This is a genomic window from Methanoregula sp. (genome assembly GCF_028712425.1).
Taxonomy (GTDB): Archaea; Halobacteriota; Methanomicrobia; order Methanomicrobiales; family Methanospirillaceae; genus Methanoregula.
Genome location: NZ_JAQTQD010000001.1, coordinates 115,344 through 173,014, shown reverse-complemented (window position 1 = coordinate 173,014; position 57,671 = coordinate 115,344). Strand labels below are relative to the sequence as shown.

Genomic DNA, 57,671 nt, shown 5'->3' with positions numbered 1-57,671 from the left:
ATTGAAGACAATGCCTTCAAGGAGAGCGCGGTTTGGCAGTGTCGGGATATACGGGAAATCCGGAAAGAGGGCGAGCACATCGTCGCAGGCCTGTTTCGGGTCGGTGTGGGGGAGCCCCCCGACACCGGTTGCGAGGGAGCAGGGCGGTGGTATCATCTTTGCCATGATACTCACTCCTTCCGGATCCGGCAGGAATCGAGCAGTTCCTGGACTCCCGGGAAGAGCGAGAAGTCCGTGTGCGGGAGGAATGTGCTGCCGGTGTACTCGTCCATGAACGAGCTCTCGGCATTCAGCTCGATATACGCGATCCGGTACGCGATATCGTCGAGGGTCTTTCGGGCCCGGCGGTTGATGAGCGCAATGTTTGCCCCGGTGACTGCCCCGTTGCCGATATTTTTGATGTCTTTTAAGTCAATCTCCGGGATCAGGCCGATGATGGTTGCGTTCTTTTTGTCCAGGTAGTTGCCGAATGCACCGGCAAAGTAGATGGTCGAGATATCCTTGTGGGTCACGCCTGCTTCTTTCATCAGGGTGACGCAGGCAGCGTGGACCGATGCCTTGCTCATGATCAGGTTCTTGATATCATTTTCCGTGATGACGATATCCTTCCCGGTATCTGTCTCCTTTGCCCAGGCGACGACAAATTCCGGGAAATGCGTCCCTTTCCGTATGCGGGGGTGTTCGATCCCGGTGTTGATCCGCCCGGTCCGGTCGATGACGCAGACGAGCAACAGCTCTGCGAGAAGATCGATGAGCCCCGAGCCGCAGATGCCCCGGGGTTTGATCCCGTTGATGGTCGAGTATTTCGGGTCGAGCGTGACCGGGTCGATGGTGATCTTCTCGATTGCCCCGGGATTGGCCCGCATGCCAAAGAGCACTTCGCCCCCTTCAAGGGCCGGGCCGGCTGCGCCTGCACAGGAGAACATCCATTCCTTGTTCCCGAGAACCACTTCGAAGTTCGTGCCGATGTCCACGAGAAGCGAGATCTCTTCGCGCTCCCCCATGCCGCAGGCAAGGATGTCGGCAATGATATCGCCCCCGATAAAATCGCTGACCGCGGGGAATGCATAGACGCCGCCATTCGGGTTGCAGGCAATCCCGAGCCGGCTTGCCGCAATCGAGAGTGCCCTGCGGACAACCGGGACATATGGCTCGGCGATCATGTAAGCCGGGTCGATCCCAAGGAGCATATGGGTCATGACCGTGTTGCCCGCAACAACCACATCGTAAATGTCCTCCCGGTCGATCCCCGCTGAGTTCGATGCTGAAGTGATGGCCTGGTTGATGCTCTCGGCAGCAAGCGCCTGGAGCTTTGTCAGTCCGTTCTTCCGGGCAAAGTTGACGCGGGCAAGAATGTCCTCCCCGCAGCTGATCTGCTTGTTGTAGTTCGAGGCAACGCCAACGACCTTCCCGGTGACCAGGTCCCAGAGATACACGACAATGGTTGTCGAGCCCAGGTCAACGGCAGCCCCATAGACCCGTTTCGAAGTATCGTTCTCCTGGAGGTCGATGACCCGGTAACCGCCGGGCACAAGGCCGATGGTTGCCGTCACCTTCCATTCGCTGTGCCGCAGGATGGACGGCATCTCCCGGAGCACTGCGAGTGGTGCATACATCTTCTCTGCTACCGGCCCCCCGCTCTTCTGGATTCCCCAGAGGAACCGGGAAAGGTCCGGTGACGGGTCCGCGAGGCTTGGGGGGTGGAGCTCAACATAATACTTCCGGACTGAGGGATGGAACTCGATCTCGTGGTCGAGCCCCTCGACAAGGATCTTCTGCTCCTGGATGAGGGTACTCTCGGGAACGAAGACATGGAGGTCGCCCTGGACAATCGTCTCGCAGGCAAGGCAGCCGCCTTTCTGCAGCTCGGGTTCGGTAAAGAACCTGCCATATTTCTGCCGGTCGAACTCTGCCCGGCCCGACCGGATAAAGACAATGCACTTGCCGCACTTGCCTTGTCCGCCGCAGACAACGTTCATGGAGAGGCCGGCCCGCTGTGTGGCATCGAGCACCGTCGTACCCCGGGGGACATCGATCTTGTAGTAACTCGGGAGGAAGGTTACAGTCCGCATCTATTTCTTCCACTCCTGGTGCAGGTACTCCCCGATCTCTGCTGCATCGCGGGGACCGACAAGGACTTTCCAGCCGGTCGCGTCTTCAATCCTCCCGGAAAGCGGGGAGGCATAGCCGGGAATGATCAGTTTCCGGTGGGAGACCTCGTTCTCGAGCCCGAATGTCTTGATCGAGTCCCGGACCAGCATCTCGGAGAGTTTTCCCGCAGCCACTGCTGTCAGGACTGACAAGCCTTCCGTGTCAACGATCAGCATAAAGCAGGGGACGCGGGCGGATTCAAGGTATCCCTGGAGCGTGAAGAACGTGAGCGAGAAGTTCACGGTCATCAGGACCGGGGAGTCCTTGTCCGGTGAACCCACGCGATAAATGCCCGGGTTCATCTGGATGGGCTTCTGCGGATCGGTATAGATGTTCTGCCGGAGGGTAAGGGCAGCTTTGGCGGACCCGGACGGGAGAGGATCGGTGACGATGACAGACCCGTATTTGACAATTCCCAATGCAACCGCTGCATCCTCCTGCCCGGTCTCTGCGGCATTAAGGTACACCGGATACCCGAGATCCGGGACTGCACGGGTGATGGCGAGCTGGCGGACAGCCGTGGAACGCCGGATAAATTCACCGAAGTTTTCAGGCGCAAGGTCAAGGACAAGATCAGTCACGCCATCGGCCGTGCAGGTCTTCACCAGGTTCACAAGGTCATCGAGGCTGCCGGATCTTACGACAAGCGGGCACCCGTGCTGTCTGGCAAGTGCGCACATCTCCTGCACATTATCCTGTGTTGCCGCGTGGAGGAGGGGGCGGTAGGTGCCGCAGTGGACCAGCGCAGCCTTCAGCGCTGCCGTGTCTTTCGATATGAGGACAGGCGGGAGGTGGGCTTCAACTTTTTCCACCGTTTCCACTGCCCGGGCAAATGTCTCCGCTGAACCGCTCACGTTCTCTATGGCGATACCATTGAACCGAAGGTCAGCACCAACACGCGTGAGGACTTCGTCCCGTACCCTACGGGTTATCGCAACGATCTCCTCTGCAGGCATGGTGTCGGTGACCCGGAAGACAAGGCCCGGGGGGTGGTAGAAGGTCTTCTCGTGGCGGTACAGGACCGTTTCCTCCCCGACCTTGAAATTTTTCGTGCCAACACCGATCTTGACCAGGCGGATCGGCGGGCGGGTTGTTGCACCAAGCACGGACTTTGCCTCGTCGCTCAGGTACGGGCAGAGGTCGAGGTCTGCTTTCCCGCCGGCAAGTTTCATCGCGAACGTGAGACAGGTCGGATCGCCGCACTCCTTGCAGTTCTTCTTGGGGAGGAGCTTGTAGATATCCAGTGCCTTGAGGGCCATCTCACGGCACCCCCGCGGACTGTGCCGGTTGTTTCATGCCGGCAAGCGCCTTTCGTAAGGGCACGATGGTTCCGGGATGGCGGACACAGAGGATCTCTGCCCCGGCCGTTGCGGCTGCAAGGCAGGTGAAGAGCTCCCACTGGATTGCCGTCTCGTCCTGCAATCCGTCGCCAGCCTCCCGCACTTCCTTGATCGTGAGAGTATCGGCCGATGAGCAGATCATTGGCATGGCAAGGTCGGTGTCCCCCTTGAGGGCAGAGAATCGTATTCGTTCCATGGCAGAGTACGAGTACTCGAAACCGTACCCGAGCGCTCCCGTGTATGGATCAATCACGATATGGTCGCGTTGCACCCCGATCTCCTTTAAGAGGATGTTGAGCTGCTTTGCCAGGTTGATGTCAATGGGCGACTGGGCGATGATGGAATGGTTGTAGGCAAGGGCAGCTGCTGCGATACTGCGGTACTTCCCCGCTTCTGCAGTCCCGAGAAGGAGCCGTTCGCCCTGGCCGGCCTCCCCGCATTTCTGGTACACCTCGCTGTCGATCTTCGGCTCGTTGCTCCCCTCGATGATAACCGGGAGACTTGTGGCCGAGAGGACGCCTTCGACAACACTGCCAAGCGAGGCGATATCGGAAAAGTTCCTCTGCTTCGTGCTGGTCAGGTGGAGCCGGACAAGGTCGGCACCGTAGTCGGCATCCGCCTTTTTTGCCCATTCATTTGCATTGTTGACAACATCCCCGCAGTAGTCTTTCACAATGGGTGACCAGAAGTCGGGGTTGTCGCAGATCTCAAAAGCAATGAGCGGAGCGGGCGAGGAGGGCGACGATTCGAGGAAGGGAAGTGTCGTCCCCCCACCGATACGGTACGAGATCCTCCGTGTCCCTCCATCCGCTTTTGTTGCACCGAGGACCACTTCGCCAATAGGGGTGGTCCAGCCGAAATTCATTTCGAACGGCATGGTCCTCACACCAGTGGCTTCATCGTCAGTGCAGGATGCCCGCCCCGCTCTAAAAATTCTATGAGCGCTTCGATGGTTTCGGCAGTGGTCTCATCCGCAACCTTGTCAAGGAACCCGGTAAGGCCCCGTTCTTCGAGTTTCTTCTCAAGCCGCTCTTTGAGTTCCTCTTTCAGCGCAGCCGGCATCCAGACGAGCCGCTCGATCCCTCCTTCCCCCTGGAGGAAGCGGTCCGAGAGGATATAGTTCTTGGAGATACCGGCAAAGCCCGGTGTCTGCGCCCCGCCGCCAATCGTTCCCGCAAGCGTTGAGAAAGTCATGCCCGAGGGGGTCATGCCTTTGTATTCCCGGTTCACGACCATGATCCCGTTCACTTCGGGCAGCATCAGGGCGATTGCCTCGAAACAGCCGCAGCAGGTCATCGGGTATTCCATCACGCTATAGAGGGAGCAGCGCTCGATCTCCCCGTGGCTCGCTTTCTTGACGAACCGGTTCACCCCTTCAAACTCCCCGGTCAGCTCGTTGATAACCGCACCCTTCTCGATGGGCTGGTTGGCGCCGGACGGTGACATCTCGTAGGCAATCTTTCCATCAAGCCAGCTGATCGCCCCGCAAAGAGCGAGCCGTTCGGGAGTGATCACGCAGACATGGTTTGGGGCGAACGTCTGGCAGAGCGTGCAGGAATAGTATGTGTTCACGTCGGAATCGCGCATGCCCTTGATCCGGGCATCGCGTTCATCGTACACCCGTTCAGCCTCTTTCTTTGCTTCGGCAACCTTAGCCGGGTCCGTGATCAGCGTCACGGATACCGCATCGAGCAGCTGGGGGAAGTCCATCCGGAACTTGCTTGCCAGCAACTTTCCGATGTGCTCGATCTTCACCCCTTTTGCCACGGCTTCTTTCGAGATCCTCACCCAGATGAGATCGCGCTGGGCAACGTGCCAGGAGCCTTCGCCGTAATTGACAAAATTATGGATGCGGCGTTCGAGGACCGGCTCGTAGTCCTTCTTCATCGTCTTCCCGGCTACTTCGATGATGATCCCGAGCGGGTTCGCTGAGCCCTCCTTCATAGAATCGATCTCCGTACCGATGACTGTGACCTTGCCATCTTCGATCCCGGAAGGCTCGCGCATCCGGAGAAGCTCAAATGCAGTGGACCGGCCGCCACCGAACTCTACATACATCTCTTCTTTTCTTATGCTCTTTCCCTCAAATGCCGGTGAACAGCTCATGGGGATCGGGATTGCCGTGACATTGACCCGGATGCCCCTGAGCTCCATTCCCTGGCGCACCACATCGCCCGGGGTTGCCGGAACCCAGGTTGCATTCTCGTACCCGCCAAGGGAAAGGATGGGAAATCCCAGCACCCGCATGCCATCGACAAGGGCAATTTCCTCATCGGTCAGGCCGGGGAAGACAATCACGATTGCCTTGGCACGCTCGGCCGCGTATGTCAGCAGGCGGTGCATGTCACCGGGCGTAACCCCGCCAAACATCATGGCAACGCGGGCAACGATGTCCACAAAATGAATACCGTAAAACGGGGATGAGCCCAGGGGGATGAGGCGATAGTCGAGTCCGACCTTCACGCCGGCTGCCGACAGCGATGGGACAACAGTTCCTGCAAGGAATGTGAGCATGTATTTTTCCTGCAGCTCACGGCAGATGGCAGCGGCGCTCCCTTCTCCTTTGGGAGTTCCGACAATGAGTGCGAGCCCGAGAATGCTTCCGTCCACGAGAGAATAACCGAGCTTCCGGATTACCGTGTCGCTGATGAAACCGGTATACGGTGCAGGTTCCTTTCCCTTTACTGCGGTCTGTTCAGCCAGCAGGCATTCGGATGCTACGATGGGATTGCCAGCGGTCTTTTTGAAAACATCTTCCGCTGCTGCACGGTCGTGGACTGCGACACCGGTCAGCGCGTATGATATCGGGAGGTGGTAGGCCGTTTCTTCATAAGAGAACGGTTTCTGGATCGATGCGATCCTCGTTTTCAATGACTCTTCGCCATGTTTTTTGGCTGATTCTACGTCGGTCATTACCTCTTTGCCTCGTACCAACAGTTACCCGGTAATATAGATATAGTTTCGTTCTTTGATAATCCGGAATCCGTCGGATTTGGCGTACTACCGCAAATGATGACCGTAAAGGAGATATAGAGTAGCACAGTGATATTCTTTATAAATCGAGGCACTGTTATGGGAGAGAGTAGTATAAAGAGAATGATTCCACGGCTGGTTTTGCTCCTCGCCGTCATCTTCTGCATCCCGCCGGTATTGGCAGAAAACAGCACAATATCGATCGCCTACTGGGGCAGCGGCGGGTACTATATTGGCGATACGATTATCTTCGACGGGACATCCCCCTCCGGGAACTCCACGGCAATCAGGCTGACCGGGCCGGACCTGCCGGCAAACGGTGTCCCAATTTACGATCTCGATGGTGCCGAGGGAACCGGGAACCCGGTTGTAGTCAAAGATGACGGGAAATGGCGTCTTGTCTGGTATACGGGATCGATCAAGGGCGTTGACAAGATGCAGACTGCCCGGTACTATATCACGGTTTTTGATGTGAACAATCCTGAAGTATCCGCAAAAACATCGGTCATGATGAAGAAACCGGATTTCTATGTTATTGCAAATCCCGACACGCTTGAAACCGGGGAATACCTTCAGCTCCAGGGGACGGCTGAACAGGGGACCTCTGATATTCACATCATAATCAGCGATGAGGTCGGGAAGGTCTACCGCACGTACGATACTGCTGCAAGCCGCTCAGGATATTTCACCTATGCGTTCCGCGTGGATATGCCTCCGGGCACCTACTATGTGACCGTCTCAAGTCCCTCTGTCAAGAACACGTACCGGACCACAATTACGGTAGTGCCGCCTGCTACTCCCGTGGCAAACGTTACGCTCGCACCCACGACACCTGCGGGAATGGCAGCGGATGCCGGCACGCTCTCCGTATCCTCCAACCCGGCCGGCGCTGCTGTCTCTGTGGACTCGGTCAGTATGGGTGTCACGCCAATTACCCTTGCAAATATCGCTCCGGGAACGCACACTGTAGAGATCCGGTCGCCCGGGTACCTCACCTTCTCTCTCCCGGTGACGGTCTATGCCGGTGAGACCACCTCCCTCTCCCCGGTGCTGGTGAAAAGCCCGCTCTCCCTTCCGGTTTCTCCCGTTACAACCCTTGCCGGTGTGATCATCGCTGGGGTTGTCCTCCTTGTTGGTTGTGCGGTGCGGAAGACAGATTAATCCCGCTCTTTTTTGAACTTTTTTTGAGACCATAATGTATATTGACGACCGGGCGCAACGGTAGTACCTCAATCGGGATATCATGCAGAAGTATTCTTTTGTCGCTCACATGCCGGATGAACCCGGCTCATTGCACCGGGCAGCCGAGATCATCAAGCACTATGATGGCAACATCAACCGCATCCAGTTCGACCGGCGTATCGATCCCGGGACGGTATTCTACGAGGTGACTGCAACTGAAGAATCGTACCGGAAGATCATGGAAGACCTTACCCGGATCGGGTATCTCCAGACATCCCTTGTAACGCTGGATTTTTTGAAGTTCTGCGTCTATCTCCCGCACCGCCCCGGGGCACTCTACGAATTCCTCTCGTACATCACCTCAGCCGGAGCAAATATCGCCCTGATCGATTTTGACGATAAGGGCCGTCATCCCGATCGCCTGACCATCAGCCTGAACCTCGAACAGAGCAGGGAGATCGACCGCCTGCTCGACGAGCTCAAGTCACGGTACCGGCTCGAGATCATCGAGTACGACCGGACCGGCCGGCACCTCGATGATACGGTCTTCTATGTCCGGTATGCCCAGGCAGTCCGCGAGCTGATAGGCGAATCGGAGGATGCGTTCCTGCTCTCTTTTCTCGCGGACAGTAACCATATAGCGCAGGAACTCATGGACCGCGGGTGCAATCCCCACCAGGTCTTTGAAAGCGTGCTTGCAACCGGCCGGACCATGATGGAAACCTCGGGACCGGGTTTTTATGCATCGGTGCAGCAGTTTACGATGGCACCCGAAATAACCCTGTACTGTTTCCAGCCTCCGTGCGGGGGATCGGTCTTTCTCATCAGTTCTCCGGACGACCTGGTGATGATCGATACCGGGTACGGCATCTACCACAATGACTTTATGGCGCTCTTCTCGCGGTATGGGATTGACATGCGGAAACTCTCCCACATTATTGTCACGCATGCAGACGCGGACCACTGCGGGGCATCGGGGCACTTCTCCGTGCCGGTTCACATGCACAACGGTACGCTTGCGATTATCCGCACGAACAACCGGGGCTGGGGATCGCGGAGCCAGGAGTCGGTACTTGAGGAGTTCTATACACGGATGATCAACCTCTTCTCCCGGTTCCAGGTGCCAAAGGATATCTGCTGTTTTGGCGAGCCCAAAGGAGAGAAGCGTGGGATCTTCCCTGTTATCGCGACGGTGTCCGTCGGGCCGATGCAACTGGACGTGCTTGACGGCTTAGGGGGACACACCTTCGGGCAGGTATTCCTCTATTCGCGCGATCATGGCCTGATTTTCGCGGCCGACAGTGTCATCAATTTCGGGAGCCTGACCAAGGCCCGGGCGGATTACAGTTCCCTTGCCGCATTCCTGGTCACCTCTGTCAATGTCGACAGTGACCGGGCAAAGCAGGAGCGGATTGCCCTGATGGCCCTTGCAGAGGAGACCGACAAGGTCCTGGAATCTTCCGGCCGGCGCTGTCTCATCTGCGGCGGACACGGGGCTGTCTCGTTTGTCGAGAACGGGAAGCTGACTGCCTTTGGCCAGATAGAAGAATATCACGCGGGAAAAATATCACGCGGGAAAAACTGACTGAATGTCTACCCGGATACCATCCGGAAAGTATCTGCGTAACAGATAAATAATAAAGGCATTTCCGGCCCGCCCCCGCAGACGGACCGGATTGCCTGAGGCGAAAAACGGTATTATAAGATTAATGTGGAGTGGGGGCATTGTGCATTGGAAGTGGGAGACACAAATCTTGTCTCCTTTGTCTCTGCTCAACCACGTTTGACCGGCTTTCCTGGTGTCACCTCCGTTTACTTCTTTTCAACACTGGTACTCACGACGGGTATGTTGCGGACGGTTGCCACGCACGAGGGTGATCCGGGCCCGGAAGATCTTCTGCTCCTGAAATCATCCGTATAACATGGATCACAACCCGGGATATCTTTTATGGAAATTCCCGGTATCGTCCCGTTTTTGTCACCAGCGTTGTCTGTACCGTGCTGTTGCCGGTCAGGGACCGGTTTGCACAATGACCTGTTGTGACAGAATGTACTAATAACCCTTTTATTTGCATGGCATTTCTGCTTGGCATACAAAATACAAATTTTTGTTTCCATTTTACGGAGGAGAATTCGTTCATTCCTTATCAAAGGAATAGTTCGTGACAATAATCTCCTGGATCCCCCGCCTCCGCTCTCCATTGCAGTTGATGAAACGCTTGGCATTGACCGATTCAATCGGGAAATCTGCATAGAGTTCCTCGATTTCCGGCACCTTGGAGTTGCTGAGCATGATTTGTACTCCCTTCTGCGTGAGCCGGCGGAATAACCGGGCGAGCCGCTCCTGCTCGGTGAATGGGAACCCGCGGGAGTTATAATCCGTGAAGTTTGCTGTTTTCGACAGCGGCTGGTACGGGGGATCGAAATAGATGAAGTCACCCTTCTTTGCAGTATTCACTGCCAATGCAAAGTCCCGGTTCTTAACCTTCACCTTCTCAAGCATGGCAGAAAACTTGAGAATGCTCGTCTCCGATGGGATGGAACACTTTACATAACTGCCGAACGGGACGTTGAACTTGCCCTTCCGGTTCACCCGCCAGAGCCCGTTGAACCCGTGCTTGTTGAGGTAGATGAGTAACGCTGCCCTTTCGAGAGAATGGTTCCTGCTGCCGATCAGGGTATTGAACCGCTCTTTGTGTTTCTTATATGAGGTCTCATTATTCTGGAAATCCTCGTCTGCAAGCGCCGTGATGAGAGCTCCCGGGGTGTTCTGGACAACGCGATACAGGTTGATGAGTTCGCTGTTGAGGTCGGAGATGACCGCATTTTTTAAGAGCCCCTTGTTCTCAAGATGGACAAGCAATGCACCGCCGCCGACAAACGGTTCATAATAGGTGTCCCAGGATCCCGGAAGCCGGCACTCCAGCTCTGCAAGCAGCTGGCGCTTCCCTCCGGCCCACTTGATGAACGGGGAGCATTTGACGAGCGGGGATATCACATTCAAGTTTGCATGAACATCCCATATAGATCTATCCCCGTGGAGGTATTATTGTCCAACCGGCCCCGCGGGTAGAAACGCTCATCTGTATTGTAGGTGCATCATTTCTGGAGAAAACTATGGAGCGCCACAGGGTACAGGAAATGATGCTTTTGATGGCATCGAACATCCGGAAGATTGCCAACACCATCTCCGATGACGATGTGGCAAAATTCCTCAAGGAGATCCTCAAGGCAAAACGGGTATACGTGATCGGGGCAGGGCGCTCTGGACTTGTGGCAAAGGCGTTTGCCATGCGGCTGATGCACCTTGGCATGCAGGCATATGTTATCGGCGAAACCATCACCCCTGCGCTCTCCACTGGCGACCTGCTGGTGATCTTCTCCGGGTCAGGTAAGACCAAGACCATCGCGGATATCGCGGAGACGGCAAAGGAGATCGGGGCGCACATCTGTCTCATCACCTCCAACCCGGATTCGCGGATTGGCAGGATCTCCGACTGCAATGTCATCATCGAGCACCAGCGTGATGCAGTGACTGACGATGCCGCGGAGTTCGAGATCCGCCAGATGATGGGAGAGCACAAGTCGTTTGCCCCGCTTGGCACACTCTTTGAGACCGTATCCATGATCTTTGCCGATGCCGTCATTTCCCGGCTCATGGAGATCACAAAGACGGATGAGTCTTCGCTCAAGAACCGCCACACGAACATCGAATGAGGGAGTAGCATGACCATGAAATTCTCAGAACGGGTTGCCGGAATCGAGATCTCCGGCATCCGGAAGATCTTCGAAGCTGCAGGTCCGGGATCGATCAACTTAGGCCTCGGCCAGCCGGACTTCGACACCCCGCAGCATATCAAGGACGCTGCAATCAAAGCCATCCAGGAAGGAAAGACCGGCTATACCACGAACAACGGCCTGCCGGAACTCCGTGCCGCTATCAGTAAGAAGTTCAAGAACGAGAACGGGATCAAGTACCACCCCGACCAGCTGATTGTCACGGCCGGTGCAAGCGAAGCGCTCCATATTGTCATGCAGGCAATGCTGAATCCCGGTGACCGCGTCCTCTGCCCTGACCCGGGTTTTGTGTCATATGCATCCCTTGCCACCATTGCCGGCGGAAAGCCGGTCAGCGTCCCCCTGACAAAGACGCTCCATATCGATGTCGAGGCTGCAAAAAAGCTGATGGACGGGGCAACACTCATGGTCATTAACTCGCCCGGCAACCCGACCGGTGCGGTTGAGAGCGAGGAGTCGATCCGGGCCCTTGTCGAGTATGCAGCGGACAAGGGAGTCACCATCATCTCCGATGAAGTGTACGAGCATTTCATTTATGGCAAGAAGCACGTGAGCGTAGCGCAGTTCGGCGACAATGTCATTACCATCAATGCCACGAGCAAGACCTACGCGATGACCGGCTGGAGGATCGGCTATCTCGCTGCATCGCCCGAGATCATCGGCCAGTGCCTGAAGGTACACCAGTACTGCCAGGCCTGCGCAACCTCAATCGCCCAGTATGCTGCAGTGGCTGCCTATGAAGGAGACCAGAGCGCAGTGAAGGTCATGCGGGACGAGTACGAGGCACGGCGCGACCTCATCTGGGGCGGATTAAAAGAACTGGGATTCGATTTCCCGAAGCCTGAGGGAGCGTTCTACACGTTTGTCCCCATGAAGCCCACGCTTACGGAAAAGATCATCGAAGCCGGCGTTATTGTTGTGCCCGGCACGGCCTTCGGTGCCAATGCCCCGGAATATACCCGGTTCAGTTATGCTACATCGCGGCAGAATATTATGACAGCACTTGAGCGGATTGGAAACCTCGTGAAGTGATACCATGGTTAAGGAACTGTTAGAAAAATTATCCAATGCCCATGGCGTTTCGGGCAGTGAAGGAAGCGTATTTGCGATTGTAAAAAAGGAACTTAAGGGCCACGTGGACGATATCCGCGAAGACACGATGGGCAACCTGATCGCAACAAAGAAAGGCGGGAAGTTCTCGGTGATGCTTGCCGCCCACATGGACGAGATCGGCCTGATGGTGAAATATGTCGACGAGAAGGGGTTCATCAGGTTCGTGGCGCTTGGCGGCTGGTACGACCCCGTGCTCTACACGCAGCGGGTCGTCCTGCACTCGACAAAGGGCCCGGTGTACGGTGTTGTCGGTGGCAAGCCCGTCCACATGATGAACGACGAGGAGCGGAAGAAGGGTGTCAAGATCGATGATATGTTCATCGATGTCGGGGCAACGAACCGGCAGGAAGTGGAACTTCTCGGCATCGATGTCGGCACGCCCGTCACTATAGACCGGCAGTTCGCGAAGCTCGCAAACAACCGCGTGACCGGTAAGGCATTCGACAACCGGGCCGGTGTCGCGATGCTGATCAAGGCCATGCAGGAAGTGAAGTCCCCGCATACCATCTATGCGGTCTTCACCGTGCAGGAAGAGGTGGGCCTGAAAGGAGCACGGACGAGCGCGTATTCGCTCGATCCCGACTGTGCCATTGCAACAGATGTCACGATCCCCGGCGACCACCCGGGCATTGACATGAAGGACGCACCTGTCGAGATGGGCAAGGGACCGGTAGTCACCATCGTCGACTCCAGCGGCCGCGGGCTCATTGCGAGCCGGAAGGTTGTGAGCTGGCTCAAAGGCGCAGCCGATGCAAACGATATCCCGGTCCAGCTCGAAGTGGGCAGCGGCGGGACCACGGACGCAACCGCGATTCACCTGACCAAGGGAGGTATCCCGAGCACGACCATCAGCGTTCCCTCGCGGTACATCCATTCACCGGTTGAGGTGCTGGATCTCTCGGATTTGGAAAACAGTGTAAAGCTGCTGGTTGCTGCGCTGAAGAAGAAGCCGGTGCTGTAAATCTTCATTTTTCTCCTTTTTGTTGATTACCGAATTATCAACCTGAAACATTTTTTTTAGAAGAGACTTTGACGTGAAAACCAGACGCCCCGGCCGGGACTTGAACCCGGGTCAAAAGCTCCGGAGGCTTCTAGGATGTCCACTACCCTACCGAGGCATTGTTCGGCCATGCACGGTGCAAAACCCCCCACGCACACACCTCTTCCGGATAACTTGGGTGTCTGCGACGGAGGCCGGAGATCACTCCGCACCCGTTCACGGTACCATAATTAGAACACCTCATTCTGTATTAAAGCTCTCGGAAACCGGAAGACAGGCTGACTTTCCCCTTCAATGGTTTTTATCCTGTTGTATGCAGAATGAGAACGAGGACATGCATTGCCCGTTACCGGAAAACTGGCAAAAATGATGTATATTGCTGGAATTATGCTGCAAACAACCCGCGTAATGCAGATATTTGGATAGAAAGTATTGTTAACTCCCTGCAATAAATAATAAATAACTAATATTAGATCGCAGGGCCTTGCGAAAATTACCCCACCTGTATGTTGTTTCTCCCACATCCCGGAAGTATGGGCAGGATCGTTCTCGTACTCTGTCTTCTCTCACTGGCATGGACGGTCAGTGCTGCGGAACCGGGATCCCTTACCGTGGTTGTCAAGGATGCCCGTTCCAAGACCGTTGTCGGGGGAGCGCTGGTATACCTTGACGGCGCGTACAAAGGGACAACAGCAGATTCTTCTGGCGTCATAACTCTTACCGGCCTTAAGGATGGCACCCATACCGTGCGGGTCACCAAACCGGATTTCCGGGAAATCACCAAAAAAATTGTCTATCCCAATGAGATGACGGTCTCCGTTGAGATTGCACGGGGTGCGCTCGTACTCCTGAATGAAGAGGGTGAGAAACAGGGTGCAATTAACGTAGTTTTTTATCCTTCATCAACCTCCTACAGTTGTACGGATCATGCAAAGATCTCAACACCGGTCTATATCGAGAACGAGACCCGGTTCCGGGAGGACGTGATGAAGGTGATACAATCAACATACCTGGACCTTGACAAGATTACCCCGTCAACCAAAATCCTTCCTGCTGATTACCGTGACCGGTTTAATTTTTATTACTACTATGACCCGTCAGCACCCGCGGATGCCTTCGAAGGTTGTGCCGGGACAATTCCCGGCAAGTACTGGAAAGAGGTGACGTTTGTCGATGTAACGGTCATCCTGTACCCGAAATACCACGGCACCTATTCGGATGCTGCCTGCATGCCGACCGGGTGCAGCCAGGACTACGGGCCTGGCCGCAACCTGATGAAGGCTCCGGTAAACCAGCTGACCCTGATCCAGCACGAGACCGGGCATGCGTTGTACGACCTTGTCGATACCTACTGCGGCAACACGTACTATTACCAGAATGACCCGCATGCAAATGTCTGGAGTTCTCGCGAGAACTGCGAGTCAGACGCCCGTTCTGATGGACGGGATCCCGCGCAATGCCGGCAGATCCAGCAGGCAGCAGCAACCGGTTCTTCCGTGAGCTGCAGCCAGCCCTACTGGCGGTGGGACCCCATGCCCGATATCATGGCAAGCGGGTACCGGGGAAAATTCGGTGAAGCGGCCACACAGCGGATCAACTATGTACTCTCAAAGGTGGTGACATCATGAGCTTGCGGATACTGTCCAGTCTCCTCATTATTGTTCTTGTGTGCTGCAGTTTCTGCCCGTACGGGGCAGCGGCTGATCCGGTGGTGCCTGATTTCGATAAGATTGTCCGGATCCAGCTGAAATACCTGGACGGGGCATACTCGCTTGAATCCGCTGAGATCCAGTACGGCAGGGCCCCGAACCTGGCGCTCCAGTCCGGAGAATTAAAAGGCAGTATTCTCGATACGACCGGAAAAGAACGACTCTCGTTCTCTTCCCGGGAACCCTGGCGGGCCCAGGGGGACATCCTCGGTGACCCGGAGGGGCGCACCCTGATCGGTTATACGGAAGGCGGGGACGCAAGCGACATGAGCATCACGGTCCCCTGGGTGCAGGACATGGCAGCCTTCACGCTCACGGACTCGCGGGACGGGGCGCTCCTGGTAACTGCTGATCTCACTCCTGCCGCAAGCCTCTTCTGCGCTGACTACCCGGGCGATCCGGACTGCCAGGCACGCGGGGCGTCATCCCAGCTGGCTGCAATGGAACCGGCACCCCAGGCAACTTCCCTGCCCATTGTCTTCATGGTATTGTTCTCTCTCTCGGTCTTCCTCGCGGCCGGTCTTGCCATCATGACGGTGAGGAGAAGGGTAGCGGCAACGGGGATCCCGGAGGGAGCAACTGCCGCGATAAAAGCGGTAAAACAGACAGTGCTCATCGTAGATGATGATCCCGAGATGGTAGAGATCATCCACCAGTTCCTCACGGATGAGGGATACGCGACCATTCACGCCTTGAGCGGGAAGGAATGTCTCAATATCTTAAAAAAGCAGCTCCCCGACCTGATCCTTCTCGATGTCCTGATGCAGCCGATGAACGGGTGGGAGACTCTCGAGCAGATCAAGAAGGATCCCATAACAAAACCGATTCCGGTCCTGATGCTGACGGGCAAACGTCTCACGTCTGCGGAGGCAAAGCAGTACAACATCTGTATCGACGACTATATCACGAAACCCTTCCGGCATGAAGAGATTTTCACTGCGATCGACAATATCCTCCAGAGAAAACAACGCTTTAAAGACGGTCTTGAGCTGGCAAAGAAGGTTGGCGTTGACCGCGAGAAGTTCTGCGAGCTGGCGAAGCTCTCCCGCCGGATCACGGTCAACAAGAAGATCATCGATATCCTGCAGGCCCCGGCCGGGACACCCGCCTGGGGACCCGATGAGCTGACACCGGAAAACAAAGAAGTGATCGAGCAGATCACCATAACAACCAGGGCCAACGAGCAGCGTGCCGAGCAGCTGAAGACGGAGATCAACAAGGTATTCCGTTCCAAGGGTGTGCCGGAGATCAACTGGTAATGCTGAAATCCGGTTGCACCCGGAAATTACCAGCATAATCCTTTTCTTTTTTCGATCAATGGGAGTTCGCCTGCCGGTGCAGGAAGCAGAACCCGACATCCATATTATCCCAAACGATGAATATTCCTGTCATGGATCAGCCGCAGCACCCATACGACACGGTTGTTGCAGCCTTTGCGTTAACCCGGGTGCCCCGGGACCTGCTGGCCTGCGAGATCTGGCTTCTTTGTGCCATCCTCTGCATCTATGTTCCGTTCCTGAACGAGTCTTTCTTTCGAATCCTGTTCGGTATTCCGCTGGTCCTCTTCATCCCCGGCTATGCACTGATAGCAGCGCTCTTTCCCGCTGCCCGCGATCTTGATGGAATCGAGAGAGTGGCACTCTCGTTTGGCCTCTCCATTGCCATCGTCCCCCTGACCGGGCTTGTCCTGAACTACACCCCGTGGGGGATACGGCTCGATCCGATTATCATCTCTCTCTCACTCATCACGATCTTCCTGTGCCTCCTTGCCCAGTACCGCAGGGCGCAGGTCCCGGAGGAAGAACGCTTCTTTGTCCCGTTCCAGGAGATCCAAAATGCCATCGAGACTGAATTCTTTCCCCGGGAAGGAAGTTCCCGTACCGACCGCATCCTTTCCATCATCCTCCTTGTTGCTATTGTCGCCGCCATAGCCACAACGGTCTTTGTGATTGTTGTCCCCAAGGAGGGCGAGAAGTTCACGGAGTTCTTTATTCTTGGTGAGAAGCAGAAGGCCGCCGATTACCCGACCCGTCTTGTCACCGGGATGAACAGTTCCCTCTTTATCGGCATTGGCAACCATGAGTACCGGCCGGTGAACTATACGGTCGAGACGTATTTTATGAAGATGACTTTCGACGAGAAAACCAACACGAGCACCCTGCATGCCATGGACCGTATCGACCGGTTCCCGGTACAGGTCGCCCATAACGAGACCACGGTCATGCCCTGCACTATCATGCCGGCAGCCACCGGTGACTATAACCGGCTCGAGTTCCTTCTCTTCAATGAGATCGTGCCCGACGATGGGATCACCGGGACAGAACGCATCAACCAGAGTTACCGCGATCTCCACCTCTGGGTGTCGGTCAGGTCCCCGTAACCTGTGCCGGCCCGGCCTGGAATACACTACCCGTGCGGGCTTCAGGTTATTCGTCAAGGACCGTGAAGATTGCCGTCACATCGGATTTCTTCATATCGGGCGAACAGCGTTCGACACGCACAACCTTTCCCGTGCTCTCGGCACAGGCTGCTGCAAAGAGACTGCAGACCGGGCAGGGGTTCGTGATGCAACACTTCTGAGATTCCGCAACCATGGCCCGGCACCCGTCGATAAGCCGGTAATCTTCCATATCGATGGTGATGACCCCGGATTCCACCGATGCACGGGTCCGCACGGCCACCTCAAGAACATCCACGGCAAGTTCGCGGATAAGGTTTTGCAGGCCGGCCTGATCATGGGGAATTGCAAGGTGCTGTTGTCCCCGGAGCAGGCGGAGGAGAGGGGCACAGGAAGGCTCAACGAGGATCCCTGCCATGTCCTGTCCTGCCACGAATGGCTCGGTGAGAAGCGGCATACCGGAATACTCGGCAGCCGGCACGAGGAGCATGGGGTGGTCCCGTCCATCCCTGCCCCCGGGAATAAGATGGGCGTTCCCCTGGGCTCCCAGGTCAGCACAGATGCGGGCCATGCTGATGCTGCCCTGGACCGGCAGGAGACTGAGATAGCGGAGGTCAAGAGGGTCGCTTCCCGAGAGCGTGACAAAGAAGATACCTGTGAGGAAGCAGGCGAGAGCTGCAATAACGAGGGCAGCGCTCGTGAAGTCGCCACGGTTTGTCAGGATGGCCGTAACAACAAGGATCGCGGCCAGGATCACAAGGGCAAGGGCAGCTTTGTAGCGTGGATTGATCTGCGTGATATTCATCATGACTCACCACCGGAATAGTGCTTTTTGAACTGGTACACGCGCACGGACTGGACAAGGAGAACGATGACACAACCCGCTGTAAGAATGGACAGGGGGAGTAGTACATGGTTCGAGAACTCGATGAGCAGTGCAACTGCAAAGGTCACTCCACAGAAACCCAGGAAATAGGGCAAATCCGGCTTTTCACGGAGAAGGCCGTGCGAGGAACAGACCGTGCCGGCCGTCATCCATGCTGTAAAGAGCCCGGCCCAGATGTTTATCGCGCCCGTTCCTGCAATGAGGAGCGCGCCACTGCATACGATGTAGAATCCCCGGTCCGGCCAGCTGCGGGTCAGCGTATATACGCCGAGAAAGAGAAGGAGGAGGGCCGGGGCAGGATACCATGTATCCGGCCGCAGGTATGCCGTTATCCCAATAATCCCGAGAGCAAGGAGAATGAGGAACCGGTATTCAGGCGGGAACGTGCTCACGCGCCCACCCCCCGGACTGCGGAAAACGTATCCCGGCGGGCAGGTCTTCCTTCACGAGCCTCCTCAATGACCCTGACCGTTACCTGGACCTGGCAGGTGCGGAGGGGCCTGACCACATGCCGGATATGGCTCGTATCCCCGCAACCGAGTGTAAAGAGATATGCGTTGGTGAGGAGCAGCTGCGAGAGTGTCCGGGTGACCTGCCCGGCAAAAGCCGGGTTCCGCTGGCAATAGAGGATTCCGGTATAGCGGTCCTTCAGGGTTTCAAGAACCGCCCGTACCCGTGGGTCCTGTGCCCGTGAGCCGGCATCCTCGCAGTGCCGTATCATGCTCCGGAGATCGTTCCGGTCCGGCATCCGGTAGAAGTGGACGGAGCGTTCGGCCGGGTGCATCCACTCTTTGAGTTCGGCAAGGCAGTGTGCCGGGTTCTTCTCCTCGCGGATGAGGTGGATGATGTTGGGGCCGGAGATAAAGAGGATCGAGATATGCTGGAAGGACTGCAGGGTATCGGTCACCATCCCGGTAACTTCAGAGATCATCTTTGCAAATGCCTTTTCCGGGCAGGGCGCCCCGCACCAGGGAAGGTCGACAATGAGGAGCGGGGGGTGGCTTGTCGGGGAACTGTATTTCCGGATATACATTTTATTGTACTTGGCCGAGATCTTCCAGTCCACGTGACGCAGGTCATCACCGGGCTGGTATTCCCGGAGTGAGTGGATATCGACTGTTGAGAGCACGCTTGCCTTCCGGTTGTCGCGTGACCCTTCAAGCGAATCCGTTGAAGGTGCCTGGAAGAGCCCCGCGGGAAGGACCGAGAGGACCGGCCCGGTCTCGGTCTCCCGGGATAATCGCAGGGTATAGGAGAAAAAAAAGTTTTTAAAGGTGAGCTCGATTCCGGAAAACCGGAGATCGCCGTGGATGAGGGGGACGATCCGGTAACGGCACAGGTATGTCTGTTCAGGGCTGCCTGGAACGGTATCGATTGTTGTCTCACCGTCCATGACGAGAGTCTTTGACGGGGGGAGTTCATTGATGAGAACATGGATGCGCGGCAGACCGCGGAGCGTGATCCGGGTTGTCACCAGGAGCGATGTCCCCCGCCGGACCATGTTTCGGCCCAGTGTCCGCCTGCATTGAACAGAGGATGCGATCTCCCGTATGTCCCGGTCGAAAACAAGGTACTGTCCAAGGACTGCAACGGCAAGTGCGCTCCCTGCAAAAAGGAGTGCCGGGTCATCGAGCGCCAGTGCGCCGGCAATAAGCAGGAGCGTGACAAGACAGATCCCCTGCGAGCACCGTCTCAGCTGCAAAACTCAGAGCACCTCGATCTTTGAGAGGATCTCGTCCAGCACCTGTCCCCGCGTGACCCCTTCGACCTCTGCGTCGCGCGAGAGAATGATCCGGTGGGCGAGAGCCGCCCGCGATACCTGCTTGATATCGTCCGGGATGACGTAGGTGCGGTTGTTCAGTGCAGCGAGCGCCTTGCCGCCACTGATGAGGGCAAGCGAAGCACGGGATGACCCCCCGAGTTCGATGTCGGGATGTGTCCGTGTGGCGATCACGAGATCGCGGATGTACTGGAGGACCGGTTCCTCAATAGAGACCTGCCGGACCACCTGGATATAATGTTTCAGGGCCAGCGGCGTGAGAATGGGGGCAAGTGATTGGGAATAGGTCTCCCACTGGAGCATGCCCTCATTGGCGCGCCGGATGACGCTGAGTTCCTCCTCCGGCCCCAGGTAATCGGAACGTATCGAGAACATGAACCGGTCGCGCTGCACCTCGATGAGCGGGAATGTCCCCTCGAATTCATGGGGGTTCTGCGTTGCAATGACACAGAACGGCGACTGCATCGGCATGGTGATCCCGTCCAGCGTGACCTGGCGTTCACTCATCGCCTCGATAAAAGCACCCTGCGATTTCGGGTTGATACGGTTGATCTCATCGGCAAGGAGGATGTTGGTGAAGACCGGCCCTTTCCGGAGGACGAACTCCTTCTTGTACTGGTCGTAGATCCGTACGCCAAGCATATCCGCGGGCTGGAGGTCGATCGCTCCCTGGATACGGTTGAAGCTGCACCCGGTAAGGATGGCAATGGATTTTGCGATCGTGGTCTTGGCAGTCCCCGGAACCCCTTCTACCAGAATATGACCTTCATTCAGGAGAGCAAGAAGGATCAGGTCAATGACATCGTGGTTCCCGACAACGAATTCATTCAGTCTCTCGTTGATGAAGGCAGCAAGGCCGGAGATCTCCTCTATCTCTTTTTTCAGTTCCGGAAGGGAAAGCCGGCCGGAAGGATCTTTCTGCACGGTGTCTGTCTCGTCAGCATTCAGTGCACTACCGGAAGGCTTGTTGTTCCCGTCGCGCCCGGTCTTCCGGGATATGCCGATAATTTTCTTCTCAAGATTGCTATGGTCCATTCTTTCACCTATACAGCCTTCTTTCTCCATGCCCAAGCTGCCCCAAGGATGAGCAGAGAGAATATGAGAATTTCTATAATTACTGTATTTCTTACTACATGAAGAATCCCGCTTAACCCTTTTGCATCCGCGGTACGGGAATTCATCTGGTCGATAAGCAGGGGGCCATTATTCGTGAGGTTGTGGATAAACACCCGGTTGTTCTCATTCTCCGGCTGGATATACATCGTGTTGACGAAGATACTGGGATCGGACAGGACAACCAGCCTGCCGGGTCCGATGGATTCCTGGACCATCACCGGCAAAGTACCCATCTCCTCGCCAATATTAAGCCGGTTGTTCCCGTTCCGGTCAGCCCAGCTCATAACGGACGTGAGTGCAAGCGGCGTTCCTCCCCCCAGCAGCGCCGCCCCGTTCAGGATTATTTCAGAGGGCATTACAAAGGGGCCCTGTTCCGGTGTGCGGTACGTGATGATGAGATACGGGTCAGCATACTGGCGGTCGAGGCTTGAGACATTCACGGGAATGATAGTGACCCTGCTCCCGATCCCTGCCAGGATTTCATTACCGGAACCAAAGTCATCGGCTAGGAAGATGGTGTGACCTTGTGCAAGGAATGCCCTGTATCCCGCTATCTCATTTTCCGTGGGCTTCCGGTGCGGGGCAATGATAAGAAGCGTCGCGTTTCCCTGCTGTTTTTCCAGGACTGCCGGGTAGAAGACATCGGTTGTTTTGTCGCGGTCAAGGTCAAAGAAGAATGCAGACGCCCCGTTCCAGCCGGTGTTGTACCGCGAGAACTCCATGTCATTGGCCGAGAGGTGAAGGAAGAGGAGAACCAGGGCCGCAACAAAGACTCCCCCGGCGATCCAGGACGCGTACCTAATGGCGATCACCTTCCATCTGCTCGTCCGTAACATGCAGGGCAGTTTCGAACACGTTCTGGTCCCTGACTGAAACGATGCTGCCGTACCTTATACGCTCGTATACCGCGATGAACCGGGCAAACGGTCTGCAGTAGGGCTTGCCCTTGCAGCCGCGGGAGATCTCGCGCGCAGTCAGGGTGCGGTGGCGGCGGATCTCCTGGTCGCGGGCAACCCGGGCAGCCAGCTGCTGGTACACGCGCCAGGATGCCGCCTTCAGCCCTTTTTCCTGGAGCAGGCGGGAATAATACGAGACGATAGTCTCGGTATCCAGGTCCATCAGTTCGCTGGTATCTGTTGGTTGGGCCGGTTGATCCCCGGCCAGGATCTCCGGAGAACTCCCCGTGGCCGCGGAACCGGAGACCTCCCCGCTCCGTTCCGCCCGGGCCTCGATCTTACGGGTCATCCGCTGGATGTAATACAGGGTGGCTTTTACAAAGCCCGCAAGGATTGCGATGCCGAATATGATCAGGAGGATGTCCCAGAGTTCCAGTTCATCGCCAGTCTTTGCGATGAGCGAGATCTCAATCACCTGCGGATCGCTTTCTGACGGATCGATCGGGTATCCCACACCATTGAACCGTGCAAGGATCGTGTGCCTCCCGGGAGGCAGATCGATCTCTTTCATGAACCATCCCCGGCTGTCGGTCTTGGTGACCAGCACATGCGTCTCGTCCCATACCAGCTCGACGGAGGCGGACCGGACCGGGTAATTGGCCATGACCGCGCCGGAACAGTTGACGGTCGTGGTCTTATTGGTCGGGCTCACCGAGAGGTTTGTCGCGGAGGGTACCTGCTCTACTGTAAGAGTCCGGTTCACGGAGCGCGAGGTGGGGGAGCGGGAATAGACTGTATGGGTCCCCGAGAGGGTGCGTTCTACCGGGATCTTTGTGTTGTAATAGCCGAAACTGTCTGTGGTGACGGTGGAGTATGGGATGTCATCCATGTACAGGACAACCTGTTTTCCGCTCCCCCTCACAGTGACATTTCCCGTGAGGGTGAGTGCAATCCCCATGTACTCGATCACGTCGCGGTATTCTCCGGTTTCGGGCCGGAGGAAGAGGGAGATGCGTTCCTCACCCGGAACAAGCGAGGTATCGACCCGGAGCAGCGTCTCTGCCTGCGGGTTCTCGATCTGTTCGATAATCTGGTCGACAACAACCTGGCTTTCCAGGTTCTTTGTTGAGTTGATGCCGAGTTTCCTGCTGCTTTCGGCCACGCGTTCCGTTGCATTGCGATACCGGGCGCCCATGCCGCGGACTTTTTTCCGAAGTTCCTCTCCCCGGAGACGGACCGTGGTGAGCATATCCTGGTTGTTCTCGCTGTGATACTGGATCTCCATGACCTGGAGTTCGTCTAAGGAAATGGTTGTGTTGAGGAGGGAGTCTAAAATCTCCTTCTGCATGGCCGTGTTTCGCTCCAGTTCCTGGATCTCGCTCTCGTTCATGTCCAGCTTCACGATCAGGTTCTTTAATGAACCGTGGCTGTTCTGGAACCGCTCGAAGTCCCGTCGCGCCTGTTCGATATCGTGAACCCGGATCGAGAGCGAGAGCGGGCCCGTGAAATCGACAAACTCCTGGATCTCCGGTACGATGTCGTCCGTACTGTTGGTTGCCAGCTGTTTCAGGACTTCAGTGTTCTTGTGGAACGGGGACGGGAAGGAGTCTTTTTCCAGCGCATACAAAAGCGGCGCGGGGATTGTGAGAGCCAGTGCTGCCAGTATCGCAATAACCAGAAGGAAAAAAACCGCGTACCGTGCCTTTGCGTTCATCGTGCAAGGATCTCCATGACTTTCATCGCCACGATGCACCCGAAGAGAAGGATGCCCGCGGCAACCACGTACTTGAGGTACCGCATGTAGGGTGGCAGGGAGAACCGCGTGTCCATCAGTTCAACGATGACAAGCAACCCAATCAGCCAGAGAACAAAAAAGATCTCAAGGTCGATCCGTGCGGCAAGGAGCATGAATATCGTGATAACAACGAGCCAGACTGTAACGGCAATGATGGCGAGGTCCTTCTTTTTCATTCCCGATCATTCTGTTGGATATTGGGATATAGGTAATTTTCTTTTTATATGCTGGTTTCAATATGGAGGAGGATTACTGATAACCCCCTCTTTTTTTGATCTTCTTTCCCGGGAGAAGTTGCCTTTTGGCAGGGGTAATGGAAATTCTCTGGGGATTACATATTGGAAAAAGTGGAAAAAACTGTACGGCTTCCCGGGTATGTTTCCCATGACATCACCGTGTTCCCGTCATTGAGAATTTCCGGTCTCCTTTTTACCGGATTACCTTCCGTTGTATTTCTCTCACGATCTCTCCGGGGAAAATGCTGGCACATTGAGCTTATTTACAGGAGAGATTCAATCCGCAGCGATACCAAAAAAGTTGAATAATAGCATTGCGGATTATATCTGATGGAAAAAATTCAGATCCAGTTTAATGAATCTGATTATACAACTTACCATGATTATTGCCTGAAATATTACCAGGTCCAGGGTACCGGTAGGCGGCAGGCAATCCATGCGTTCCTGGAACTGTATACAAAGGGCATTCTTGTCGTGGAAGAGCAGGACCTCCGCCCGGCCCGTCATTTCCTTACGGAAAAATGCAATGAACTGAAGGCGGAGAAGGACCATGCTGTTGAAGGCGATGCGCCTGTTGCTGTCCGCGCCCGGCTCTGCTCGGATCTCCTCACGTTCCTCGACGACCTGGAAAAGATGTACCGGCTTGTCAGGAAACAGGGACTTGTCCCCAATTACCTGATGCTCCTTGCCACATTCTCGAAAGTCATTGAGGAGATGCGCGATGCATCAGCTGTGGGATTATACGATGTCGACCGCGCCCTCCTCGATAACCTGGCCACCCCCCTTGCTGCGATCATCCGGAAACGGCTGGGCACGGACCGTGAGTGGCGATCGGTTCTCAAGGAACTCTCGTTCATTGCCACCCGGTTCTCCCAGAAATTCCCGGAGCCGGCCTTCGAAGCCGAGATCGTCCAGCTGGTGGCCCCGCATGTTATTGCACATTTCAACCGGGATGTCGGGATAAAAGAGATCTTATCTGCCCTCTCTTCCTGCTATGAGGAATGCGAACTCGATGAGTTCGAGTCGCTCCTGAACCGTACCCCGGAAGCGCTCAAATACGACCAGGAAACGGATATCGACTGGGAAGCGATTGCCGGGCCATTGGAGAGGGTGTCCTCTGATGTCAACCGGCAGCGCGAACGGCTTGCCCGCGAAGCATCGACCCTTGCAGACCCGGCCCTGCTGATGGCGCTCGGGTCCGGCGGGGACGACCGGCCGACACCTGCGGTCTCACCTGCTCCGGGATATCCTGTTCCGCTGGGCGGGAAAACATTCGATATCGCTGTTACGGCGAATGGTTCGACTCAGGTCGAGTCCCCGATCAAGGCTTATCCCCTTGCCGATGAACCAGTGAAAGCCCCGGATTTTGGCGCGCTGAAACCCTATCTCCCCCTTATCATCGGTTTTTCCATCATCGTGCTCTTCATTGTCGGGACAATGTTCATATCCGGAGACTGGGAACCCTTTGGCAACGCGACTAATACGACAAGCCCTGGCCAGAAGAATGTGACAGCAACGAAGACTACGGCAAAACCGGCTGCAACGACCGCAAAACCCGCTGTAACAACGGCAAAACCTGTCAAGACAACAGCTAAACCTGCCGCGACAACGATTAAGGTAACCGCCACTCCGACGCCAAAGGTGTACAGCGCTGCCGATATCGGCAACCACCTGCTCGATATTGCTTTTGGGCCGGATAACAGCAAACTGGAGAAAGTAAATAAATCCCTTGTCTCACTCTCTATCTCCGGATCCTATTCCGACAGTGATGTAGATCACCTGAAGAAATTCATCGATGATTTCAACATGTATTCTGCCACAACCAAACTCTCTACCAACTTAAACGTCCAGGGACAGGGTGATATCCCGATCTTCTTTATTCCGGAAGATGGGTTGAAGCAGGTAGACCAGGAATCCCGGACAGATGAGTTCAGGGATACTGATAATGGGAGATTCTATATCATCACTACGGCTGATAAAGTGTATGTCAATTCCGACCTGACCGGTGCCGCGCGAAAGAAATGGCTGGTGCGCAGCGCACTCACAAGGATGGGTTTCTTTGGCGAGACCTACAAGTATACAGATAGCATCTTCTACACAAATACCAACACAGCGGTGGAACCAAATTCGATTGACTGGAAAGCCATCCAGATAATGTTTGGTAAAAAAATTACCTGGGGTATGACAAAGGCGCAGGTTAAGACAGTTCTTGGCCTGTAATTTTCATCGGTTTTATTTTCATGTTCGAGATTGATAATGCAGGGCCGGATGAACGCCATTGTCAGATACTATTGAGGATGCCAACAGCCCCCTTCTTTTCCGGTCTTCTTCAATGGGAGAATTCGCTTTTTGGCAGGGGCAATCGAATTTTTCTTTTTTCAAGAACCGTGAATTCTCCTGCACATCAAGCCGCCCTGTCATCAGATAAAGACGAGGAAACGTGGGATTATTCCTTCTCTTCAAATAATTGGGTCTGGAGATTCAAAAAAATCCTTACTGCTCTTCTATACTGGTCACGATATTAAGCCACCGCCAGAAGAGGAGCGATGCAGCGGCAATGACAAGGCCCCCCAGGATCAGTTCCTCCGGCCTGCCCCAGCCGATCTGCGGAAGTTTGTGCCCGCCCAGCCCCCAGCCAATGAGGATCCCGGCAAGGCTGCCAAACACCAGTGCACTGAATGTCATGATAAGGGTGATGACCGCCCGTTTTTCTTTGAGTACCGGGGAGATGCGGGACCGGAAGAGGACAGCAAGGACCAGGATGAGGACCATTGCCCCGAGAATGACTTCGAAGGGATTATGGAGTTCTTCAAGAAATTTCACCCAGAAGAAGTCCTCGGTATGGGAACCGGAGAACGATCCGAGGAAAGGATAGTACCAGTTCACCGGCTGGCGCCACATCAGGTCAAGAACCTGGTGGGAGAGAATCCCGGTGCCGAGCGCAAAAAGCCCGGGATCCTGCCGCAAGCGCCAGTACACGATCCCGGCCCCGAGAACCAGGAGCGCGAGGGCGAGAGTATGGGTGAAGATCCTCCCATAGCCTATCGATGAGGAGAGGACAAGGAGCCCGAGCGGCTTGTCGATGAGATCCGGGAGGATGGCACCGATGGTGCAGGGAATGAGCCACCGCCGGTCATGGAAGAGTTCTGCACAGAGGAACCCGAGCACGATGCCGGTAAAGAGATGGAAAAAGAAATACATCGGTGATTAACTTGTGAAACGGATGGTATAAAAAGAGAGGCGAGACTGTAGTGTTTCTCTATGGAAGAAGAACGAAGACCGGACATTTTCTGTTCTTGTTATCCGGTGTAATCATGACCAAACCGGCTGAATTTTGGGGATAATTTTTCATTTCAGATAAATGAAAATTTTTATCTTATTGTTGTTGCTATGATACAATACAAAAAAATAAATCCCTCAAAATTTCGTTGGAGATTTACACAATGATTCCCGGAAACCTGCAGCAGTTCCAGACCTCGTTCCGTATGGTGGAGTCCACCCTGATTGGTTTTCCTTCGCCCGCGGCCCTGAAGTCCGAGATCTTTCCCGGCGTACGTCTGGGTGCGGACCCATCGATTGGCCGGCACTGTATTATCTATGGCAATGTCTTTATCGGCGACCGGTTCCGGTGCGGGAATGATGTTCTGATCCGGAGCGAAACCGCGCTTGGGGACGATGTAACCTTATGCACCGGGACTTGTATTGACATGGACGTGGTAATCGGGAATAACGTGACGGTCCGAGAGGATGTCTGGATCCCCCGGTTTACACGGATTGGGGATAATGTTGAGGTTGGGGCGGGTGTCCGGCTTGTCGGTGAACCGGAATTCTCATCCTCGTCACTGGTGACGGACCGGGCGATCGTTCTTGGCGAAGGCTGCGTGATCGGGAAGAAGGCGATCATTGCCCCGGGCGTCAGTATCGGAGTCGGGGCAGTTGTCGATGAAGGGGCAGTTGTTACGTCAGATATTCCGGCTAATCCGGAGCGCGCAAAGGGGAACTGAATCAGGTTTTTAAGCAATTCCAGGATCTAATAAGCAATTCAGAACGCTGATGAATATCCTGAAGATCTTCATACCAACAAAAAAATGACAGGTTTTGGGCCTGTTACCAGGAATCCCTGATCGGCATGGCTCATTCTCTTACAGGCTTTTGCATTCTGAAATTGCCAAAACAGGTTCAATCGCCATCCTCATCCGGTTGTCATGTTTTGGGATGACAGTAGTGGCACGCTGTTCTTCATCAAGGGCCTTCTTTCCTGCCCGTGTTTCCGGTTCCAGGACAATCCCGATATTCTCGATTGCATCCTGGAGGATACGATACCTTTGGAATGCCCGGGCAAATCCCCGTATCCAGAGTTCGAATATGAGCCCCTGCTGCGGTTTCATTGCCCGGAACGCAGCGATCTCTTTCCTGCATCGTTCCTGGATTTTTTTGCTGTTGAACCAGGAGTCACGGATGCGGCGGATACGGACGAAACTTGTGATCCCGTCCTTCATGGCGATGAAATCGTACGGGAGTTCTCCATCTGATACAACATCGGCGACAGTAAACCCCCAGATGGCAGCCCGCCGCTTTGCTTCCCGGATGGCCACAACCGGCCTTTTGTTCCGGCCCGGGCCGGGATCTTTTCGTGTCGCTTCCGGCAGTGTTCCGATCCGGTCCATAGTTCCTGTCTGTTCTTTGTGCGGTTTTCCCATCATTTCCATTGTACTTTTCTGGTCTTCTTGCGGTTTTCCCGTCCAGTCCATGGTTCCTGTCTGTTCTTTGTGCGGTTTTCCCATCATTTCCATTGTACTTTTCTGGTCTTCCTGCGGTTTTCCCATCTGGTCAATGGTTTTTTGCTGTTCTTCGTGCGATACAGGGGACATGTTTCCGGCACCATCTTTGCATCCGGCATCGTGTCCCCAACCGGCGATCCGCGATCCATCGTTCCTGCGATAATCGTTGATCCGGTTCATCTCGTTCTTTGTGTTCATAGTCTGCATTTTCTCAACTCCTGCCACACGCCGTGCCGGACCGGTGGAACGCGAGAGCGTACGCTATCCGTAATGAGTCTTTAAGGAGAAGTTTTCTCTTTCCACCCGGCTCCTGGTGACCGGTCGTGTGGCACAACCTTGTTGGAGCGGATAAAAGGTATGCTTATCTGAATAAACTAAAAATTTTCAAAACCGGAGACTCTGCGCAGGTTTCAGGAACAACAGAGCGAAAATTTCGCGATTCCGGCTGCGCAAAAAAAGGCGGTATTTTTATATACAAATATTGTACACAATATGATTGTGCCAACATCTGTTTACAGTATCCGGATCGATTCACGGGTACGGAAGATGATCGATGAGCTTCCGGGAAAAAAATGCCAGGAGGAGATCCGGGTCCTCATCGAGAATACGGTCAGGATGAAACGCAGGCAACAGCTGCTGGATGCTGCGCAGAAGAGACAGGAAACAAAGGCTCCGGGCATGCCTGCTGCCCGGATTATCCGTGAGGCCCGCGATGACCGGTAGGACTGTTCTCGATTCAAGCGTCATTGCCACGCTCTTTTTCCCGGAAGACATGACAACAAGGACGATCAGGAAGCTTGGTTTTGAACCCTATCTCACGGTGGACAGTGCCGTGGCAGACGCAGCACAGGTTGCCGCAAAACGGTTGGCATCAGGGGCGGACAGTCCCGATGACGTGAAGGAGATGCTCCACGATGCCATCTACTATATCACTGAGCTCTGCGATCCGATCCCCTCAGCCGAATTGATCGATCCGGCCCTCGACCTAGCCTGCGAGCTCAATATTTCACTATACGATGCGCTGTTCGTGGCTGCCGCGGTACGCGAACGCGAGGCACTGTTCACGGCGGATAAAGAACTTGGAGCTATAGCAAAGAAGGTATGCAGGGTACGGGTGCTTGAGTAATTCTTCGGTTTGGGGTGAAGCTTGTCGGGGATAATAAAAACCTCTGCCCGGTGGAATTACCCCCAGATAATCCCCATTTTTCCCTGATCCGCATCCAAAAAAAGTCTCACACAGTGGTAGCCGGCAACTGGTTTTTATGTCCATCGGGGAGAGAATGTGCGTTTTTCCGGCCACGTTTAAATGTGGACATAGTTATGGTATCTATTGCCTGAATTCTCCGACGTGAATAACCGGATGGGGCCGCGATGTGGACATGAGTTGTCATATTGCGTGTCCACACATTTCCGGAAACGTGAGCGGAGCCCTATACAGGCTCCTTTTGGCAGGGGGTGGGAGTAAGTATTGCCAAGGGCTCATGCTGTGCAGTGGCAGGCGGCAGAAAACTTGTCATATATTCGGGGTAATCCCCGCAAATTATTGGTTGATGCAGGGATATGGAGATTTCAGAATTGTCCGTGAAGCCATGGATTTCGTTTTCCCGGACGGGGGATCTTTATGAAAAAAACTTCAGAAAGAACCTGGTTTATTTTTATCCCCTATCCGATGAAGAATAACGGATTGATCACCTGTTCTGTTGCTCAATCCTTATGCTGATGCTTAAGGATATCGAATCACCTATATCCGGGAATTCCTGGTCGCTGTAACCATTTCCAGAGGGGGATATACTGGATCTTTCCCCGTATGCCAAACCATTCCTCAGTTGTTATGTGTTCTTCTTCCCCGGTCAGGATGATGCGGTTTTCGCACGCCAGATCCCGGCCTGCTATCAGGAGAGCGTTAACTTCCCGCCGTCGTGTCTTTTCACCGGTCAGATTGATACAGACCTGGATGAGTGCAACCACCTTCGTTTCCTGGTGCAGGACAAAATCCACTTCATGGTTATGTGCGTTCTTCCAGTAGTACAGGTTCAGGTTTCCGGAAAGTTCCATCTGGTGAAGTGCAATTGCAACCAGGTTTTCATTCAGGCACCCATCATTCCGGGAAAACCTGAATCCTTTGGCCGTGACAAACCCGTTATCGATACAATAGATCTTCCGGTTTGCCATAACCTGTTCCTTTACCTTGTACGAGAATCTCGGGACGGAAAAAAAGAGAAATGCTTCTTTTAGGTACTCAAGGTACTTCCGCACGGTCCGGTCACTCCTGCAACCGGTCACCCGCGTGAGACCGTGCACGGAATATTCCCCCGCAATCGTGGAACAGAGGTAGTGGGCGAGATTTCCCAGGCCCTGAGGGGAGCGGACCCGGTAGCGCTGGATAATGTCCTTGTACACCACGGCATCGAAAAGGCGCAGGAGGTAATCTTTCCGGTCTATGGCAGTTACCAGGTGTTCGGGAAATCCCCCGGTGACAGAATATTCCGCAAGGTATGCACGGTATTCACTTTCGGTATATTCCCCGGGTTTTGTCCGCAGGTATTCAGCAAAGGAAAAGGGGAAGATGGTTGTAATGGTGTGTCGGCCGGTCAGGTGCGTTGCGAGTTCTTTACTGAGCAGGTGTGCATTGCTTCCGGTGATATAGAGCGTATAACCCTGCCGTGCCAGCCGGTTTGCCAGGAGTTCCCATCCCGGAATATTCTGGATTTCATCAAGCAGGAGCGTTTTTGATCCGTTATAGAGATCAGCTATCTCAGTGAGAACATCAGGGATTTTTTCTGTATTATTGAGCTCTTCGTCATCAAAATTTACATAGCCGAACGGGCCCTGCGCCATGAGGTACCGGGTTACAAAAAATGATTTCCCGGCCCTGCGGGGACCAATAATAATCCGGATAAGCCGGCTTTTCCCGTTACGGATCTCTGCCGTGCGCTCGATGTACGGCTCTGCTTTCCGGAGCTCGAGTTCCCGCTTCTGCTGTAAAAGAGCATCCCTGACGGTCATTGTGTGTTCTGAATAATTATAATACAAAAAAGTAGTTAAAATTTTGTATTATGGTTTTTGACAACTCTCTAATCTAACGGAAGGGGTGACCGGGTAACCATGCCCGTCAGCAGGATTTCCGGTCTTGACCTCTATGTACTGATGCTCGTCCAGGACAATTTGTTCGGCGGGCTTACCGTAACCCGGCTACAAGCCGGTTTGTTCACCGGCACATCCCAAAGAACAAATATGCATTAAAATTCAAAATAAAAGATTTAATGTGGGCCATGGATTTCCCATGAGGGAGTGGGGATAGTGTTGTTGCAATGAGACAGTTTTTCAAAACACCCAAACCGGGGTACCTATGATCCCCACGTGTGCAGATCAGGTGAACATATGTGACACGGTTTTCAATGCCCCGGGTTTCCTGATATCTACCGGGTGAACCATCCCGTCAACAAGAGATGTGGAGAAATGAGTGTCCGCATGAAGAAAGAGTGCCGGCGCAGCATGATGGGCGGTAACGAGTTGAATTGCATCAATAACGTAAAAGTTGGAGTTCCGGATAATCTGGTTGACCTCGGGCAGATACACTTTGTCCAGACCAAGGATCGCAAGCTCGTTATTCATGATGCGGGTATTCAGGTCGAAAAGGATTGAATCAATAATCTTCTGGGCTTCGTCCTCGCTGAGTTCACGAAGGTTCTTTCTTTTGATAATTCCCCGTATGATTTCCGGAATACTGAGATTTGATATAAGTCCGGTTACCCGGTGAGCCTCCATCTGTGAGAAAACCTCATCTATTATGTCAGATCCGGCTTCCCTTGTATAAGCACGGAAAAGAGCACTGGTCTCGATATACGCGAATGTCATGATTCTTCTTCTTGTTTGACATCCTGCAGGATCTTCCCGGTAGGAATGGTAATATATTTGCTCAAGACCTCCCGCACTTCGTTACGGGAGTAAAGGTTTCCTTTAACCGCGATTAACAACCTGATTGCATCTTCAAGTGCCTCTTCCTGCGTAGAATAGGCTTTGTCTTCGACCAGTGCATTCAGGCGCCGGGCAAGATCAGGATTAATCTTTACTGATACTGACATTATGCTCACCTTTTATCCGTGTTGATACTATTGTATCATGATGTCGTATATATTTAAGGGAGTACATGATTGTGGCTGAATACTTACTCTGTGTGATATCCCGAGTTACCTTCACTCAATGATTGCCAGGAAATACCTTGCGGGTGATCGAAAAAAATGTGTTATGTGAGTAACCGCCTTTCTCCTCCATGGGCGGGAGGCCGCTTAATGGGTGCGCCCCTTTGGTCCCACTTTGAGATGAACGTTTTCAAACAACATTCCTGCCCGGCAAGGCCCCGATGAGTATCTGACATTACGTAAGCGATGCCTGATCCGCAGAAGCATCATGTTTCGAGGCGGCCGGGCGACACCCGAAGGGGGTGGTGGAACTTATAAATCCCACCCCCACTCGAAGAACCTTGCGGATCTTCTCATATCTCGTTCCTTCGGAATTCGATACACCGATGGGTGTGTGTGCTCATAATTTTAAAGATTTGAGAAATTATTCCGGGACAGGGAACTGTTCTCTCCTGAATCATAGCACCGGATAATCAGGATAATCTTCTTTCACATACTATTATCATTGTTCAATCCTGTGAGAAATCTCCGGGATTTTCAAGGATTCGCATCATGAGGTATGTTGTAACCGGCGGGGCAGGGTTCATTGGCTCACACATTGCCGAAGGACTTGTCGCAAACGGACATGAGGTTGTGATCTTTGATAACTTTTTTTCCGGAAAAAAAGAGAACGTGAGCGATCTTCTGGCCGGCCTGAAAGTCTCTGTGATGAGGTCCTCTCGCTGCCGGTCCACCCGAATGTCACAAATCCGATGCTTGAAACGATCTGTTCAACCATCAACGGGGTGAAGAAAGATGGATGTTGGCGTTATCGGCTGCGGGATTATGGGAAAGAATCATATCCGGGTCTATTCTGAATTGAAACTCGTTGATCAGATCTATGTGTATGATCCCGATCCCAAATCGATCAGCCACTTGAAATCCACGTGCGAGTCTGTGACCGTCTGCCCGACCATTGAGGACCTGATCAAGAAGGTCGATGCAACCAGCATCTGTGTCCCGACCCCCGACCATTTCCGGGCTGCAAAACAGCTGATCGAATCGCATATCCCCTGCCTTATAGAGTAGCCGATCTGCCAGACCGTAGAAGAGGCTCGTGAACTTGTGAAGATGATTCCCGATGACCTAACTGTTGGTGTCGGGCATATCGAGCGGTTCAATGCGATCATCCCCGAACTCGCCCAGATCATCAAGCATCCGGTCTATGTCGAGATCAACCGGCACAACCCGGGTTCTTCGCGTATCGTTGGTACTTCGATCATCGAGGACCTCATGATCCACGATATTGACATTCTCCTCAACCTCTTCCCGATACAAGAGTGGAGCCTGGCATGTTCCGGTAATGACGATGTCGCAACAGCCCTTTTCACTCTTGATACCTGCCCGGCAATCCTTACTGCCAGCCGGAAGTCATCCAAGAAAATTCGGAGGATCTATATTGAAGAGGAGCATTTCACGGTTGAAGGGGACTACATGGCCCAAGAGATCTATATTCACCGGAAACCCGGCCGGTTCTCTATTGATGGTGAGCGGTACTCGCAGGAGAGCACGATCGAGAAGGTGCAGGTTAATAAGTCTGAACCTTTAAAGAAAGAACTTAAGACATTCCATCGTGCTGTGCGGGATAAGAAACCGTTCACGGTTACACCACAGCAGGCGCTGGAGAATATGGTGATATGTGAGAGGATTCATGAGGGAATTCACCGGGCCGGGTAAATGCCAGTTGGCAGCACGATAAATTCTGCATCAGTAGTCAGAATAAAACCTGATTTGCGATCGCTATGAAGATTGTATCTGTTGTCGGGGCACGGCCGCAGTATGTGAAAAAACCGGGGGATGATCATGACCGTCTCTTAGGACAGATATGCATTTATGAATCAAAATAAAAACAATCCAGTGTAGAACGGGGATTTATCCCACGGAGGATCTATGCAGGAAGGAAGAACAATCCGGAACGATGTGTTGAACGAGATCCTCACGCGTATTGTGGATGTCGCAAAACCGGAAAAAATAATTTTATTTGGTTCTGCTGCACGGGAAGATATGGGGCCGGACAGCGATATTGATCTCCTGGTGATCAAGAATGGTGCATTTGACGAGGGTTCGCTGACGGAGGAGATCTATATGCGCCTGATCGGTATTGGTAAAGCAGTCGATGTTGTCGTGATTTCTGCTGCAGATGTGGAACGATTCCACAACTCACCGTTTTTTGTTGTGCAGCCTGCACTGCTTCAGGGGAGGGAGGTCTATCGTGCCGGCACGATTTCCTCCTGATGATCCCCGGGAATGGCTGAACCGTGCGCATTCCAACCTCTCGCTTGCCAGTACGGTTCCGCGTAACGAACTTTACCTGGAAGATCTCTGCTACAATGCCCAACAGGCAGCGGAGAAAGCAATCAAGGCAGTTTGTATATCCTACGATATCCCGTATCCTTATGTCCATGACCTGGCAGCGCTTGTCACTATCCTTATGAACCATGGTATTGTGGTTCCGGACCGGGTGAAAGAATCTGCAAAACTCACGCGGTTTGCCGTTGCCACCCGGTATCCCCGCATTCATCCACCGGTTCGCCTTGATGAATACCAGAGATCCCTTTCGATTGCCGGAGATGTTGTCCGCTGGGCTGAGACGATAATCCGGGAAAAGAGATCCTGAATCTGTGGTATATCGTGAACGGAAGTCTGGTACCATGAAGATAGTCACCATTGTCGGGGCACGGCCGCAGTTTGTCAAGTGCGCTGCGGTGTCAAGGAAGCTCCGGAAAGACCATACCGAGATCCTCGTACATACCGGACAGCACTATGACCCGGAGATGTCGGATATTTTCTTTAAGGAACTCCAGATTCCCCGGCCGGATTATTATCTTGGCGTGGGATCGGGTACCCACGGGAAGCAGACCGGCCAGATCCTGGAGAAGATCGAGGAAATCCTGCTGAAAGAAAAACCCGAACTTGTCATGGTGTACGGCGATACGAACTCCACGCTTGCCGGTGCGCTTGCCGCGGTGAAACTGCATATTCCGGTTGCCCATGTGGAGGCCGGCCTGCGATCGTTCGACCGCACGATGCCGGAAGAGATCAACCGGGTTGTCACGGATCACGTTTCGGATCTTTTGTTCTGCCCAACGGAAACCGCAGTCAGTAACCTTGCTTATGAAGGAATTCGTAAAGGGGTGCATCTGGTTGGGGATGTGATGGCGGATGTGCTGTGGTTCAACAAGGAACTCGCCAAAAAAAATTTCCACGTGATCAAAAAATTGGGGCTTACTCATGGCGACTATGCTGTCGCAACAATTCACCGACCTGTAAACACGGACGACCGTGAAGCGATTTCATCCATCATCCGAGCATTTGAGAAAGCAGAGATATCGATTGTGTTTCCGGTTCATCCCCGCACCCGGAAATATCTTGTTGAATACGGCCTGTTCAAACGAATGCCGAAGAATGTTCGCATCACCGAACCGCTAGGATATCTTGACATGATCCGATTGATGAGTAACGCAATAAAGATTATCACTGATTCGGGCGGGATCCAGAAAGAGGCATACATTCTCGGGATACCCTGCATCACGCTAAGGGAAAAAACTGAATGGGTTGAGACGTTGCAGAACGGGTGGAATGTGCTGGTGGGGACGGATGAGGGGAAGATCCTGGGTGCGCTGAAAGCCCCTTTACCCTTAAAACCGCAGCCGGAGTTGTATCCTGTTGGTGCGAGCGAAAAAATCTGCGAAATTCTTCAATTCTCTAAGTAAAAAAGGTGAGTTTGTCTGCAGTTGCCAAAAATATCCCTAAGTAAAGCAATGGTGGATGTTCAATGGGCTTTCATTAGTATAATTACAGCATCATTAGCTCATTTCATTCTTAGAATTATATTTGGGAGGGAACTCGGACCAGAGGGACTTGGGATCTATACTCTTGCATTCACAATATATCTTTTCGGAATGCAGTTCGCGGCATTTGGGATTGGATCTGCATTAACAAAATACGTCGCTGAATTTATTGATAATACTACAACCGTCCGTAATTACGTATCATCCGGGCTGACCAGTTCGATTATAACCGGTACCCTTATGTGCATTATACTCTTCATCTTTGCACCATTTATTGCTATTTCTTTTTTTAAGGTTCCGGAATTAGTGGGATTGCTCCATTTGATAGCGATTAGCCTCCCGTTCATCGCGATTCAGAAAGCAGTGCTTGGAACATTAAATGGTTTTCGAAAAATGCATCTTTATGCATTTTTAAATGTCATCCAGAATGTTACTATTCTCGTAACGTCAACAATCTTAGTACTGTTCTTTGACAGAGGGATTACAGGGGCCGTGATAGGATTTGTTGCACCTACCATTGTGATAGGAATCTTAAGCCCGATTCTGATTCGAGAATATCTTCAAACGAGTTTTTTTTGGATTTATTCAGCATTACGAGATACAACGTTTTTTGGATTTTATATAGTGCTTGGCGATTCTGTTTCGTTTCTTAATACACAAATGAGTATCATTCTTATGGGTTACTTCTTATCTCCATCAGATGTTGGTATTTATGCGGTTGCTGCGATTCTTGCCCAAATATTAGTATTAATTCCCGGGGCTATACAGACAGTAACGAACCCAGTAATTGCATCATTATACGGAAAGGGAGATATTGAAGGAGTTCGCCGTGTCTTTTATTCTACACTCAAGAAAAGTTTTCTTCTTACTGCGGGTAGTGCAATAGTTATTGCAGTTTTTGGGCCATATGTCATAATTCTCTTGTTTGGTGACATTTTTTTGGCATCATACATTCCTTTATTGATATTGTTATCAGGATATGCGATTGGTGCATCATTTGCAGCGGTTGGAACCACACTCTCAAGTATCGGAAAGGTACAGGTCAGTTTCTATGTGGGTGTCGTAGGTCTCGTGATAAACATCATCATAAATTTATTATTAATCCCGATCTTTGGAATTGTTGGAGCAGCAATGGCGACAAGTGCCACAATTATTATCATTTTCTTGATTCTCATCAGGATAATTAACAAATGTTTGCATACCCCTTTGGTATAATCTAACATATTATCCATTTTCATTTTTTCTTAATATTTATCCCAACTAGCACGAAAATAAAATCTAATGATTTCTGATTGGGTGATAAAAAAAATGATCCGATAAAATAAAATCTTTTTAAATCCGGAATGGATGTATGAATAATAAGTGGATACGAAAAGGTCATCATATCATTCAAATATTTCGAACAATTATAACAAATCCTAGTTCAATTGGTAATGTTTTAACAGATGAGGTTGTAATACGAAAACGGATAATTCAAAAATATGGTTTTGAACGAGGTTTACCAACATTAGATTTATTAGATCTTTTGCCCGAATTTGTCGATACAGTCTATCCCATCAGTTTTTTAAGTGATGGATCCACGCCAATTGATTATCTTCTGCTAAACTCACTAGCAAAAAAGTATGATCACTGTCAATATCTGGAGATTGGAACCTGGAGGGGGGAAAGTATTGCAAATGTATCACCATTTGCTGAAGAATGTTATTCCATAAGTTTAGCAAAAGAAGATCTTTTAAAAGAAGGATATTCAGAAGAAATGGTAAGATCAATGAGATTTTTTTCAGAAAAATTAAAAAATGTTATTCATATCGGAGCAAATTCAAATAACTTTGATTTTGGGTCAATTAATAAAAAATTTGATATCATATTTATTGATGGAGATCATAGTGAGGATGCTATAATATCAGATACCCAAAATGCATTTAAATTACTTAAAAACGACGATTCTGTTATTATTTGGCATGATTATGGACATACGCCCGAACGCATTAGATGGGAAACATTGGCAGGAATCATGGGGGGATGTCCACCAGAATTTAGAGATAATATATTTCATGTATCTAATTCACTCTGTGCAATATTCATCAGAAGAAAATTTATTACAAAAACATTCGATTTCCCTAGCGTTCCGAACAAAGTTTTTACACTTAACGTATCAGTGAAAAAAATCGTATGATATTATTTATACAATTCAATTAATATCACATTCGCTGTGGTTTGATTGTTAATTCGGACTCTATTTTTTTGAAGATAATATTCATTATATATTTCATATGGATTTTTTAGAATATGCAATAAAGTGAAAAAAAATGTATTTTTCTTCGTTTTGTTTTTACAAAATTTTTCAAAATTCGAAAATGTCCGATACCATGCAGGTTTTGATTTTGGCATTGATATTTTTATTTTCAAATTTACCTCACTGGCAAGTTGTAGACATGATGAATAATTCCATCGCGTTAAATGGTGTGGGGGGTTATTCAGAGGATCGAATAAAAAAGTTTCGTATGATGTGGGGGAGAAAGGAACGCTAATAAAAATTTTACCATTATCTCGCAATAATGGGAGTATTGAATTAATAAGATCTTTAGGATTACTGATGTGTTCGAGACAATGAAATATGACAACGTAATCAAAAAAATTTTGATACTCTTCTCTTTGAGAGAATAAATCAATATTTTCACAATATGCTATCAAATCTTGTTTCTTACATTTTTCAATTGATTGTAAACTAGTATCAAGACCTATTCCGTGAACAATTAATTTTTGTCGAATTGTTTTTAAAAACTCACCATTTCCACAACCAATCTCCAATAGTGAAATCTGTTTTTTATTTCTCTTTTTCATTTCATCAAGCAGAATATCCCATTCCCATCTTTTTGTAGGATAGTAATCAGATTGGTTCGTGATCCATGCATAAAATTCGGTTGATCCTGGTACTGAAGGATCAGCCCATTCTAATGAACATTGTCGACATTTATAGATGGAATAATCAATTATTTCTACGGTTTCAGGTATTTTTTTGTTGAAATTATTTTCTAATTCGTTTTTCAAATAATCCGATGGAAGTGAACAAAGGAAATCGGATTCTGAACAACATATTGGGCATAATTTTACTGGCATATTGTGAGTCCTACAATTAAAAAAGACCTTTCAATTTATAGGTCTTTACTTTACATTATTAATTAACATATATCAAATATCTGGACATTAAGGCTATCGTAAATTTTCGCATTAATCGATTGATCATTTCTAAATCGAGAATAATCTGTTTCAGTATATCTGCCAACTTCGATATATCCCGGGATTTTCTGATACATAAGTTCATCAATTGTCAGTAAAACGACATAACTTTGTTCACCATGTTTTAAATTTATTTCCGTGAATGATTGAGTGTTATCTGAATAACCAAAATGATCAGGTACCATTACAATTGAATCATAATTTTTATCTGATAATAAATCCTGAAACCTTCTGATTGAACTCAAGGGAGTTAATACTTTTTCAGTAATCTTTGTTCCAAAGAACCATTTCATTCCGTGGATTTCATTATTGGTCAAGGCATCATTTGTTTTAAAAATATTTGGTGAATTAAAAGTACCAAAAAGACTCAGGCTCCATATACCAGATAATATCAATAAAAATAAAAATATTTTTACTAGCGGGGATTTAAATCTCATGGAAATCACATAAAGAGATACAACAAATAGCGGCACCTGAGCGTAGATAATAAAATTTAAATTTGTTAATCGATCTGATTGATGAGAAATTATTGGATTGAAAAAAAGGATTAGTTCTAACATTAAAAAAAACAGGTAAAAAAAAGCCCAAAAAGATATATAATTTTTTAAAACAAGGGAAATTCTGTCTCGTTTTAAATAGATGATAATAATAGCGATTATTATAATCAGAAGTGGAATTGTATAACGTCCATAGTATACCGTCAACAATTTAAAAAGTTTATCGGGATTCATATTTATACGGGTCAATTTAGCAGTGGTCTCGAAAAAAACCGGTTCCGTTACTCTCTGCAGATAAGATCGATAACTTTGGTAAAAGTCCCCCATGAGTGTTGAACATAAAATAAACCACGAAAGAAATCCAATTACAACCATTAAGAATAAGTGCAGAATTCGTAAATAGTTCAAATTTTCAACTTTTTTAAGAATTTGGCTGAATATTATTAAAGCGAGAAATGTAGAAACTACCAAAAAAACAATGAATGGGTGCATAAATGGAACAAGAAGTATGAAAGGAAATACTAATACGGTATTAATAAAATTTTGATGTTTGATAAATTTGAACACTAGATAGAGGATAAGAGGAATAATTGCAAAAAATAAACCATGTGGAACATTTAGAAAATTATAAGGACCGAGATAAAAAATAAATGATGCGGGGATGGCAATATTAATAAGAATCTGATCTTCGAGGAAAAGACAACAGCAAAAAAACAGTCCTCCTGCAAAAAGGAAGGAACAAACAAGCGGAATTACGAAAGAGATAATATGGGGATCAAGGCCTGTTACTATTGAGAGAGCAGCGCCAATAATATGGCTGGCTGGATAAATATCCCACCCAGAAATACTGCCAGAGGTACTAATCTGGAGATATTCGCCAATATATGACATGTCATCTGCTCGCCCCATTGAGTAATAGCCAAGCATATATGGAATAATGAGGACTGCAGAATACGAGAAAATAATTAATAATATGCCAAGTTTTCTGTAAATTCCCTGGCCACAAAATATCGTTGTAGATCCTATTCCATAACAAACGATCAATGACAAGAAAAAATTAAGGGGTAGTGCCGAATAGATATCTACAATATATCCTTGAGGTACACAAAAAAATAAGACAAGGAAATTATGTATTGTTAAGAAATATCCTGTTGTCAATAGGATTTTCAACATCCATTCTTTTTTAAGGCGAGAAGAAATAATTTGAATCATTCTAGAATTCGATTGGGAGAATGTAGGGAGTTGAATAGAAAAAACCATACAAATCACGGCGAATTTATAATCTATCTGCACTCTCCATGGTATAATAATATAAATCTCTTTGTTGCATTTTCCCATGAAAATTTGTTTTTTGCAGTGTAATGAGCATTTTGAGATATTTTTTCACATGTTTCGGGGTTCTGAAGAAGAAAATCAATTTTTTCAGCAATTTTTTCGGGATTCGGTTCTACCAAAAACCCATTGGTACCACTTTCTATCGCTTCTGGGATACCAGCAATTGGTGTTGCGATAATAGGTTTTCCCATTGACATCGCTTCTAACAATGCTATTGGCAACCCATCGCCTAACGTTATATGAGTATACATCTTACTCATCTTCAATGGAATAAAGGGATTCTCGATGTTCCCCGTAAAAATTACATGTCTCTCCAAACCAATCTCGTGGGCAAATGCCTTCACATCATCTGAATATTTTCCCTCTCTTGTAACGATGAGTACAATATCAGGATGTGATTCTTTTAGCAATTGGATGGCCCGAAGTAGAACCTTTAGTCCTTCCGCTTTGTAGGAAAGAGCCGTCATACCAATTGCTGCAAGAATAATCGAATCATCACTAATACCAAATTGTTTTTTAAATTCCTTTACTTGGTAGTCTGAAACAGTAATTGCAGGAACTCCCGCATAGGTAATTGCAGTATTTTGGAATGAGAGCCTGTCAACTTCAATAATTCGCTCTTGTAATCTCATTGAAACAAATGTCACACAATCACATGTATTCAGGAGAATCTGAAAGAAGGTCTTTGCAAATAATTGTAAGCTTTTATCAGGTTCGGTATGGAAGGTATGGATTAACTTGCATCCAAAAATTTTCTTGTAGATTACACCTGGCAGGAGACAGTACCATGTTTCTTGAGTGTGAATGACATCTGGTTTAATTTTCCATAAGTACCAGAAACAATTGAAAGAGAATGCAATTTTATTTCTCCCACCATTGAATTGCTCCGGATCATAGCCGTCTCTGAAAACTACGGAAACATCTGTTCCCACATCCTTCAAAGTTTGCACAAAATTAACAAGAAAAGTCTTGATACCGCCACCATCACTGTTCTTCCAATAATTTGTGATTAGAGCAACCTTCATTTATTTCTCCTTAAAACATCCAAATATACGTCAATAATTTTTTTAGCAATATTCTCTGCGGAATACTGTTCTGCATATGCAAGGATCGTATCTCTATCCCAATCTCGATCCAATGCATTCATAATTTTTTTAGCAAGGTCACTAGTATTTGCGGGTTCAACGAGAATACCATAATTTTCAGAAGAAATAACTTCTGGTACGCCACCAACATTCGTTCCAATAAATGGCTTCCCACATCCAAGTACCTCAAACATTACCGTCGGATTGCCTTCGTTAAGGCTCGATAGTACGAAAAGATCAGATGCATTTATCCAGAAAGTGAGTTGATCCCCGGGAATAGATCCAAGAAGGAATACTTTATGTTTGAGGTTTAACCGGTCGATTTGTACCTGCAAACTCGACCGATCGGGGCCCACCCCCCCGATATAACAGACCACATCCGGTCGTTGATTACTGATCTGCTTCATCGCATCGATCAAGTAATTAAATCCCTTCCTCTTAATAAGAAATCCTAAAGAGAAGATTATTTTTGAATCCATAGAAATGGACAAATTCTTTCGTGCAATCCTCATATCAACAGGATGAAAAGCCGGGGAAAATGCATTCGGAATTGCATAAACATTCTTATTATAACGCTGCAGGATTGGGATGTCTTTTTGGTTCACCCTAATGAGAGCATCGTTAGCTGACCAAGATAAATTGATGAGGGGATGGGCCATTTGAACTTCCTGATTAAACCAGTCACCGTTCTCATGAATTGTTGTGATTACGGGCTTCCTATATTTCTCTTTAAGCTTCAAACCGATATATGCAAAAGGCCAGGTAAAATGTGAATGAATAAGATCGAAAGTAAGTTTTTTATCCAAAATAAATTTGTCGATTACCGTTACGCGATTGTCGATGACAAATGGTCCTGACCAAAAAATTGGAATATAGTAGCAACGAGGGTAATATACTTCAATATTTTCATATGCATAGTCCCTACACAACCTGTCCTTTGAAAACAGGCCCAAAGAAAATAAGATTGGAGAAATAACGATAATTTTTTTGAAATATTTTCTTATTTCATCAAGTTGTGTTTTTACAAACATATCTCCTATTACAGAGGTGTCCTTGTTTGGATAGCAAGGTGTCAGGACTAATAGAACTTTGTCAGAAAAAAATTTCTTTTGGAAATTGTTCATTATTTTTTCTGTCATATCATTTCCGATCATAACTTCCATAAATCTTCGTCGGGAATAAATGCAGTTTGTATGCAATCTCAATGAGTGGTTTTAATTTACAAACCAGAGAATAATACGAATCGAATTCGGCCTGGGATCTCGGTTTAGAATTAATAATCTCCTCAAACTCATCTTGATTAATACCAAAATTAGTACAGAGATATTGAATATCTTCCTTTACCATTTCATCACTGCATGCTGGCAATCCAAGTTTAATCAAAGCTTCTTGTCGGCTCATCTGATTGGATCTAATTAATGCTGAAAAATGAATTTTCCTTTTATCAATTCCAAATTTTTTCGGTAGGAAATATCCTTGGACAAATCGACAATATCGAGATTCATGATGACCGATACCATAATCAATCCATCCCAACTCTTTTTCGAGTATCTTTTTTACATCAGATTTAATATATGATAAATAATAGAGAGGACGGACAATCTGTATCCTCTTAATCAGGAAATAATACAGATAATCGCTGAGCATTAGATTTGGGAAACTCTTCAAACGAACATGACCGAACCGATTATGAATGTCAGTCAGGTATTTCCCATCACCATAACTCCAACCGGGCGGCATTTTTCCTTCAGTTTTAAAACAATTTCCAATAAAAATATATTTTATTCCAAACTGCACAGCACAGCGATACAATGACGCAGTAATTGCCATATCCGGAGGGGTTTCAACATCAGGAATCGATGCCCTGAAAAAAGCTAATTCGAGATCAGATAGTTCAGACTCATCTATTTTTACAGTATACAAATCAACATTCAGTTTTTTTACTGCGGTTTGAACATTATGAACAGAGATTTCCGTATCACTCCCATCATCAACATGGATCGCAAGTGGATTGAGACCATATTTTCGTGCAAGATATAATGTGTAGATGCTATCTGTTCCCCCACTAACTCCAATAAGACAATCATATTTTGCTTTATTTTGATTGTTTTTAATATTATCAACGATCTGTTGAAATTTTTTATACGTGATCTCATTACCAGGGAACTCGTGCTCAATAAGGTCATAATTTTTGCAGAGACTGCAAATTCCGTTATTATCGAATGTGATTCCTGGTATGCTATCATCACAGACACATCTTGCACAAATTTGTTTTTTGATCATAATGTTTCTCCCGTAACATGACCCCAGAAAGATTGCAAATCTGGATTCTCTCGTATTTCCACCACACTTTGGGGATAGGCTTCTATGAACCAGACCAAAAATGCAGTGACGTCAATTTTATCTCCCAAGAGGATTTTCAATTTTTTTGCCCACTCATTCTTAATATTTGGATTATTTAAGAAAGAGATTGCACAGTTAATTGCCGCATTCTCATCACTAAAGTTATAAACAAGTCCGTATTTTTCCTCCAGTTCAATAAAATTTCCCATATCTTTTGTACCGACAAAAGAGTTACACCTCACAGTAGGTGTGCCTAAAATTGCGGCTTCCGTTGCCATGGTCTGTGAGTCACAAAAAAACAATCTGGCATAATAGAGTACATCATGCATCTTTTCTGATGATACCGTAAGTTCATACTTCTTTAAATTTTCATCAAGAGTGGCTTCAGAAGAAATAAAGATCCGACCGAATTTTTCTAATTTCTTTACAAGTTCAAGCTTATCCTGGATCCCTTTTTTACCAATATCATGATGTGCTCCCCAAGAAACAAATCTCAAGATAATAAATGGTTCACCATTTTGTACACCAAGTTCATCTAATATTGAAACATCCGGTTTGAAGATATTCGGATGGAGATAAGCCAGTTCTTTATATCCGGCATACACAATCTGTTTTTTTCCTAAATTCATCCGAAACGATTCCGGCGTTAATACAGCCTGCGTCAACGGCATCGTGCTGTATAATATTATTTTAGCAGGTTCTGAATCCGCTAGACAAATGTAAGGAACCCTTCGTAATGTTGCGGCAAGTCCGGGTGATGGATCCATTTGCGTAAGAATGATATGAGGATGAAATTTCCCGATAAGGGAGTAAAACTGCCTTGTTCTCTTTATCATCTCTTTTAAATAGCCCAAAGGCGTTGTCTCCGCCTTTCCTGTCAAGACATACTTGAATCCATAAATATCCAGCAAATTAATAGTCTTGTCTTTGTCCCGGGCCACGATTAGAAATTCATGACCCTTTTCCTGCATCTTCCAGATAAAATTCTTGAAAAGATGAACATGAGCCGGATGATTTACACTAATCAGAATTTTCATTAATTTTTCCTCGCAGTGCTAATTTCACGGATTATTTTTGCGGGATTTCCAGCAACGACACAGAAAGACGGCACATCTTTTGTTACCACGGATCCTGCCCCGACAAGCGATGATTCATTGATACAGGTATCAGGTAAAATAATGCTACCGGCACCGATCCAGGAATCATGTTTTATCCTGACATTTCCAAAAACTTCAAAATGTGGATAAATTGAGTGTAATTCTCTTAAGAGTGAGTGGTTCGGGTGAGATGTAATGATAATTGTAACATTAGGTCCGAATGCAACGCGATCCTCAATAATCAAATTTTCTTCGTAGCCGATATCGCAAGCTAATGTAAATCCTTCATTAATGATTACTTGGGATCCAATAGTGACTCCGGTCATTTTCAATAGAAAAACACGGATCGAGTTGGGTAAAAATGCATTCTTTACAAGAGAACGGCAGATTTTTCTAAAACCTTTTTTTATTATGTTGACCATTTTAACCAATCCTCATTACTACTTGTATACAATTTTTCGATAGAGCTCAAATCCGTACTGGGTGATCTTCATCATGTGAGGTTTGTGAATTTTTGTAAACCGGCCAAAATTAACCAGATCCCCGCCAAATCGTCTTTTAAATTCCCTGGGCCCGTAAGGTTTGTTGGGATCACCCGCTCCCCCAAAGTCGAATCTTGAATAATTATTCTGAATACCCCATTTCAGAATATTCCATACGAGGAATTCATTTGGATAATTGGATAAATCTTCCAAAGAGGCACCAGCGTACCAGTCATAAATTGTCTTATTATAGAGTAATATTGCCCTGGCGCCGATGTATCGATCCTCATACCGTGCCAAGAAAAATTTTGCATGCCCCGAAGGAACGAGCAGTTTCATCGCTGCAAGAAATAATGATTTATCGGCAAGAGGGATTTGGACATTCGTGTACGTGGTTTTCAAAAGTGAATAGAAAATATCCATTTTTGAATCGTCCTTCATCTCTTCGAAAACCAAACCATATTTTTCAGAACGGGTAATGTTTTTCCTTCTGTCTTTGTGAATTGATTTCCACAATTCATTCTCTGTTCTGTCCAGATTAATAAGGAAATTCAGATGTTCTATGAAAGAATAATCCGGGATTGTGTCAAGAGTATCCTTCATCTCAAATAAATTCCGTATTTCTGTATATATGGTCCGTTTTTTCACTTCATCGTCAAAATTTTGAATCAAGTCCAAGGCATATTTTTTTGAGAGATCTGAAGAAATCAGGGGTCCACCGAAAATAATAGCTCTTGATGAAAATTGACTGAACACGTTGTTCATTTCCTTGATAATAACGCCCTGAATCACACCTTTGATGGTTTTTGATTCCACCTCCAAGAGAGCAAAGCGGACCGGCTCATAATTTTTTGTGTTTTTATAAATTTCAAATATCGAAGAATGCTGATAGACATTACCCTGAGGATGCGAATCAACGAATTTATTCCAATCACAATCTGAGATATCATTTATGATGAGTAACATTTCGAACCCGCCGGATCACTTTTTTCCCAATATTTACACATTCATCAAAACATTGTTGATATATCCAGTCTCGATTGGAGGTTGCCCATCGCTCAGAATGAATGTTCAGATAAAGCTTTGAGAAGGAATTTTGTTGAATTTTTTTGATCAGATCATCTGTGGAATGGCAAATTCCGATACATTCTTTTTCATCTATATGATCGCGCAGATTGTTTTCACCAGACCATGATCTACCCGTATCGGAAAAGTAGGGAATATTCTTGACTGATAAAAAAGCCTCCCCGATGATACCAAATCGTGAGTACTCATATTTCTTCCACAAATCAAGGTTATTAAATTTTGACAAAGGGCTTCCATGCATGCAAATGGTCTGAATGTCGCAGATTTTTTTAAATTCTGTAAGTTCATTTTCAAAAAGTTGTATGGCTTCGGGAAAATTTCCTTTTGATTTACTTAATACCTCGTAGTGGTAACCAATTTCATGGCCTAATGACTGAATTTTTTTAATCATATCTGGTTTAAATGTATAGGGATAGCGAAAATAATATGTTGACTGAATGCCTCTTGTATGCTCGAATTTTGCCATCTGAAGTGCATTGCAAATTTTTCTGTCGATATCATGTCTGAGAATTAAAAAATTTTTCTGTGGTTTTTCTATGAGATATCGATTGACCGGAAAAATCTCAAAGAACTGCGATAATGCAGAACACAAGTTTTCATATTTTTCTATAGTAAAGTCCATAATATCAAAAATGAATTACTGATACCACCCATTCGGCATCTTCTCCTGCTCCATATCATAGAACATTGCAAAGAACAGCATCTGCAACCCGAATCCAAACATAAGCAAGGAAACGGTTAGGGGAACAAACATGGCATAATCAAGGATGTATTTATAGTATAATGTATACAGTCCACCAATTATGCCAATCCCCGTAAACACCGCCCCCGCCACATAGAAAAACACCAGCGGGTGGAAGTTCAGTACAATATACTTCATCTTCAGCCGCCAGAGGAAATCTTTCAGCAACAGCCACGACACCCGGTAAATATACGTACTATACTTAATCTTCGACTTCTCCATCCCGTACCGTGCCGGGTGCGGGACATTGATGACCCGGAAACCGAGAACGTTCAGCTTCACAAGGACATCGTTACAATACCCATAGCGTGGGTAGATGCCGGTAAGACTGATCCGTTCGAGCGCCCGTCGCGAGATTACTGTATATCCATTCTGGGGATCCATCATCTGCCAGTAACCGGATGCTATCTTCGTAAGCATTGTCAGAACACTGTTGCCGAGATACCGCCACTTGCTCATGCCCTTCCGGAATTCCTGGTTGATGAGCCGGTTACCCATGGTGTAATCGCAGCGCTGTTCGACAACAGGATCGAGTAGTTCCGGGAGGAATCGCGGATCCATTTGGTTATCTCCGGCCATCACGGCCACATAGTCCATCTTGTCTTCCAGCGCTTTTTTGTATCCGGTAACGATTGCTGCACCAACTCCCTGGTTCACCTCATGCGTAATGGGGACGATGGATGGATCGTTTTTTGCATAATATTCTACAACTTCCTGCGTCCGGTCTTTCGAGCAATCGTTCACTACATACACCCGGCATACAAACTCCGGAATGCCGGCCAATGTATCTCCAATCAGTCGCTCCTCATTATATGCAGGGACAACGACCCCAATCTTACTTCCGCGGTACAGGCACACCTTAGCGTCGCATTCTGCTGCGGCGGTCAGGTCTTTCCGACGAGTAATGGCCATGTCCTGGACAGACAGCCCCTTCCGGGAAAAAAGGGTGACCATGAGGGAATCGAATTGTTCGTTGTTCGGGAGCAAGTCGAGCAACATGACCCCTTTCACGCTTAATGCCCGGAATGTTGATTCCGGGTCTGTGCTCCTGAACTCATGCTGCGATTTCTCGAGCTTCCCTTCCTTAACGCCATTATTGAACCGGAAAGGGGGAATGACTCTTCGTCCTTTCAAATAACGGGATCCAATGACAAGATCGGTACTGCCGTTTAAAACCGGTTCAGCAATCGCAGGGATATCCCGTGTCAGGTGCTTTCCGGAACTGTCGATGAGAATAACTACCGTGCACCCGTACCCGAGTGCTCTCCGACACCCGGCAAGGATCGAAAAGACCCGCCCTTCGTCATATTCCCGGGCATTGATGACTGTTGCACCTGCATGTTCGGAGACAGTAGCGGTATTGTCATACGAGTTGTCATCAACAACAATCACGTGAGGCGTATACTGGCGCGCAAGAAGAACAAGACTGCCAATGGATAATTCATTGTTCTGCGCCGGTATGACAACAGCGATACGGGGATCTGGTGAAACCTTAAACTCTCCAGTCTTTTCTGAATGTTCTTCTCCGCTCGTAATCGGCGGATCAGATGGGATCGGAATCGGGTATATGCCGCTGTCAGTCATATCGGTCTTCTTTCGTCGTCAATTTTTGAAATTTTCCAATTTTTTGAAAATATACTCAGGAAACATACATCCACCATTATTCCATTTATTTCTTTCATTCCACAATCAATAATACGCGAAAAATACTCCGGCCATGCACAAACGTCCGTTTGATAATTGCCCGGCAATTTGCAGGCTAAAATACCTCATTTACGCCGGAAGAAAAACCACAACCCTGTCAGAAAACCACAGTATTCAGCGCCAACGCACCCCATCTCTCCTTCCGATTCCTGCGAAAATCCGCAAAAATGACAGAATTTTCCTCAAAAGGTTTAAATCCATCTTTAAAGTACTGTCAAAGAGGAAAAATGGTGGCAAATGTTTTAATACTATGACACAATGGTAATCAGAAGATTTATCAGAGAACGAAATAATAAAGTTGGATATATTGATGGGGGATACTGATTATGAGACAAAAACACGACCTTCTTATGCTTGTCCTTGTTGCCATGCTCTGCTGCGCCCTGGTGCCGGCAGTCTCGGCAGCACAATTTGACGCAGAATTCACTGCACCTGCAGACGGAGCAGCGATTCATTCCGGCACTGTCATTACCGCTCAAATCACAAATCTTGATGCTGGTGATACGTTCAAATACCAGATTACCTCTTCAAATCTTGATACTACAGGAAACACGGTAACTCTTCCAGATGTGGTACTGCCGTTCGGTTTTAAAAGTGGCTCATCTAAGACAGCGTTAAAATTTACAAACGGAGTTTCTGGAGCTACTTCGCTAACAATCAAACGGCATTCCGATTCCACTGAAGTAAATCAAAATCGGGATCCCTATTCAGGTAATCCTGACATCACCATCGAGAGCAACATTAAAGCCGATACATACGATTTTACATTAACCGGGACAAAAACCGGTGGGAATGTCGGGATAGATTTCTCCGTATCAGGGACGGTGGACGCTCCTCAACATTCCACGAATGATTTAAGTTTCACTATCAAGGAAGTGAAAACCGGGACTATCACCATCACAATAAGCGATAAGGACAGCGTGGTTAAACAAAAGAGCTTCACCATAACCCAGCCCCCGACCCCACCCAACCCGAGCGGAGGGAGTGAAGGGTATGGCGGCGCTCCTGAAGGACCTGCAGGACCTGTCGGTCCCGCTGCACCCCAGCAGCAGGCTCCAGCCCAGTTAGCCCCGGTGCAGGGAACAACGGCGACCACGGCAACCATTGCCCACAATGAGCAGGGCCAGGTCCTTGCCAATTATGAGATTGAAACAGATCCGGACGCAGGGTATTCGTCATCAGTCAGTATCAATGTCGGTACAACAGCAGTCATGGGACCCGGGACACCGAACCCCGGCCAGCCGGTAGGGGAGATCTCGGTCACTCCGCTCGACCCCGCAACGGTTACTGTTGACACGGCAACGAGCGGAACCTTCTCTTTCTCCGGCCTGGCCATTGAATGCGGTCCCGAAGGAGCGCAGTTCTCAGGATCACCTGTCACTGTATCCTTCACCATGACCGCAGCGCAGTGGGCAGATGCACTTGCGGCAGTCAACGGCAACATTGCAGCGATGACTATCCAGACCTTCGATCCGGCAACCAATGCATGGGTGGAAGTACCGACCGTTGTCGACCCGGTCACCCACACGGTCAGCGCCCAGGTCACCCACTTCAGCACGTATGCCGTGTTCTACAAGTCTCAGGCAGCAGCAGGCATCAAGACCATCGGTGAACTCGCCCAGGTTACCCCATACCAGCCCCGGGTGACAACAGCAGCTCCCGCAGTGACTCCGGCACCGACCCAGATGGCGCCCGTTGCAACCCCGACCCAGCAGGGCGGAATATTTGACGGTATCGTCAACTGGTTCAACTCGCTGTTCGGGAAAAAGTAAGTTCCCCTAATAAACACCTTTTTAAATACTTTTTTAATACGATCCCTCAATCAAGACCACTCCCCGCAATCGGAATTTGTGGTTTTCCCCGGAAATACCTGTATGGGGGTGTAACCACCAAACCTCTGGCATGATGAGCCCTTCCCAGTGCGGCATCTTATCGTGCAGCCAGGTGGGCAGGCGGCAGATCTATCAATTGCGATGGAATGGTCGGTATCTCATATTGAGCAATTGAAAAAAGGGTTGTTCGTTACGTTCTCTATTGATAAAAAACTGGAAAAGAAAATTCTCACGCCTTCTTTGCCTGGTACATATGCCAGATCTTGCATGCGCCCTCGTGGCTGACCATGCACGGGCCCACCGGAGTACGGGGAGAGCAGACTTTCCCGAACAGTTTGCAGTCCGAAGGCGTGGCAAGCCCGCGGAGCACCCGGTCGCAGATGCAGGCCGAGTGCTTGCTCACGTGCTTAAAGACAATGCCGAACTTCTTCTGCGCATCGTACTGCTCGAACTCTTTTTTGAGCCGGAGCCCTGACCCGGGAATAACCGGGAAGCCCCGCCACTCGACATCGGACGGCTCGAAGACTTCGTACATCAGCTTCTTCGCCTTGACGTTTCCTTCGCGGCTGACAGCACGCGGGTAGGCATTGTCAACCCGGTGCGTCCCTTCTTTCACCTGCTTCACGAGCATCAGCAGGCCTAAGAGGATGTCCTCGGCCTCGAAGCCGGCAACGACCTGCGGCACGGGAAACGCCTCGTACTCCTCGTACCCCATCACCGTGCAGACATGGCCGGGGAGCATAAACCCGTGCAGCTTTGCCTCGCCCTGGTCGAGCAGCCATTTCATGGCGGGCGGGACAATGCGGTGACAGGAGAGGATCGAAAAGTTCTCCGGCGGTTTTGTCAGGAGAGTTGCGGCAACGGTGGGGGCCGTGGTCTCAAAGCCAACCGAGATGAAGACAACCTCCTTGTCGGTCTTTTGCGCGATCCCGACAGCCTTGTGCACACCCTGTACAACCCGGACATCGCCGCCGCAGGACTCAAGCGAGCCCCGGGTGCCGGGTACGCGGAGCAGGTCGCCGTAGGTTGCGATGATGCAGTTTTTGTCGACAAGGTCGAGTGCTGCATCGATCTCGCCCTGCGGCGTGATGCAGACCGGGCAGCCGGGCCCCATCACGATCTTCAGCTGTTCCGGGAGCAGGCTCCGGAGGCCGGTCCGGGCGATCGCGGCCTCATGCGTGCCGCAGATATGCATGAAGGTCATCTCCCGGTCAACCATGTCGTGCAGCGTGTCTGCAATCTCCTTTCCCGTCGCCATAAAAGTCCCGGAAGTATTAACTGTAAACTCACATAAGTGTACGTATATGGTGCTCGAATTCGCAGGATTCCAACCAAATTATATCTTTGCTGCCCTCACCATCCTTGCCGGCATAATCATCGCGTTTTTTGTCCGCGCGTTTGTCAGGTGGCTGGAAGCCAAGGCCGAAACCACCGAGACGAAATGGGATGACATCCTCATTGCCGCTCTCGGCATCCCGGTCCAGATCACCATTATCGTCATCTCGGTATACCTTGCCGTTATCTGGTTTGACATCCTTCCGGAGAATGCGAAGTTTCTCCTTAACCCGGCCTACGTCACCTCCTTCTATATTCTCATCAGCGCCTGGATCGTCTCCTCGCTCCTCCACGATATCATTGCAACGTACGGGCGGATCCTTGCCGGGAAATCCGATACCGACCTCGATGACCGGCTCATTGATCTTTTGGAACTGGTGATCCGCTATGTCATATGGTTTGCCGCGATCATGGCGGTGCTCAAGGTCTTCAACATCGATATCACCCCGTTCCTGGCCGGTGCGGGTATCGCAGGTATCGCTGTTGCACTCGCGGCCCAGGACTTCATCTCCAACTTCTTTGGCGGAGCGATCATCAAGGTCGACAAGCCGTTCAAGGTGGGGGACCGTGTCAGGATCGATGATTATTATGGGGATGTCATATCGGTCGGTACCCGCAGCACGCGGATTAAAACCCTTGATTACCAGGTCGTGACCCTGCCCAACAACAAGATAACGACAAACGTCATCGTGAACTACTCGGAGCCGGACGAGAAACTCCGTCTCACTATTCCAGTGACTGTCGCATATGGCACCGACCCGAAACGGGTCAAGACAATCCTGCTCGAGATTGCACGCGAGGCCATCCGCAACACGGAGTACCTTCTTGAAGACCCGAAGCCCACGGTCTTCTTCACCGAGTTTGCCGAGTCCAGCCTGAACTTCATCCTCCGTGTCTGGATGAAAAAATACAATGTCCCGGATGAAGTGAAGGACATAATCAATACCCGCATTGCCGAGCGGTTCGCAGAAGAGGGTATCGAGATCCCGTTCCCGCAGATGGATGTGCATTTGAAGAAATAATACCGCATTTTTTTCACCGTAAAGAATGGGATGTGATAGTCTCATTTTTTTGGCTCTGTAGAAAACCTTCTCTCAACGCACTCAGTGGAATTATGAGTGTGACCCCCTCTCTCCTCGAAGAACGCCGATGCGTTCAGGAGAAGGTCGCCGACCTTCTCCTGCTACAGGTCAGACGACCTGTGGCATTCTACAACCTCCCTGCGGTCGTTCCCCCGTGGGGGAGTCCGAATGGTCCATCAGGGCCATGAGGAAGGAGAAGATGCCGCGCATCTTCTCGTCTCGCAGTCCAATGACTGTGAAGACAGCCCAAGGGGGCAAGCCCCCTTGACCCCCGTTTTTCATTTTTTTAAAGCTTGTATACTGCCAAGTTCCACGGTTCGAACAGTCGTCAGACTGTGAGGATGAGAAGAATCCGAAGGATTCTTCGCGGGGCGAGGGTCGGAAGACCCCGAGCGCCCGTGGCTCCATCCCCATCTAACACTATCTCATATATGTTTTCTACAGAGCTCATTTTTTTCAAAACTCCAACCCGCTTATTTTATGTCCGTTGCCGCGTGATCACTCATCATGTTCGGAGTTTCAACATTCTGTCTCCACAAGCTGCCACTCGAAAAGGCGCTGGAACAGATCTCCGAATTTACCGACCGGATTGAGGTGATGGACGAGGGGCTCCATTACCTGCACTCCGCTGAACCGCTGCTCTCCTATAACCACCACTTCTCCATCCACACGCCCTGCCGGGGCACGAATATCGCGAGCCTGCTCGAACCGATCCGCAGGGCAAGCGTTGAGGTGATGGCCCAGTGCATGAAGATCGCAGCTGAAGTCAATGCAGGCATCGTCGTCCACCCGGGCTATTTTGCGTGGGCCGAGGAACGGGACAAGGCCTGCCGGCAGCTGGAGCGGTCAATTGACGACCTCACTGTCCTCTCGACTGACCTCTCGGTCCCGTTCTATATCGAGAACATGGGAAACTGGGAATACTTTCTCTTAAAAGTGCCGGACGAACTCCCGCTCATTGGAAACTCCCTGTTCGCGCTCGATGTCGGGCATGCGCACCAGATGCACTGCCTTGACGAGTTCCTCGAATACCCTGCAGCGCATTACCACCTGCACGACAATTGTGGAGATGCCGATTCGCATATGGCGGTTGGCGACGGGTCGATCGATTTTTCCATTGTCATGAACGCAGTGAAGAAGTCCGGTATCGAGCCGATCATCGAGGTCGAAAAATTCGAGGACGTGCAGAAGAGCATCGACCGGCTCAATGCGCTGTAGTGCCCGCCAGAACCTGCAATCCGGTCGGAGAATCGACGATATTCTCCCGATTTCCCGTGCCGCCATCTCCGCAATGTTTTATAGGGAGTAACCACAACGTAGTTAGGCAGTCCGTGCGGGAGCTTCTTTCGTCGGATGTTGTATGCCTATGTGACACAGCCCGGCAGTGTGCCTCCTTGGTAAGGAGGAAGTCCCGAGTTCAAATCTCGGCATAGGCTCTTTTTGATTTTAATATTGTTTCACGTTCGAATACTTTCCTGTATTTTTCTTTGGATTATTGTGATTCTTCTCTCTATAATGCGAAGGTACAGGAACCAATTTATCAGGTTTATTGTGGTGGTGTATCCCCGGACGGGAATCATATGGGGAAGAGCCCATTTTTTCAGCATCCTGAATCGGGCGCCTCCAATCCAGGGCCAATACGTGCTCCGTTTCCCTGGTTTTATCGATCCAACATGTCGAATTCGCAGATTTACCTGCCAATTATTTTCAGATATCGTATATTCAGCCCCGGATGAGCAAAAATCGATAGAATACAGCCCCAAAAACATGTCTTTTTAGTCCCTTTTGTACAGCCTTTTGGGAAGGTTGATGGACTTAATCTGATCCGGGTGTCCCGGGGCTGTCCGGAGCGCATTGTGACCTTTTTGGGAAAATGAGTATTTCTCCGTCGGTAATCTGAGTGACCGGGGGTTGTTTTAGACCTCACCGGATGAACATGATCAGCTCGCCATCCGGCGACAGGTTGTACCTCTTTAGTAAAACATCGTCCCGAAGTGTACATTCGCGTCCGAACACTTGATAAAATTTTTCCCGGATCCGGTCAAGGCGCTGGTAATCATAGGCCGATGCAATTGTTGGTCTTGCCATATCCATCATCATGAGCAGGAGATTGGCGAATAGATATTTGAACGCGGGCCGGGCGCAGCGTGAAAGTGATCCGGTCCTGCGATGCATCCGGAAAATGTTCTGGAATATCAAAATTTTTTTTTGGAAAATTTTGCGTTCATAAAAAAATTAAAAAAATCATTTCGGAAGTTTTTAAATTTTTTTTTTCTAAAACTATTTCTCCAGTCCTTCCCGTTACGGATCACTTTATCCACCACCCCCTCCAAGTTTATCCGCACAAATCAGGTGAACCATGAGTCAGCAGACATTGTCAAAGGCCGGGGCCAAAGCGTCCTCTGGCTATAAGTACACGTTTGCAGCGCGGATGGCAAAGACGCCCAAGTCCTTCATCCGTGAGATCCTCAAGGTGACCGAAGATCCCCGCATCATCTCGTTTGCCGGCGGCCTTCCGAACCCGGAGCTTATCGATGTCGATGGCGTAGCCCGGGCAACGGCTGCCGTACTGAAAGACGATGGCCGGGCGGCGCTGCAGTACTCGACCACTGAAGGCTACCGGCCCCTCCGGCAGTTCATTGCGGACCGGTACAAAAAACGCCTAGGCCTCGAGATCTCTCCGGA

The 57,671-nt window shown here is 49.8% G+C and carries 54 protein-coding genes and 2 tRNA genes (2 of these 56 cut by a window edge); 25 read left to right on the top strand and 31 right to left on the bottom strand.

Annotated elements, in window-relative coordinates:
• The 5 genes in view from PHF39_RS00735 to acsB are tightly spaced (at most 5 nt apart) and all read right to left on the bottom strand, a layout consistent with a single transcriptional unit that may run on beyond the window.
• Positions 1 to 165, bottom strand: partial view of a hypothetical protein gene (locus tag PHF39_RS00735; protein ID WP_300219123.1) — the beginning only. It extends 882 nt beyond the left edge of the window; only the first 165 of its 1,047 coding nucleotides appear in the window; the start codon lies at positions 163 to 165; its stop codon lies beyond the left edge, outside the window.
• A gap of 5 nt (positions 166 to 170) precedes the next feature.
• Complete coding sequence (locus tag PHF39_RS00730; RefSeq protein WP_300219121.1) at positions 171 to 2,072, bottom strand: ASKHA domain-containing protein; 1,902 nt, start codon at positions 2,070 to 2,072, stop codon at positions 171 to 173.
• Positions 2,073 to 3,410: an acetyl-CoA decarbonylase/synthase complex subunit gamma gene (gene acsC, locus PHF39_RS00725; protein ID WP_300219119.1), complete on the bottom strand. Its 1,338-nt coding sequence runs from the start codon at positions 3,408 to 3,410 to the stop codon at positions 2,073 to 2,075.
• A gap of 1 nt (position 3,411) precedes the next feature.
• Positions 3,412 to 4,368: an acetyl-CoA decarbonylase/synthase complex subunit delta gene (locus PHF39_RS00720; RefSeq protein ID WP_300219116.1), complete on the bottom strand. Its 957-nt coding sequence runs from the start codon at positions 4,366 to 4,368 to the stop codon at positions 3,412 to 3,414.
• Positions 4,369 to 4,373: 5 nt separating this feature from the next.
• A complete protein-coding gene (acsB, locus tag PHF39_RS00715; RefSeq protein ID WP_300219113.1) occupies positions 4,374 to 6,404 on the bottom strand; it encodes an acetyl-CoA decarbonylase/synthase complex subunit alpha/beta in 2,031 nt (676 codons plus the stop codon).
• 183 nt (positions 6,405 to 6,587) lie between these two features.
• Here acsB and PHF39_RS00710 point away from each other — a divergent pair, with 183 nt between their 5' ends.
• Both PHF39_RS00710 and PHF39_RS00705 read left to right on the top strand, forming a co-directional pair.
• Positions 6,588 to 7,625: a carboxypeptidase regulatory-like domain-containing protein gene (locus PHF39_RS00710; protein ID WP_300219110.1), complete on the top strand. Its 1,038-nt coding sequence runs from the start codon at positions 6,588 to 6,590 to the stop codon at positions 7,623 to 7,625.
• A gap of 82 nt (positions 7,626 to 7,707) precedes the next feature.
• Positions 7,708 to 9,231 carry an MBL fold metallo-hydrolase gene (locus PHF39_RS00705; protein WP_300219107.1) on the top strand — a complete coding sequence of 508 codons (1,524 nt, stop codon included), beginning with the start codon at positions 7,708 to 7,710 and terminating at the stop codon, positions 9,229 to 9,231.
• A 552-nt stretch (positions 9,232 to 9,783) separates the two neighbouring features.
• Here the strand turns inward: PHF39_RS00705 and PHF39_RS00700 are convergent.
• Positions 9,784 to 10,644: a DNA adenine methylase gene (locus PHF39_RS00700; protein WP_300219104.1), complete on the bottom strand. Its 861-nt coding sequence runs from the start codon at positions 10,642 to 10,644 to the stop codon at positions 9,784 to 9,786.
• Positions 10,645 to 10,763: 119 nt separating this feature from the next.
• On the opposite strand from PHF39_RS00700, the gene hxlB reads away from it, so the two are divergent.
• Genes hxlB through PHF39_RS00685 form a run of 3 tightly spaced genes read left to right on the top strand, consistent with a single transcriptional unit; the run spans position 10,764 to position 13,518 of the window.
• Positions 10,764 to 11,363 (top strand): 6-phospho-3-hexuloisomerase, encoded by a 600-nt coding sequence (hxlB, locus tag PHF39_RS00695; protein ID WP_300219101.1) that lies wholly within the window; start codon positions 10,764 to 10,766, stop codon positions 11,361 to 11,363.
• 9 nt (positions 11,364 to 11,372) lie between these two features.
• Positions 11,373 to 12,476 (top strand): pyridoxal phosphate-dependent aminotransferase, encoded by a 1,104-nt coding sequence (locus tag PHF39_RS00690; RefSeq protein WP_300219098.1) that lies wholly within the window; start codon positions 11,373 to 11,375, stop codon positions 12,474 to 12,476.
• Positions 12,477 to 12,480: 4 nt separating this feature from the next.
• Positions 12,481 to 13,518, top strand: coding sequence for a M42 family metallopeptidase (locus tag PHF39_RS00685; protein WP_300219096.1), 1,038 nt, complete (start codon positions 12,481 to 12,483; stop codon positions 13,516 to 13,518).
• An 85-nt stretch (positions 13,519 to 13,603) separates the two neighbouring features.
• Here the strand turns inward: PHF39_RS00685 and PHF39_RS00680 are convergent.
• Positions 13,604 to 13,675 (bottom strand) — tRNA-Arg (locus tag PHF39_RS00680).
• Positions 13,676 to 14,090: 415 nt separating this feature from the next.
• On the opposite strand from PHF39_RS00680, the gene PHF39_RS00675 reads away from it, so the two are divergent.
• The 3 genes from PHF39_RS00675 to PHF39_RS00665 all read left to right on the top strand — a co-directional run bounded on the left by PHF39_RS00675 (position 14,091) and on the right by PHF39_RS00665 (position 17,646).
• Positions 14,091 to 15,185 (top strand): carboxypeptidase regulatory-like domain-containing protein, encoded by a 1,095-nt coding sequence (locus PHF39_RS00675; RefSeq protein ID WP_300219093.1) that lies wholly within the window; start codon positions 14,091 to 14,093, stop codon positions 15,183 to 15,185.
• Positions 15,182 to 16,525: a response regulator gene (locus PHF39_RS00670; RefSeq protein ID WP_300219090.1), complete on the top strand. Its 1,344-nt coding sequence runs from the start codon at positions 15,182 to 15,184 to the stop codon at positions 16,523 to 16,525. Before PHF39_RS00675 ends, PHF39_RS00670 begins: the two co-directional genes overlap by 4 nt.
• A 131-nt stretch (positions 16,526 to 16,656) precedes the next feature.
• Entirely contained in the window at positions 16,657 to 17,646 is a 990-nt protein-coding gene (locus PHF39_RS00665) for a DUF1616 domain-containing protein (RefSeq protein ID WP_300219087.1), read from the top strand.
• A 46-nt stretch (positions 17,647 to 17,692) separates the two neighbouring features.
• On the opposite strand, the gene PHF39_RS00660 is transcribed toward PHF39_RS00665, so the two are convergent.
• The 7 genes from PHF39_RS00660 to PHF39_RS00630 are packed head-to-tail and all read right to left on the bottom strand — an operon-like array spanning position 17,693 to position 24,313.
• Complete coding sequence (locus PHF39_RS00660; RefSeq protein WP_300219084.1) at positions 17,693 to 18,472, bottom strand: hypothetical protein; 780 nt, start codon at positions 18,470 to 18,472, stop codon at positions 17,693 to 17,695.
• Entirely contained in the window at positions 18,469 to 18,942 is a 474-nt protein-coding gene (locus PHF39_RS00655; RefSeq protein ID WP_300219082.1) for a hypothetical protein, read from the bottom strand. Before PHF39_RS00655 ends, PHF39_RS00660 begins: the two co-directional genes overlap by 4 nt.
• Positions 18,939 to 20,252 (bottom strand): DUF58 domain-containing protein, encoded by a 1,314-nt coding sequence (locus PHF39_RS00650; RefSeq protein WP_300219079.1) that lies wholly within the window; start codon positions 20,250 to 20,252, stop codon positions 18,939 to 18,941. Before PHF39_RS00650 ends, PHF39_RS00655 begins: the two co-directional genes overlap by 4 nt.
• Positions 20,253 to 20,255: 3 nt before the next feature.
• Entirely contained in the window at positions 20,256 to 21,365 is a 1,110-nt protein-coding gene (locus PHF39_RS00645; RefSeq protein WP_300219076.1) for a MoxR family ATPase, read from the bottom strand.
• Positions 21,366 to 21,373: 8 nt separating this feature from the next.
• Complete coding sequence (locus PHF39_RS00640) at positions 21,374 to 22,282, bottom strand: DUF4350 domain-containing protein (protein WP_300219074.1); 909 nt, start codon at positions 22,280 to 22,282, stop codon at positions 21,374 to 21,376.
• Positions 22,245 to 24,056 carry a hypothetical protein gene (locus PHF39_RS00635; protein ID WP_300219071.1) on the bottom strand — a complete coding sequence of 604 codons (1,812 nt, stop codon included), beginning with the start codon at positions 24,054 to 24,056 and terminating at the stop codon, positions 22,245 to 22,247. Before PHF39_RS00635 ends, PHF39_RS00640 begins: the two co-directional genes overlap by 38 nt.
• Positions 24,053 to 24,313, bottom strand: a complete 261-nt coding sequence (locus PHF39_RS00630) for a hypothetical protein (RefSeq protein ID WP_300219068.1) — start codon at positions 24,311 to 24,313, stop codon at positions 24,053 to 24,055. The genes PHF39_RS00635 and PHF39_RS00630 overlap by 4 nt, the downstream gene beginning before the upstream one ends.
• 390 nt (positions 24,314 to 24,703) lie before the next feature.
• On the opposite strand from PHF39_RS00630, the gene PHF39_RS00625 reads away from it, so the two are divergent.
• Positions 24,704 to 26,593 carry a hypothetical protein gene (locus tag PHF39_RS00625; protein WP_300219065.1) on the top strand — a complete coding sequence of 630 codons (1,890 nt, stop codon included), beginning with the start codon at positions 24,704 to 24,706 and terminating at the stop codon, positions 26,591 to 26,593.
• A 273-nt stretch (positions 26,594 to 26,866) separates the two neighbouring features.
• Here the strand turns inward: PHF39_RS00625 and PHF39_RS00620 are convergent, their stop codons facing one another.
• On the bottom strand, positions 26,867 to 27,574 hold the full coding sequence (locus PHF39_RS00620) for a metal-dependent hydrolase (RefSeq protein WP_300219063.1): 708 nt from the start codon (positions 27,572 to 27,574) through the stop codon (positions 26,867 to 26,869).
• Positions 27,575 to 27,816: 242 nt separating this feature from the next.
• On the opposite strand from PHF39_RS00620, the gene PHF39_RS00615 reads away from it, so the two are divergent.
• A complete protein-coding gene (locus PHF39_RS00615; protein WP_300219060.1) occupies positions 27,817 to 28,377 on the top strand; it encodes a DapH/DapD/GlmU-related protein in 561 nt (186 codons plus the stop codon).
• Between the two features lie 138 nt (positions 28,378 to 28,515).
• On the opposite strand, the gene PHF39_RS00610 is transcribed toward PHF39_RS00615, so the two are convergent.
• The gene (locus PHF39_RS00610) at positions 28,516 to 29,361 is read right to left on the bottom strand and encodes a hypothetical protein (protein WP_300219057.1); all 846 of its coding nucleotides are present in this window, start codon (positions 29,359 to 29,361) and stop codon (positions 28,516 to 28,518) included.
• A 291-nt stretch (positions 29,362 to 29,652) separates the two neighbouring features.
• Here PHF39_RS00610 and PHF39_RS00605 point away from each other — a divergent pair, with 291 nt between their 5' ends.
• Both PHF39_RS00605 and PHF39_RS00600 read left to right on the top strand, forming a co-directional pair.
• A complete protein-coding gene (locus PHF39_RS00605) occupies positions 29,653 to 29,877 on the top strand; it encodes a hypothetical protein (protein WP_300219054.1) in 225 nt (74 codons plus the stop codon).
• A complete protein-coding gene (locus tag PHF39_RS00600) occupies positions 29,867 to 30,280 on the top strand; it encodes a type II toxin-antitoxin system VapC family toxin (RefSeq protein WP_300219052.1) in 414 nt (137 codons plus the stop codon). Before PHF39_RS00605 ends, PHF39_RS00600 begins: the two co-directional genes overlap by 11 nt.
• 611 nt (positions 30,281 to 30,891) lie before the next feature.
• Here PHF39_RS00600 and PHF39_RS00595 read toward each other — a convergent pair.
• The 3 genes from PHF39_RS00595 to PHF39_RS00585 all read right to left on the bottom strand — a co-directional run bounded on the left by PHF39_RS00595 (position 30,892) and on the right by PHF39_RS00585 (position 33,239).
• Complete coding sequence (locus PHF39_RS00595) at positions 30,892 to 32,160, bottom strand: ATP-binding protein (protein ID WP_300219049.1); 1,269 nt, start codon at positions 32,158 to 32,160, stop codon at positions 30,892 to 30,894.
• Positions 32,161 to 32,523: 363 nt separating this feature from the next.
• Complete coding sequence (locus tag PHF39_RS00590; protein ID WP_300219046.1) at positions 32,524 to 33,012, bottom strand: type II toxin-antitoxin system VapC family toxin; 489 nt, start codon at positions 33,010 to 33,012, stop codon at positions 32,524 to 32,526.
• Positions 33,009 to 33,239, bottom strand: coding sequence for a ribbon-helix-helix domain-containing protein (locus PHF39_RS00585; protein ID WP_300219044.1), 231 nt, complete (start codon positions 33,237 to 33,239; stop codon positions 33,009 to 33,011). The genes PHF39_RS00590 and PHF39_RS00585 overlap by 4 nt, the downstream gene beginning before the upstream one ends.
• 609 nt (positions 33,240 to 33,848) lie before the next feature.
• Here PHF39_RS00585 and PHF39_RS00580 point away from each other — a divergent pair.
• From PHF39_RS00580 to PHF39_RS00550, 8 genes are all read left to right on the top strand, one after another.
• The gene (locus tag PHF39_RS00580) at positions 33,849 to 34,085 is read left to right on the top strand and encodes an NAD-dependent epimerase/dehydratase family protein (RefSeq protein ID WP_300219041.1); all 237 of its coding nucleotides are present in this window, start codon (positions 33,849 to 33,851) and stop codon (positions 34,083 to 34,085) included.
• Positions 34,086 to 34,091: 6 nt separating this feature from the next.
• Positions 34,092 to 34,364 (top strand): Gfo/Idh/MocA family oxidoreductase, encoded by a 273-nt coding sequence (locus PHF39_RS13910; protein ID WP_366144133.1) that lies wholly within the window; start codon positions 34,092 to 34,094, stop codon positions 34,362 to 34,364.
• Between the two features lie 42 nt (positions 34,365 to 34,406).
• Entirely contained in the window at positions 34,407 to 35,012 is a 606-nt protein-coding gene (locus tag PHF39_RS00575; protein WP_366144131.1) for a hypothetical protein, read from the top strand.
• A 243-nt stretch (positions 35,013 to 35,255) separates the two neighbouring features.
• Positions 35,256 to 35,570 carry a nucleotidyltransferase domain-containing protein gene (locus PHF39_RS00570; RefSeq protein ID WP_233504475.1) on the top strand — a complete coding sequence of 105 codons (315 nt, stop codon included), beginning with the start codon at positions 35,256 to 35,258 and terminating at the stop codon, positions 35,568 to 35,570.
• On the top strand, positions 35,548 to 35,952 hold the full coding sequence (locus PHF39_RS00565; protein ID WP_300219037.1) for a HEPN domain-containing protein: 405 nt from the start codon (positions 35,548 to 35,550) through the stop codon (positions 35,950 to 35,952). Before PHF39_RS00570 ends, PHF39_RS00565 begins: the two co-directional genes overlap by 23 nt.
• A 34-nt stretch (positions 35,953 to 35,986) precedes the next feature.
• Positions 35,987 to 37,048, top strand: coding sequence for a UDP-N-acetylglucosamine 2-epimerase (non-hydrolyzing) (gene wecB, locus PHF39_RS00560; RefSeq protein WP_300219035.1), 1,062 nt, complete (start codon positions 35,987 to 35,989; stop codon positions 37,046 to 37,048).
• Positions 37,049 to 37,069: 21 nt separating this feature from the next.
• Entirely contained in the window at positions 37,070 to 38,341 is a 1,272-nt protein-coding gene (locus PHF39_RS00555) for a flippase (RefSeq protein ID WP_233504474.1), read from the top strand.
• Positions 38,342 to 38,477: 136 nt separating this feature from the next.
• Positions 38,478 to 39,302, top strand: a complete 825-nt coding sequence (locus PHF39_RS00550) for a class I SAM-dependent methyltransferase (protein ID WP_300219028.1) — start codon at positions 38,478 to 38,480, stop codon at positions 39,300 to 39,302.
• Positions 39,303 to 39,304: 2 nt separating this feature from the next.
• Here PHF39_RS00550 and PHF39_RS00545 read toward each other — a convergent pair whose 3' ends face one another.
• The 10 genes from PHF39_RS00545 to PHF39_RS00500 all read right to left on the bottom strand — a co-directional run bounded on the left by PHF39_RS00545 (position 39,305) and on the right by PHF39_RS00500 (position 50,617).
• On the bottom strand, positions 39,305 to 40,246 hold the full coding sequence (locus tag PHF39_RS00545) for a class I SAM-dependent methyltransferase (RefSeq protein WP_300219026.1): 942 nt from the start codon (positions 40,244 to 40,246) through the stop codon (positions 39,305 to 39,307).
• Between the two features lie 62 nt (positions 40,247 to 40,308).
• On the bottom strand, positions 40,309 to 41,790 hold the full coding sequence (locus tag PHF39_RS00540) for a hypothetical protein (protein WP_300219023.1): 1,482 nt from the start codon (positions 41,788 to 41,790) through the stop codon (positions 40,309 to 40,311).
• 356 nt (positions 41,791 to 42,146) lie between these two features.
• Positions 42,147 to 43,223, bottom strand: coding sequence for a glycosyltransferase family 4 protein (locus PHF39_RS00535; RefSeq protein ID WP_300219020.1), 1,077 nt, complete (start codon positions 43,221 to 43,223; stop codon positions 42,147 to 42,149).
• Positions 43,220 to 44,437, bottom strand: coding sequence for a glycosyltransferase (locus PHF39_RS00530; protein ID WP_300219017.1), 1,218 nt, complete (start codon positions 44,435 to 44,437; stop codon positions 43,220 to 43,222). The genes PHF39_RS00535 and PHF39_RS00530 overlap by 4 nt, the downstream gene beginning before the upstream one ends.
• Positions 44,424 to 45,566 (bottom strand): N-acetyl sugar amidotransferase, encoded by a 1,143-nt coding sequence (locus tag PHF39_RS00525; RefSeq protein ID WP_300219014.1) that lies wholly within the window; start codon positions 45,564 to 45,566, stop codon positions 44,424 to 44,426. The genes PHF39_RS00530 and PHF39_RS00525 overlap by 14 nt, the downstream gene beginning before the upstream one ends.
• Positions 45,563 to 46,663, bottom strand: coding sequence for a DUF354 domain-containing protein (locus PHF39_RS00520; protein WP_300219011.1), 1,101 nt, complete (start codon positions 46,661 to 46,663; stop codon positions 45,563 to 45,565). Before PHF39_RS00520 ends, PHF39_RS00525 begins: the two co-directional genes overlap by 4 nt.
• Positions 46,663 to 47,145, bottom strand: coding sequence for an acyltransferase (locus PHF39_RS00515; RefSeq protein ID WP_300219008.1), 483 nt, complete (start codon positions 47,143 to 47,145; stop codon positions 46,663 to 46,665). The genes PHF39_RS00520 and PHF39_RS00515 overlap by 1 nt, the downstream gene beginning before the upstream one ends.
• An 18-nt stretch (positions 47,146 to 47,163) precedes the next feature.
• Positions 47,164 to 48,171 (bottom strand): GNAT family N-acetyltransferase, encoded by a 1,008-nt coding sequence (locus tag PHF39_RS00510; RefSeq protein ID WP_300219005.1) that lies wholly within the window; start codon positions 48,169 to 48,171, stop codon positions 47,164 to 47,166.
• Entirely contained in the window at positions 48,152 to 48,913 is a 762-nt protein-coding gene (locus tag PHF39_RS00505; protein WP_300219003.1) for a hypothetical protein, read from the bottom strand. The genes PHF39_RS00510 and PHF39_RS00505 overlap by 20 nt, the downstream gene beginning before the upstream one ends.
• Positions 48,914 to 48,928: 15 nt before the next feature.
• The gene (locus PHF39_RS00500; protein ID WP_300219000.1) at positions 48,929 to 50,617 is read right to left on the bottom strand and encodes a glycosyltransferase family 2 protein; all 1,689 of its coding nucleotides are present in this window, start codon (positions 50,615 to 50,617) and stop codon (positions 48,929 to 48,931) included.
• A 995-nt stretch (positions 50,618 to 51,612) separates the two neighbouring features.
• Here PHF39_RS00500 and PHF39_RS00495 point away from each other — a divergent pair.
• Positions 51,613 to 52,509, top strand: a complete 897-nt coding sequence (locus PHF39_RS00495) for a hypothetical protein (protein ID WP_300218997.1) — start codon at positions 51,613 to 51,615, stop codon at positions 52,507 to 52,509.
• A gap of 289 nt (positions 52,510 to 52,798) precedes the next feature.
• Here the strand turns inward: PHF39_RS00495 and hypD are convergent, their stop codons facing one another.
• On the bottom strand, positions 52,799 to 53,827 hold the full coding sequence (gene hypD, locus PHF39_RS00490) for a hydrogenase formation protein HypD (protein ID WP_300218994.1): 1,029 nt from the start codon (positions 53,825 to 53,827) through the stop codon (positions 52,799 to 52,801).
• A gap of 46 nt (positions 53,828 to 53,873) precedes the next feature.
• Between hypD and PHF39_RS00485 the strand changes: the two genes are divergently transcribed.
• The 3 genes from PHF39_RS00485 to PHF39_RS00475 all read left to right on the top strand — a co-directional run bounded on the left by PHF39_RS00485 (position 53,874) and on the right by PHF39_RS00475 (position 56,422).
• A complete protein-coding gene (locus PHF39_RS00485; RefSeq protein WP_300218992.1) occupies positions 53,874 to 54,926 on the top strand; it encodes a mechanosensitive ion channel family protein in 1,053 nt (350 codons plus the stop codon).
• 567 nt (positions 54,927 to 55,493) lie between these two features.
• A complete protein-coding gene (locus tag PHF39_RS00480; RefSeq protein ID WP_300218989.1) occupies positions 55,494 to 56,204 on the top strand; it encodes a sugar phosphate isomerase/epimerase family protein in 711 nt (236 codons plus the stop codon).
• Between the two features lie 144 nt (positions 56,205 to 56,348).
• Positions 56,349 to 56,422 (top strand) — tRNA-Thr (locus PHF39_RS00475).
• A 487-nt stretch (positions 56,423 to 56,909) separates the two neighbouring features.
• On the opposite strand, the gene PHF39_RS00470 is transcribed toward PHF39_RS00475, so the two are convergent.
• Positions 56,910 to 57,074 (bottom strand): hypothetical protein, encoded by a 165-nt coding sequence (locus PHF39_RS00470; RefSeq protein WP_300218986.1) that lies wholly within the window; start codon positions 57,072 to 57,074, stop codon positions 56,910 to 56,912.
• Between the two features lie 271 nt (positions 57,075 to 57,345).
• Between PHF39_RS00470 and PHF39_RS00465 the strand changes: the two genes are divergently transcribed.
• On the top strand, positions 57,346 to 57,671 hold the 5' end (the start) of the coding sequence (locus PHF39_RS00465; protein WP_300218983.1) for a PLP-dependent aminotransferase family protein. It continues 907 nt past the right edge of the window; 326 of the gene's 1,233 nt are visible here — the first part of the coding sequence; it begins with the start codon at positions 57,346 to 57,348; the stop codon falls past the right edge of the window.

Bases quoted from the DNA above. Each gene is read 5' to 3' on its own strand.
- PHF39_RS00730 (WP_300219121.1), bottom strand. From the start codon at position 2,072: ATGCGGACTGTAACCTTCCTCCCGAGTTACTACAAGATCGATGTCCCC.
- acsC (WP_300219119.1), bottom strand. From the start codon at position 3,410: ATGGCCCTCAAGGCACTGGATATCTACAAGCTCCTCCCCAAGAAGAAC.
- PHF39_RS00720 (WP_300219116.1), bottom strand. From the start codon at position 4,368: ATGCCGTTCGAAATGAATTTCGGCTGGACCACCCCTATTGGCGAAGTG.
- acsB (WP_300219113.1), bottom strand. From the start codon at position 6,404: ATGACCGACGTAGAATCAGCCAAAAAACATGGCGAAGAGTCATTGAAA.
- PHF39_RS00710 (WP_300219110.1), top strand. From the start codon at position 6,588: ATGATTCCACGGCTGGTTTTGCTCCTCGCCGTCATCTTCTGCATCCCG.
- PHF39_RS00705 (WP_300219107.1), top strand. From the start codon at position 7,708: ATGCAGAAGTATTCTTTTGTCGCTCACATGCCGGATGAACCCGGCTCA.
- hxlB (WP_300219101.1), top strand. From the start codon at position 10,764: ATGGAGCGCCACAGGGTACAGGAAATGATGCTTTTGATGGCATCGAAC.
- PHF39_RS00690 (WP_300219098.1), top strand. From the start codon at position 11,373: ATGACCATGAAATTCTCAGAACGGGTTGCCGGAATCGAGATCTCCGGC.
- PHF39_RS00685 (WP_300219096.1), top strand. From the start codon at position 12,481: ATGGTTAAGGAACTGTTAGAAAAATTATCCAATGCCCATGGCGTTTCG.
- PHF39_RS00675 (WP_300219093.1), top strand. From the start codon at position 14,091: ATGGGCAGGATCGTTCTCGTACTCTGTCTTCTCTCACTGGCATGGACG.
- PHF39_RS00670 (WP_300219090.1), top strand. From the start codon at position 15,182: ATGAGCTTGCGGATACTGTCCAGTCTCCTCATTATTGTTCTTGTGTGC.
- PHF39_RS00665 (WP_300219087.1), top strand. From the start codon at position 16,657: ATGGATCAGCCGCAGCACCCATACGACACGGTTGTTGCAGCCTTTGCG.
- PHF39_RS00660 (WP_300219084.1), bottom strand. From the start codon at position 18,472: ATGATGAATATCACGCAGATCAATCCACGCTACAAAGCTGCCCTTGCC.
- PHF39_RS00645 (WP_300219076.1), bottom strand. From the start codon at position 21,365: ATGGACCATAGCAATCTTGAGAAGAAAATTATCGGCATATCCCGGAAG.
- PHF39_RS00640 (WP_300219074.1), bottom strand. From the start codon at position 22,282: ATGTTACGGACGAGCAGATGGAAGGTGATCGCCATTAGGTACGCGTCC.
- PHF39_RS00635 (WP_300219071.1), bottom strand. From the start codon at position 24,056: ATGAACGCAAAGGCACGGTACGCGGTTTTTTTCCTTCTGGTTATTGCG.
- PHF39_RS00630 (WP_300219068.1), bottom strand. From the start codon at position 24,313: ATGAAAAAGAAGGACCTCGCCATCATTGCCGTTACAGTCTGGCTCGTT.
- PHF39_RS00625 (WP_300219065.1), top strand. From the start codon at position 24,704: ATGGAAAAAATTCAGATCCAGTTTAATGAATCTGATTATACAACTTAC.
- PHF39_RS00620 (WP_300219063.1), bottom strand. From the start codon at position 27,574: ATGTATTTCTTTTTCCATCTCTTTACCGGCATCGTGCTCGGGTTCCTC.
- PHF39_RS00615 (WP_300219060.1), top strand. From the start codon at position 27,817: ATGATTCCCGGAAACCTGCAGCAGTTCCAGACCTCGTTCCGTATGGTG.
- PHF39_RS00610 (WP_300219057.1), bottom strand. From the start codon at position 29,361: ATGCAGACTATGAACACAAAGAACGAGATGAACCGGATCAACGATTAT.
- PHF39_RS00600 (WP_300219052.1), top strand. From the start codon at position 29,867: ATGACCGGTAGGACTGTTCTCGATTCAAGCGTCATTGCCACGCTCTTT.
- PHF39_RS00595 (WP_300219049.1), bottom strand. From the start codon at position 32,160: ATGACCGTCAGGGATGCTCTTTTACAGCAGAAGCGGGAACTCGAGCTC.
- PHF39_RS00590 (WP_300219046.1), bottom strand. From the start codon at position 33,012: ATGACATTCGCGTATATCGAGACCAGTGCTCTTTTCCGTGCTTATACA.
- PHF39_RS00585 (WP_300219044.1), bottom strand. From the start codon at position 33,239: ATGTCAGTATCAGTAAAGATTAATCCTGATCTTGCCCGGCGCCTGAAT.
- PHF39_RS00580 (WP_300219041.1), top strand. From the start codon at position 33,849: ATGAGGTATGTTGTAACCGGCGGGGCAGGGTTCATTGGCTCACACATT.
- PHF39_RS13910 (WP_366144133.1), top strand. From the start codon at position 34,092: ATGGATGTTGGCGTTATCGGCTGCGGGATTATGGGAAAGAATCATATC.
- PHF39_RS00575 (WP_366144131.1), top strand. From the start codon at position 34,407: ATGATTCCCGATGACCTAACTGTTGGTGTCGGGCATATCGAGCGGTTC.
- wecB (WP_300219035.1), top strand. From the start codon at position 35,987: ATGAAGATAGTCACCATTGTCGGGGCACGGCCGCAGTTTGTCAAGTGC.
- PHF39_RS00550 (WP_300219028.1), top strand. From the start codon at position 38,478: ATGAATAATAAGTGGATACGAAAAGGTCATCATATCATTCAAATATTT.
- PHF39_RS00545 (WP_300219026.1), bottom strand. From the start codon at position 40,246: ATGCCAGTAAAATTATGCCCAATATGTTGTTCAGAATCCGATTTCCTT.
- PHF39_RS00540 (WP_300219023.1), bottom strand. From the start codon at position 41,790: ATGCTTGGCTATTACTCAATGGGGCGAGCAGATGACATGTCATATATT.
- PHF39_RS00535 (WP_300219020.1), bottom strand. From the start codon at position 43,223: ATGAAGGTTGCTCTAATCACAAATTATTGGAAGAACAGTGATGGTGGC.
- PHF39_RS00530 (WP_300219017.1), bottom strand. From the start codon at position 44,437: ATGATCGGAAATGATATGACAGAAAAAATAATGAACAATTTCCAAAAG.
- PHF39_RS00525 (WP_300219014.1), bottom strand. From the start codon at position 45,566: ATGATCAAAAAACAAATTTGTGCAAGATGTGTCTGTGATGATAGCATA.
- PHF39_RS00520 (WP_300219011.1), bottom strand. From the start codon at position 46,663: ATGAAAATTCTGATTAGTGTAAATCATCCGGCTCATGTTCATCTTTTC.
- PHF39_RS00515 (WP_300219008.1), bottom strand. From the start codon at position 47,145: ATGGTCAACATAATAAAAAAAGGTTTTAGAAAAATCTGCCGTTCTCTT.
- PHF39_RS00510 (WP_300219005.1), bottom strand. From the start codon at position 48,171: ATGTTACTCATCATAAATGATATCTCAGATTGTGATTGGAATAAATTC.
- PHF39_RS00505 (WP_300219003.1), bottom strand. From the start codon at position 48,913: ATGGACTTTACTATAGAAAAATATGAAAACTTGTGTTCTGCATTATCG.
- PHF39_RS00500 (WP_300219000.1), bottom strand. From the start codon at position 50,617: ATGACTGACAGCGGCATATACCCGATTCCGATCCCATCTGATCCGCCG.
- hypD (WP_300218994.1), bottom strand. From the start codon at position 53,827: ATGGCGACGGGAAAGGAGATTGCAGACACGCTGCACGACATGGTTGAC.
- PHF39_RS00485 (WP_300218992.1), top strand. From the start codon at position 53,874: ATGGTGCTCGAATTCGCAGGATTCCAACCAAATTATATCTTTGCTGCC.
- PHF39_RS00480 (WP_300218989.1), top strand. From the start codon at position 55,494: ATGTTCGGAGTTTCAACATTCTGTCTCCACAAGCTGCCACTCGAAAAG.
- PHF39_RS00470 (WP_300218986.1), bottom strand. From the start codon at position 57,074: ATGGCAAGACCAACAATTGCATCGGCCTATGATTACCAGCGCCTTGAC.